The organism is Streptomyces sp. C10-9-1 (assembly GCF_024497955.1).
Classification (GTDB): domain Bacteria; phylum Actinomycetota; class Actinomycetes; order Streptomycetales; family Streptomycetaceae; genus Streptomyces; species Streptomyces sanyensis.
The window spans coordinates 1-57,671 of the sequence record NZ_JANHKP010000004.1; the positions used below are offsets into that span (position 1 = coordinate 1).

At 74.0% G+C, this 57,671-nt stretch carries 40 protein-coding genes, 2 tRNA genes and 1 pseudogene (1 of these 43 running past the window's edge); 5 read left to right on the forward strand and 38 right to left on the reverse strand.

Annotated elements, in window-relative coordinates; translation table 11 throughout:
* Positions 1-260: 260 nt before the first annotated feature.
* The 6 genes and pseudogenes from NPS70_RS06535 to leuS form a co-directional block, all read right to left on the reverse strand.
* Positions 261-989, reverse strand: coding sequence for an arylamine N-acetyltransferase (locus NPS70_RS06535; protein WP_374211946.1), 729 nt, complete (start codon positions 987-989; stop codon positions 261-263).
* Between the two features lie 281 nt (positions 990-1,270).
* Positions 1,271-3,682: pseudogene (locus NPS70_RS06540) on the reverse strand (ComEC/Rec2 family competence protein); the annotation flags it as partial.
* 620 nt (positions 3,683-4,302) lie between these two features.
* Complete coding sequence (locus NPS70_RS28490; protein WP_308314989.1) at positions 4,303-4,908, reverse strand: ComEA family DNA-binding protein; 606 nt, start codon at positions 4,906-4,908, stop codon at positions 4,303-4,305.
* Between the two features lie 1,569 nt (positions 4,909-6,477).
* Positions 6,478-7,323, reverse strand: coding sequence for a DegV family protein (locus NPS70_RS06550; RefSeq protein WP_256523082.1), 846 nt, complete (start codon positions 7,321-7,323; stop codon positions 6,478-6,480).
* A 212-nt stretch (positions 7,324-7,535) separates the two neighbouring features.
* Positions 7,536-8,303, reverse strand: coding sequence for a hypothetical protein (locus tag NPS70_RS06555; protein ID WP_256523083.1), 768 nt, complete (start codon positions 8,301-8,303; stop codon positions 7,536-7,538).
* A 144-nt stretch (positions 8,304-8,447) separates the two neighbouring features.
* Positions 8,448-11,300, reverse strand: a complete 2,853-nt coding sequence (gene leuS / locus NPS70_RS06560; protein ID WP_256523084.1) for a leucine--tRNA ligase — start codon at positions 11,298-11,300, stop codon at positions 8,448-8,450.
* 405 nt (positions 11,301-11,705) lie between these two features.
* On the opposite strand from leuS, the gene NPS70_RS06565 reads away from it, so the two are divergent.
* Together NPS70_RS06565 and NPS70_RS06570 are read left to right on the forward strand one after the other, a co-directional pair.
* The gene (locus NPS70_RS06565) at positions 11,706-13,304 is read left to right on the forward strand and encodes a hypothetical protein (RefSeq protein ID WP_256523085.1); all 1,599 of its coding nucleotides are present in this window, start codon (positions 11,706-11,708) and stop codon (positions 13,302-13,304) included.
* The gene (locus NPS70_RS06570) at positions 13,301-14,893 is read left to right on the forward strand and encodes an NADH-quinone oxidoreductase subunit NuoF family protein (RefSeq protein WP_256523086.1); all 1,593 of its coding nucleotides are present in this window, start codon (positions 13,301-13,303) and stop codon (positions 14,891-14,893) included. Before NPS70_RS06565 ends, NPS70_RS06570 begins: the two co-directional genes overlap by 4 nt.
* Positions 14,894-15,040: 147 nt before the next feature.
* Here the strand turns inward: NPS70_RS06570 and NPS70_RS06575 are convergent.
* From NPS70_RS06575 to NPS70_RS06610, 8 genes are all read right to left on the reverse strand, one after another.
* Positions 15,041-15,113: transfer RNA gene (locus tag NPS70_RS06575), tRNA-Ala, on the reverse strand.
* Between the two features lie 232 nt (positions 15,114-15,345).
* The gene (locus tag NPS70_RS06580) at positions 15,346-15,579 is read right to left on the reverse strand and encodes a hypothetical protein (protein WP_256523087.1); all 234 of its coding nucleotides are present in this window, start codon (positions 15,577-15,579) and stop codon (positions 15,346-15,348) included.
* Between the two features lie 372 nt (positions 15,580-15,951).
* Positions 15,952-16,024 (reverse strand) — tRNA-Ala (locus NPS70_RS06585).
* 105 nt (positions 16,025-16,129) lie between these two features.
* Entirely contained in the window at positions 16,130-16,807 is a 678-nt protein-coding gene (locus tag NPS70_RS06590; RefSeq protein WP_256523088.1) for a histidine phosphatase family protein, read from the reverse strand.
* A 5-nt stretch (positions 16,808-16,812) separates the two neighbouring features.
* Positions 16,813-17,247, reverse strand: coding sequence for a ribosome silencing factor (gene rsfS, locus NPS70_RS06595; RefSeq protein WP_256523089.1), 435 nt, complete (start codon positions 17,245-17,247; stop codon positions 16,813-16,815).
* 88 nt (positions 17,248-17,335) lie between these two features.
* The gene (locus NPS70_RS06600; RefSeq protein ID WP_256523090.1) at positions 17,336-19,159 is read right to left on the reverse strand and encodes a LytR C-terminal domain-containing protein; all 1,824 of its coding nucleotides are present in this window, start codon (positions 19,157-19,159) and stop codon (positions 17,336-17,338) included.
* Between the two features lie 19 nt (positions 19,160-19,178).
* Entirely contained in the window at positions 19,179-19,802 is a 624-nt protein-coding gene (nadD, locus tag NPS70_RS06605) for a nicotinate-nucleotide adenylyltransferase (RefSeq protein WP_256523091.1), read from the reverse strand.
* Between the two features lie 38 nt (positions 19,803-19,840).
* A complete protein-coding gene (locus NPS70_RS06610) occupies positions 19,841-19,999 on the reverse strand; it encodes a hypothetical protein (protein WP_256523092.1) in 159 nt (52 codons plus the stop codon).
* A gap of 192 nt (positions 20,000-20,191) precedes the next feature.
* Between NPS70_RS06610 and NPS70_RS06615 the strand changes: the two genes are divergently transcribed.
* Positions 20,192-21,265 carry a M48 family metallopeptidase gene (locus NPS70_RS06615; protein ID WP_256523093.1) on the forward strand — a complete coding sequence of 358 codons (1,074 nt, stop codon included), beginning with the start codon at positions 20,192-20,194 and terminating at the stop codon, positions 21,263-21,265.
* Positions 21,266-21,472: 207 nt separating this feature from the next.
* Here NPS70_RS06615 and NPS70_RS06620 read toward each other — a convergent pair whose 3' ends face one another.
* The 5 genes from NPS70_RS06620 to proB all read right to left on the reverse strand — a co-directional run bounded on the left by NPS70_RS06620 (position 21,473) and on the right by proB (position 26,770).
* Entirely contained in the window at positions 21,473-22,552 is a 1,080-nt protein-coding gene (locus tag NPS70_RS06620) for a hypothetical protein (RefSeq protein ID WP_256523094.1), read from the reverse strand.
* 203 nt (positions 22,553-22,755) lie between these two features.
* Positions 22,756-23,328, reverse strand: a complete 573-nt coding sequence (locus NPS70_RS06625; protein ID WP_256523095.1) for a hypothetical protein — start codon at positions 23,326-23,328, stop codon at positions 22,756-22,758.
* A 111-nt stretch (positions 23,329-23,439) separates the two neighbouring features.
* Positions 23,440-24,732, reverse strand: coding sequence for a glutamate-5-semialdehyde dehydrogenase (locus NPS70_RS06630; RefSeq protein ID WP_256523096.1), 1,293 nt, complete (start codon positions 24,730-24,732; stop codon positions 23,440-23,442).
* Positions 24,733-24,906: 174 nt separating this feature from the next.
* Positions 24,907-25,500, reverse strand: coding sequence for a hypothetical protein (locus tag NPS70_RS06635; protein ID WP_256523097.1), 594 nt, complete (start codon positions 25,498-25,500; stop codon positions 24,907-24,909).
* A 142-nt stretch (positions 25,501-25,642) separates the two neighbouring features.
* Complete coding sequence (gene proB / locus NPS70_RS06640) at positions 25,643-26,770, reverse strand: glutamate 5-kinase (protein ID WP_256523098.1); 1,128 nt, start codon at positions 26,768-26,770, stop codon at positions 25,643-25,645.
* Positions 26,771-27,027: 257 nt separating this feature from the next.
* On the opposite strand from proB, the gene NPS70_RS06645 reads away from it, so the two are divergent.
* Both NPS70_RS06645 and rfbC read left to right on the forward strand, forming a co-directional pair.
* Entirely contained in the window at positions 27,028-29,136 is a 2,109-nt protein-coding gene (locus NPS70_RS06645) for a glycosyltransferase family 2 protein (RefSeq protein ID WP_256523099.1), read from the forward strand.
* Positions 29,137-29,316: 180 nt separating this feature from the next.
* On the forward strand, positions 29,317-29,913 hold the full coding sequence (rfbC, locus tag NPS70_RS06650; RefSeq protein WP_256523100.1) for a dTDP-4-dehydrorhamnose 3,5-epimerase: 597 nt from the start codon (positions 29,317-29,319) through the stop codon (positions 29,911-29,913).
* 135 nt (positions 29,914-30,048) lie between these two features.
* Here the strand turns inward: rfbC and NPS70_RS06655 are convergent, their stop codons facing one another.
* From NPS70_RS06655 to mreC, 19 genes are all read right to left on the reverse strand, one after another.
* A complete protein-coding gene (locus NPS70_RS06655) occupies positions 30,049-30,843 on the reverse strand; it encodes a class I SAM-dependent methyltransferase (protein WP_256523101.1) in 795 nt (264 codons plus the stop codon).
* Between the two features lie 77 nt (positions 30,844-30,920).
* Positions 30,921-31,832, reverse strand: coding sequence for a dTDP-4-dehydrorhamnose reductase (rfbD, locus tag NPS70_RS06660; protein WP_374211947.1), 912 nt, complete (start codon positions 31,830-31,832; stop codon positions 30,921-30,923).
* Complete coding sequence (gene rfbB / locus NPS70_RS06665) at positions 31,829-32,815, reverse strand: dTDP-glucose 4,6-dehydratase (RefSeq protein WP_256523102.1); 987 nt, start codon at positions 32,813-32,815, stop codon at positions 31,829-31,831. Before rfbB ends, rfbD begins: the two co-directional genes overlap by 4 nt.
* The gene (locus NPS70_RS06670) at positions 32,812-33,879 is read right to left on the reverse strand and encodes a glucose-1-phosphate thymidylyltransferase (protein WP_256523103.1); all 1,068 of its coding nucleotides are present in this window, start codon (positions 33,877-33,879) and stop codon (positions 32,812-32,814) included. The genes rfbB and NPS70_RS06670 overlap by 4 nt, the downstream gene beginning before the upstream one ends.
* 200 nt (positions 33,880-34,079) lie before the next feature.
* Positions 34,080-36,149: a hypothetical protein gene (locus NPS70_RS06675; protein WP_256523104.1), complete on the reverse strand. Its 2,070-nt coding sequence runs from the start codon at positions 36,147-36,149 to the stop codon at positions 34,080-34,082.
* Between the two features lie 132 nt (positions 36,150-36,281).
* The gene (locus NPS70_RS06680) at positions 36,282-37,775 is read right to left on the reverse strand and encodes a bifunctional cytidylyltransferase/SDR family oxidoreductase (protein WP_256523105.1); all 1,494 of its coding nucleotides are present in this window, start codon (positions 37,773-37,775) and stop codon (positions 36,282-36,284) included.
* A gap of 214 nt (positions 37,776-37,989) precedes the next feature.
* Positions 37,990-40,029 carry a glycosyltransferase family 4 protein gene (locus NPS70_RS06685; RefSeq protein WP_256523106.1) on the reverse strand — a complete coding sequence of 680 codons (2,040 nt, stop codon included), beginning with the start codon at positions 40,027-40,029 and terminating at the stop codon, positions 37,990-37,992.
* Positions 40,030-40,296: 267 nt separating this feature from the next.
* On the reverse strand, positions 40,297-41,277 hold the full coding sequence (gene galE / locus NPS70_RS06690) for a UDP-glucose 4-epimerase GalE (protein ID WP_256523107.1): 981 nt from the start codon (positions 41,275-41,277) through the stop codon (positions 40,297-40,299).
* A 279-nt stretch (positions 41,278-41,556) separates the two neighbouring features.
* Positions 41,557-42,993, reverse strand: a complete 1,437-nt coding sequence (gene obgE, locus NPS70_RS06695) for a GTPase ObgE (RefSeq protein ID WP_256523108.1) — start codon at positions 42,991-42,993, stop codon at positions 41,557-41,559.
* A 136-nt stretch (positions 42,994-43,129) separates the two neighbouring features.
* The gene (rpmA, locus tag NPS70_RS06700) at positions 43,130-43,384 is read right to left on the reverse strand and encodes a 50S ribosomal protein L27 (RefSeq protein WP_164333991.1); all 255 of its coding nucleotides are present in this window, start codon (positions 43,382-43,384) and stop codon (positions 43,130-43,132) included.
* Between the two features lie 14 nt (positions 43,385-43,398).
* Positions 43,399-43,719 carry a 50S ribosomal protein L21 gene (gene rplU, locus NPS70_RS06705; RefSeq protein ID WP_256523109.1) on the reverse strand — a complete coding sequence of 107 codons (321 nt, stop codon included), beginning with the start codon at positions 43,717-43,719 and terminating at the stop codon, positions 43,399-43,401.
* A 372-nt stretch (positions 43,720-44,091) separates the two neighbouring features.
* Positions 44,092-48,015: an Rne/Rng family ribonuclease gene (locus NPS70_RS06710; RefSeq protein WP_256523110.1), complete on the reverse strand. Its 3,924-nt coding sequence runs from the start codon at positions 48,013-48,015 to the stop codon at positions 44,092-44,094.
* A gap of 232 nt (positions 48,016-48,247) precedes the next feature.
* Complete coding sequence (locus tag NPS70_RS06715; protein ID WP_256523111.1) at positions 48,248-49,027, reverse strand: TIGR03936 family radical SAM-associated protein; 780 nt, start codon at positions 49,025-49,027, stop codon at positions 48,248-48,250.
* A gap of 374 nt (positions 49,028-49,401) precedes the next feature.
* Entirely contained in the window at positions 49,402-51,327 is a 1,926-nt protein-coding gene (locus tag NPS70_RS06720) for a TIGR03960 family B12-binding radical SAM protein (RefSeq protein WP_256523112.1), read from the reverse strand.
* A gap of 153 nt (positions 51,328-51,480) precedes the next feature.
* On the reverse strand, positions 51,481-52,995 hold the full coding sequence (locus NPS70_RS06725; RefSeq protein ID WP_256523113.1) for a CYTH and CHAD domain-containing protein: 1,515 nt from the start codon (positions 52,993-52,995) through the stop codon (positions 51,481-51,483).
* A 56-nt stretch (positions 52,996-53,051) separates the two neighbouring features.
* Positions 53,052-54,251 (reverse strand): rod shape-determining protein RodA, encoded by a 1,200-nt coding sequence (gene rodA, locus NPS70_RS06730; RefSeq protein ID WP_256523114.1) that lies wholly within the window; start codon positions 54,249-54,251, stop codon positions 53,052-53,054.
* 3 nt (positions 54,252-54,254) lie between these two features.
* On the reverse strand, positions 54,255-56,426 hold the full coding sequence (mrdA, locus tag NPS70_RS06735) for a penicillin-binding protein 2 (RefSeq protein ID WP_256523115.1): 2,172 nt from the start codon (positions 56,424-56,426) through the stop codon (positions 54,255-54,257).
* A 16-nt stretch (positions 56,427-56,442) separates the two neighbouring features.
* Complete coding sequence (mreD, locus tag NPS70_RS06740) at positions 56,443-57,114, reverse strand: rod shape-determining protein MreD (protein WP_256523116.1); 672 nt, start codon at positions 57,112-57,114, stop codon at positions 56,443-56,445.
* Between the two features lie 18 nt (positions 57,115-57,132).
* Positions 57,133-57,671 carry the 3' end of a rod shape-determining protein MreC gene (gene mreC, locus NPS70_RS06745; protein ID WP_256523117.1) on the reverse strand. Its footprint extends 544 nt past the window's final position, so only the last 539 of its 1,083 coding nucleotides appear in the window; the start codon falls outside the window, past its right edge; its stop codon occupies positions 57,133-57,135.

The following is a 57,671-nucleotide window of genomic DNA, read 5'->3' on the forward strand; positions in this document are numbered from 1 at the left end:
CACGTCGCTCACCCCCGCATTCTGCCGGGACGGCCCGGGTGCCGGGTGCGGCGGGCCGGTACGGGCGCCCGCCCGCCGCACCCGGCCGGGTCGCTCCTCCCTCCCCCGGGAGGCGGGCCGGCGGCCCACGGCGGACCGGTGCGCCGGCCGCGCCGGCCGCGCCGGTCCGGGACACGGCGCCGGCCCGGCGGTTGCCACCGGCACGGCCCGGTGCCGGTGGGCGTGCCGGTGCCGGTGCCGCGTGGTTCAGGGTGGGTCGGTCACGGGGTGGCGGGGCCGCCCGCCGTGAACACCGCGGCCTCGGGCACCTTCTCCAGGGCGATGCCGAAGTGCGCGCGGTAGGCGTCCAGCACCTCCGCGTCGCTCTCCAGGGCCCGCTCGGCGCGCTCCCCGCGGACCGTGGTGACCAGCCTGCGGCCGGAGAGCGTGATCCGGCCGTCCTCGGTGAACCGCGAGCACACGAGGCCCGCGGTGAAGTGCGAACCGGGCGAGGTCCGGTGGTACCAGCAGCCCGCCTCGAAGTCGGACAGGGCCCTGGGCCGGGTGTCCAGCCGGAACTGCGGAGTGCCGTCCCTCAGCAGGTCGAGTTCGCCGTCGGCGGGACCCGGGACCAACCGGAACAGCCCGCCGGGGTCGCGCTGGTCGCCGCGGCCGTCGAGGAGCAGCGGGAAGCGGGCGTGGTCGCCGAAGCCGACGTCCGCCAGCCAGGGTCCGGTTCCGTCGGCGGTGTCCACCCGCAGCGCCATGTGGTCGTAGGGGATGCCCGGTCGTCCGTCCGCGTCGAGGACCCTCGCCTCGTGGAAGGCGACCGTGAAGCCCAGCGAGGTCAGCAGGGCGGCGAACGCCCCGTTGAGTTCGTAGCAGAAGCCCCCGCGTCCGCGTTCGACGATCTTGTCCGCAAGCCGCCGCTCGTCCAGAACGATCTCCTCCCGCAGGTGGACCGAGAGGTTCTCGAACGGAACCGCCGCAAGGTGCCGGGCCTGGAGCATCCGGAGGGCCGCGGCGTCGGCCCGGTCCGGGCGCTCGGCACCGATCCGCCGGAGGTAGGCGCCGACCGCCGCGGGCGGCAGCCCGGCACTCCGCCCGGCCGGAGCGGGCGCGGAGCCCGCTTCGTCACGTGGTCCCGCCTTCGTCGGCGGGGACGGCTCCTGCGGGTGGGTGTCGGTTGCCATGGACCCAGTCTTCCGCGGGCAACGGGGCCGGCGCCATGCGCCGGTGGCCTTCGGTCCCCGGCAGGAGGGCCGCTCGGACTTTCGGCGGGGCCGTGCTCGGCCGTCACGCGCAGCCCCTCCCCCGAGCCGCCCACGGCGACGGATCCGTTGCCGTCCGTTCGCAGTACCAGAGCGCCCTGGGCGCGGAGGAGCGCGAGGGTGCGCGCGGAGGGGTGGCCGTAGGGGTTGTCCCGCCCGCAGCTGATCAGCGCCAGACGGGGGCGGACCGCAGCCAGCAGCCCCGGGTGCTGGTACGCCGAGCCGTGGTGCGCGACCTTGAGGACGTCCACCCGCGGCAGGTCCGGGCGGGCGCGCAGCAGCGCCTGCTGGGCCGGGGGTTCCAGGTCGCCGAGGAGCAGGAGTGACAACCCGCCCGCGGCTCGTGCCAGGAGGGTCACGCTCGCGTCGTTGGGCTCGCCGGAGACAGGAGCGGGAGTCAGCCGCGGCCACAGGACCTCCCATTCCAGCGGTCCGGCGCGACGCCGCTCGCCGGGGGTGGCCGAGGAGACGGGGATCCCGGCCCGCTCAGCCGTCCGGTGCACGAACTCCGCCTGCTCCTCGGGTTCCTGGAGCGACGTGGTCTGGATGGCGCCCACGCTCCTGCCGTCGAGGACTCCGGGCAGCCCCGCGACGTGGTCCGCATGGAAGTGCGTCACGACCAGGAGCGGGACGTGTGTCACACCCAGTTGCGTGAGGCAGCGGTCGGCGAAGCCCGGGTCGGGGCCGGCGTCCACCACCACGGCGGAGCCGCCGCCCGCCGCGAGGACCGTCAGGTCCCCCTGGCCGACGTCGCACATCGCGTAGCTCCAGTCGGCGGGTGGCCAGCCGGTGACCAGGCGGCCGAGCGGGGCCGGGCGGGCGATCACGAGGCAGAGCAGCGCGGCGCAGACCACGCACGCGAGTGGTCGCCGGGAGAGGTTCCGGACGATCAGCAGCACGGCTCCCGTGACCCCCGCGAGCAGCAGTCCTCCCGTCGGGCCACCCGGCCAGGGGGCTCCTGCTCCGGGCAGTTCGGCCCCCCTGCGGGCGACCGCGGCGATCCAGCCCGCGGGCCATCCGGCGCACCAGGCCAGTGCTTCGGCGGCCCAGGGGGCGACGGGCGCCGCGGCAAGCGCGGAGAAGCCGAGCACGGTCGCGGGTGCGACGGCCGCTTCGACCAGCAGGTTGCAGGGAACGCCGACAAGGCTCGCCCTGGCGGCGAACACGGCGACCACCGGTCCGCACACGGCCTGGGCGGCAGCCGATGCGGCCAGCGGCTCCGCCAGTCTCGCCGGGACGCCCCTTTCCCGCAGGGCCCTGCCCCACCCCGGCGCGATGATCAGCAGGGCGCCGGTGGCCAGCACGGACAGCAGGAACCCGTAGCTCCGCGCCAACCGCGGGTCGTACAGCACCAGAAGCAGCACGGCGGCGGCCAGGGCGGGCAGCAGGGAGCGGCGGCGGCCCGTGGCGATGGCGAGCAGGGTGACGAGCCCGCAGGCGGCGGCACGCAGCACACTCGGCTCGGGGCGGCAGACGACGACGAACACGAGGGTCAGGGCGCCGCCGAGAACCGCCGTGCCGCGGAGCGTGACGCCCAACCGGGGCGCGGCGCCTCCCCGTTCGGCGAGCAGCGCCCTGCCGGGCGGGCCGACGAGCAGCATGAGCACGATGGTGAGGTTGCTGCCGGACACTGCCACAAGGTGCGTCAGATCCGTTGCCTCGAAGGCGCTCTGCAGATCCTCGGGGACCCGGGAGGTGTCGCCGACGACCAGGCCCGGGAGCAGGGCACGGGCGTCGGGGGCCAGGCCGTCGGTCGCCGCGCGCAGGCCCGCGCGCAGGGACCCGGCGAAGCGCTGCACGCCCGTCGGCGGGGCGACGACGGTCGGTCCGTCGCCGCCCCGGACCCTCAGCACGGCGGCGATCCGGCCGTCCGGCTGGCCGGGAAGGGCCAGACCGCCCGACAGCCGCAGCCGGGTCGTGGGAAGCAGCCGGAGCCATGCGTCGTCGCGGCTGCCCGGGGAGACCAGGATCAGTACCGGTGTGCGGATCTCCACGGTGCCCTCGCGACCGGTGGTCACCCGGGTCACCTCGGCGTCGAGCACGAGGGTCGGGCGGTGGTGTGCGGCCCCGCCTCCCTGCGGGCGCGCCCGGCGGGGATCGGAGACCACCGCGGCGTCGACCGTGACATGTGCCCCGATGCGGGCGAGTTCGGGCAGCGGGCCGCGGTGCAGGTCCGCCGTGTGCAGGCCGGCGACCGCTGCTCCGGAGGCGGCGCAGAGCAGCACCCCGGCAGCGGTGGTGCGGAGCCGTGAGGCGGCGCGGAGCCCCCCGCCCGTCGGGCGGTGCGTCCCCCCGCCGGTCGCTGGGCCTCCCGAGGGGGCCGGGCGCCCGGGCACGGGCCCCGGTGCCGGTACGCCCGCACGGCGCAGGCCCTGTGCGGCCGCCGGGCGTGCCGGGGCGTCGCGGGGGGCCGTGCAGCCGGATGCGCTCAGGCCGCCGGAGTGCCGCGGTCCGTTCCCCGCCGGGTCGGGGCGGCGGCCGGAGTCGGGCGGCCGATCCCGGCACGGTGGCGGGTGCCCGGGGCCCCACCGCCCGCGGGGAGGCGCGCGGTGGTGCCCCGGGACGGCGCGGTGGACAGGTTCCAGGGCGGTCGGCCGCACCTCTCCGGGGCCGGACGGCACCCCCGCTCCCCCGCCGCCTGCCCCTTCGCATCCGGCGGCCGGCAGCGGTGCGCAGGAGGGCGGCCTCGGCCCGCCGGAAGGGACGCGGGCGAGCGGGAACCTGGCCGCGACGGCCAGGGAGCCCGCGGCCAGCAGGCATCCGGCCACTCCTGCGGCGGTCCAGCGCACGGGTGCGCCGAGGGCCAGTGCGGCGGCCGCCCAGGCCGCCAGAGCGGGGGGCACCAGCCGGAGGTCCGCCGGTCCTGCACGGTGTGGCGGCGGCTCCGCGCTCCGGCGGGTGCCGACGGCGGCGACTCCGACGTCCGGTGCCGGAGTCGCCGGTCCGGGGCGGGGTCGCGCGCCGGTCGACGGGAGGCGGCGGGGGGCGGTCCCCGGCCGGGGGCCGGGGGTGCGGCCCGGTGGAGCGGCGCCCGCACCGGCCCTGCTCCCGCTCACGGCCGGACCCGGTGCCGGAGCTCCGCGAACCTGCGCTCGCCGATCCCGGTGACGTCCCGGAGCTCGTCGACCGACCGGAATCCACCTGTTCGCATGCGGTGGTCGATGATGTGCCCGGCGAGGACGGGACCGACGCCGGGCAGTGTCTCCAACTGATCGCCGGTGGCCGTGTTGAGGCTGATCGGCCCGGTTGCGGGACCGGGAGCGGCCGAGCCCGGCGCCGGCTCTCCGGCGGGCAGGGGAAGCCCGGCCACGACCTGCTCCCCGTCCGCCAGGATCCGGGCCTGGTTGAGACCCGTCAGGTCCGCCCCCTCCTCCGGGCCTCCGGCGGCCTTCAGGGCGTCCTGGACCCGGGACCCCGCCGGAAGGTGGAACACGCCCGGCCGGCGGACCTTGCCGCCCACGTCCACGACGATGCGGGTCTTCGGCCCCGCAGGGGCCGCGGCCGCCTGAGGCGGTACCGCGGCGGACGCGGGCTCCAGTGGCGGCAGCGGCTGGGAGCGGGTGTCGCCCGGGCTCAGCGTTTCCGGGACGGGGACCTGCCTCGGACCGGCCGCCCAGAAGTGCTGACCCGCGAAGAGGGCGGCAGCCGCGAGCACCACGACCAGCGCGGTGAGGGCACGTGGTTCGAGGCCGCAGCGCAGCCGGACCCACAGCGGCAGGCGGTCTCTCAGCGCCGCCCACCGGTGCCCCCCGCCCGCCGCGGCGTCGTCCCGCTCGCCGGGCGGGCTCTGCGTGTGCTCCGCGGGCGGCGGGCGGTCGGCCGCGATGCCGACGGCGCCGGGCGGGAGGTACTCCCGCGTTGAGGGCGACGGCCCCCGCGTCGGCGCGTCGGGTGGCGTGGCGGCCGGTGCGGTACGCGGCTCGGTGACGGATGCCGGTGCGGGAGGGGCCGGCCGCCGTTCCGGTGCGCGAGGGCCGCATTCGCGAGCCTCCGGCGCCGTCGGGGCGCGTGGCGGGTCGGGGCGGCCGCCCCACCCGCAGCGCCCACCGGACGGTGGAGCGGGGCCCCGGTCCGGGATCCGCTCCCGTGGCGCGGCCGGCGGCGGAGCCTCGACCGGGGCCGCGAGCGGCGCACCCGCCGGAACGGCGGTTGCGGCAGGGGCGGAACGCACGGGGAGGCGGGCGGGGGCAGCGGTGACCGGCTCGCGCAGCGAACGAAGCCAGGCCGTGTGGTCCGGGCCTCGGGCCGCCTGTTCGTGCCATGCGTGACGGCCCGTCGGACCGGCATCGGTCGGCCGCGGTGCCGTGGGCCGAGAGGCGGACCGCGCGCTCACCCCGCCGTCGCTGCCCGCGGGTTCCGGCCCCTCACGGCGGGGGGTGCCGAAGGCACCGGGCGCAGGGGCGGTCGGGCAGGGTTCCGCCGGGGCGCCTCCGTGCGGGCCCGCCGCCCCGAGCAGCGCGTCGACCCTCCTGCGGGTGGAGGCGGCCGCGGCACTGCGGCGCCGGCGCCCGCGCAGCGCCGCGGCGTACCGCTCCTCGGCCGGCCCCTCCGAGCCGGCGGGGGCGGCCCCGTCCCCCTGCGCAGCGGACGTACCCGTTGCCCCGGACGGCAGGGGGCCCTCGGTGCTCCGCGCCGCTCCCGGGGCTCGGTTCGCGGGTCCGGCCCGATGTTTTCCGGTGGGTCCCCGGCCAAGTGACAGCCGCGCTCGCCGATGGCGCACACGCCCGTCGGACGCGGGGGCCCGGCCGGGGCCGCTGGTCGCCGAAGTCGCTCGAATCGTCATGCCCGGACCGTACGGAGATTGCGGCGAGGCCACGGAAACCCCTCGAATTCCGTGGATAACCACGCACTTGTGGAAAAGCCCTCTCCTCGTTCGGGTGAGGTGGCTCCGCATCGGATCCGGACCCGTACCGGTGGCGAGCACCCTCTCGGACGGTCGCCGTCGTGCGGGAGGGTGCCCGGCGGCCCCGTCCACGACACCCCCGGCGCTCCGCGCGGCACGTCGGGGCACCGGGACAGGCGGCGGGCGGGGTGCAGACGCCGGGCGAGCACAGCACGGTGGCACCGCGGCGCGGGCCACGACCGTCCGCGTTCTCCCGTGGCCGCCCCGGGGCGGCCACGGGAGAACCGGGAACGGCCGGTCATCCTGCGCGGCGCCCCCACACGGCGGCGGCCGCGCCTCTCCGGCGCTCCGCCTCCCCTGAAGAGCGCCCGCCCCGGCCGGGCCTCAGCGAGCCGAGACCACGACGCCCAGGAGCCCCGGCCCGGTGTGGGCGCCGATGACCGCGCCCACCTCGCTGACGTGCAGGTCCACCAGCCCGGGCACCCGCTCCCGCAGCCGCTCGGCCAGGGTCTCGGCACGCTGGGGTGCCGCCAGGTGGTGCACGGCGACGTCCACGTCGGCGCTGCCGGCGCGCTCGACCGCGATCTCCTCCAGCCGGGCGATCGCCTTCGACGCGGTGCGCACCCGCTCCAGGGGGCCGATCCTGCCGTCCTCCAGCTGGAGCAGCGGCTTGACCGCGAGCGCCGAGCCGAGAAGGGCCTGCGCCGCGCCGATCCGCCCGCCGCGCCGCAGGTAGTCGAGGGTGTCGACGTAGAAGAAGGCGGAGGTGCCCCCCGCGCGCTTCTCCGCCGCGGCCACCACCTCGTCCGGGGAGCCGCCCGCACCGGCCGCCTCCGCCGCGGCCAGGGCGCAGAAGCCCAGGGCCATGGCGACCATGCCGGTGTCCACGACGCGCACCGGTACCGCGGCCTCCCGCGCGGCCAGAACGGCGGCATCGTGCGTACCGGAGAATTCGGACGAGAGGTGCAGGGAGACGATCCCGGTCGCCCCCGCCGCCGCGAGGGAGCGGTAGGTGCGGGCGAAGGTCTCCGGACTCGGCCGGGAGGTGGTCACCGGTCGGCGGTCCTGGAGCGCCGCCGCCAGCGAGCGGGCGGAGATCTCGGTGCCCTCCTCCAGGGCCTGGTCACCGAGGACGACGGTCAGCGGCACCGCGGTGATGCCGTGCCGTTCCATCGCCGGGGCCGGAAGGTAGGCCGTGGAATCGGTGACGATGGCGACATGGCGGGACATGAGCGGGAGGTTACCCGCAGTCGCCGGTGTGCGGGAGACCGGCCCCGCGGACGGCCGGTCCGATCCGGGCGGACGGCCCGGCGTGCGGCCCCGGTCCGGCGGCGTCGGGGCGTTCCCGGACCGCGGAACCCCCGTGCGGCGAGGGCCCGACCGAGCAGGGCACAGCAACGGAACCGCGGCCGCCGTCGCAGGAGCGGGACGTGCCGTGCGCCTCAGCCGGAGGTCTCCGGTCTCGGCGTCTTCTTCTCCCACGGGTAGGCGGTCTGCGCCCTGGGGTCCCTGGCGGTGATCGCCTGGGGGGCGTCGCCGGACAACGCACCGCTCCGGTCGGCCCCCGCCGCGGGGGCGCCCTCTCCGCGCCCCGGGCCGCGTGCCGGGTCCTGCTGAGCGGGGGCCTGTCCCGGGTGGGGCTCCGCGCCCGGGGCCGACGGCTCCTCCACCGCCCAGTGCCGGAGCGCACCGGCTTCCATGTCGATCTGCGCGCTCAGCAGATCCAGGTCGTCCTCGGCGAAGCGCTGGGCCCGGTCGCGCGCCGCCCACCGCAGGGAGTCCGCCGCGTGCGTGACGCGCTCGGTGCGCTCGCGCAGTCCGGGCAGCTGGGTGGCGAGTGCCGCCCGGTCGGGCTCGCGCTCCAGGCGCTTGAGCTCGGCGTCCAGCTCGTGGCCGTGCGCGCTGAGCCGCTCGAACAGCGCCAGGGACTCGGCGAGCGAGGCGTCCTCCCGGGCACCGGCGCCGAGCGCTTCCCGGGTGGCCCGCATGGAGGTGCGCAGAGACAGGCGGAGCTGCGCCAGCTCCGCGGCGGCGCCGCCCTGCCCGTAGCTCTTGGCCCGCAGGGCCGTGTCCTCGACCGTGCGGCGGGCCTGGTTCACGGTGCGCTCGACGCCGCGACTGGCGGCGCGCACCACCTTGACGGCCGCGTACACCCCGAGGGCCACGAAGGCGAGGAAGAGGACCAGAAGGATCACGACGAACTCTCCCATGGGTGCCCCTCCACCTCACCTGCGCCGGTGCCGGGTCGGCACTGGCCGTGCTACTGCCACCGTAAACGCTGGGGGCAGGCCGAGGGTTCCTGCGAACCCCCAACCTGCCCTCAGACCGCCCACTAGGGGACGGTCCCGTGCCGGTCAGGCCGGAACGATGTTGACCAGCTTCGGCGCCCTGACGATCACCTTGCGGATCGCGCCGCCGCCCAGGGCCGCGGCGACGGACTCGTCGGCCAGGGCGAGTGCCTCCAGCTCGTCGTCCCCGATCGAGGGGGACACCTCCAGCCGGGCCTTGATCTTGCCCTTGATCTGCACGACGCAGGTGACGGTCTCGTCGACGACGTAGGCCGGGTCGGCCACCGGGAACGCGGCGTGCACCACGGAACCGCTGTGGCCCAGCCGGTGCCACAGCTCCTCGGCGATGTGCGGCGCCAGCGGGGCGACCAGCAGCACGAGCCGCTCCGCGACGGAGCGGGACAGCGGCGCGCCGCTCTTGGTCAGGTGGTTGTTCAGCTCGGTGATCTTGGCGATCGCCGTGTTGAAGCGCATCGCCCCCAGGTCCTGGCCGGCCCCGTCGATCGCCTTGTGCAGGGCCCTCAGGGTGTCCTCGTCGGGCTCGGTGTCCACGACGGTGACCTCGCCGGTCGCCTCGTCGACGATGTTCCGCCACAGGCGCTGGAGCAGCCGGTACTGGCCGACGACGGCACGGGTGTCCCACGGGCGCGACACGTCCAGCGGCCCCATGGCCATCTCGTAGAGCCGCAGCGTGTCAGCGCCGTACTCGGCGCAGATCTCGTCGGGGGTGACGGCGTTCCGCAGGGACTTGCCCATCTTGCCCAGCTCGCGCCTGACGGGCTCGCCCTCGAAGAAGAACCCCCCGTCGCGCTCCTCGACCTCGGCGGCCGCCACCGGGAAGCCGCGGGCGTCGCGGTAGACGTACGCCTGGATCATGCCCTGGTTGAACAGCTTGTGGAACGGCTCGGCGGACGAGACGTGGCCCAGGTCGTAGAGGACCTTGGACCAGAAGCGGGCGTACAGCAGGTGCAGGACCGCGTGCTCGGCACCGCCGACGTACAGGTCGACGCCGCCGTGGGGCTTGCCCTCGCGCGGCCCCATCCAGTAGCGCTCGATCTCCGGGTCGACCAGCCGGGCGGTGTTGTGCGGGTCCAGGTAGCGCAGCTCGTACCAGCAGGATCCGGCCCAGTTGGGCATGGTGTTGGTCTCGCGGCGGTACTTCCGCGGCCCGTCGCCCAGGTCGAGCGTGACGTTCACCCAGTCCTCGTTGCGGGACAGGGGCGTCTCCGGCTGGGTGTCGGCGTCGTCCGGGTCGAAGGTGCGCGGCGAGTAGTCGTCGACCTCGGGCAGCTCCAGCGGCAGCATGGACGCGGGCAGGGCGTGGGCGGTGCCGTCCTCGTCGTAGACGATCGGGAAGGGCTCGCCCCAGTAGCGCTGGCGGCTGAAGAGCCAGTCCCGCAGCCGGAAGTTGACGGTGCCCTCACCGGCTCCCTCGGCCACCAGCCAGGCGATGATCCGGCTCTTGGCCTCGGCCACCTCCAGGCCGTCCAGGGAGATGCGGTCGTTGGCGGAGTTGATCGCCGGGCCCTGCCCGGTGTACGCCTCGCCCTCCCAGCCCTCGGGCGGCTGCACGGTGCGCACCACGGGCAGCCCGAAGGCCTCGGCGAACTCCCAGTCGCGCTCGTCCTGGCCGGGGACGGCCATGATCGCACCGGTGCCGTAGCCCATCAGCACGTAGTCGGCGACGAAGACCGGGACGCGCTGCCCGGTCACCGGGTTGACGGCGTGGGCCCCGGAGAAGACGCCCGTCTTGTCCTTGTGCTCCGTCTGGCGCTCGACGTCGCTCTTGGTCTGCGCCTGCTTGCGGTAGGCGGCCACGGCCTCGGCCGGGGTCGCGGCGCCGCCGGTCCAGGCCTCGGGGACGTCTTCCGGCCACTCGGCGGGCAGGATCGAGTCGATCAGGGGGTGCTCGGGGGCCAGCACCATGTAGGTGGCACCGAACAGGGTGTCGGGCCGGGTCGTGAAGACGGTGACGCGGGTGTCGGGGGCCCCTTCGACGGCGAAGTGGACCCGGGCCCCCTCGGAGCGGCCGATCCAGTTCCGCTGCTGGAGCTTGATCGCCTCGGGCCAGTCCAGGGCGTCCAGGTCGTCGAGCAGGCGGTCGGCGTAGGCGGTGATGCGCATGTTCCACTGCCGCAGCTTGGCCTTGAAGACGGGGAAGTTGCCGCGCTCGGAGCGTCCGTCGGCCGTGACCTCCTCGTTGGCCAGCACGGTGCCCAGTCCGGGGCACCAGTTGACGGGCGCGTCGGAGGCGTAGGCCAGCCGGTAGCCGCCCAGGACGTCGGCACGCTCGGCGGCGTTCAGCTCCTGCCACGACCGGCCGCCGGGCACCTCGCGGGAGCCCTTCTCGAACTGGTCGACCAGTTCGGCGACGGGCCGGGCCCGCCGCGCCTCCGTGTCGTACCACGAGTCGAAGATCTGCAGGAAGATCCACTGGGTCCAGCGGTAGTACTCGGGGTCGATCGTGGCGAAGGAGCGGCGCTTGTCGTGGCCCAGGCCCAGACGGCGCAGCTGTGCCTTCATGTTGACGATGTTGGACTCGGTCGACACCCGCGGGTGGGTGCCGGTCTGCACGGCGTACTGCTCGGCGGGCAGGCCGAAGGCGTCGAAACCCAGGGTGTGCAGGACGTTGTGCCCGGTCATGCGCTGGTGGCGGGCGTAGACGTCGGTGGCGATGTAACCCAGCGGGTGGCCGACGTGGAGCCCGGCGCCCGAGGGGTACGGGAACATGTCCATGATGAACTTCTCGGGGCGCGCGGCCACGGCCGGGTCGCCGGCCAGGTCACCGCGCGGGTTCGGCGCCTCGTACGTCCCCTCGGCGTCCCAGAAGTCCTGCCAGCGTGCCTCGATGTCGGCCGCGAGCGCGGCCGTGTAACGATGCGGGGCTGCCGCCTCGGCAGCGGGGTTCGTCTCGCTCATGATCCTTGAAAGCTCCATCGATCGTCTCTGCCCACTGCGGTCGCCCCATCGCGCTGGCGAAATGAAAAATCCCCTCGCACAGGAGGGGACGCCGCGCCGATTCCGACGTGTTCGGGTTCGTCGGGACTGATCAGCGCGGCTCGCTAAGCAGAAGGCGTACGGCACGCATGGCGTCAGGGTACCGCAGGCGGTGAAGCGGGTGCATTCGCCTTCCTCCGGCCCGGCCGGGAGCGGAATGTGATCTTGTCGTTCGGGTTACTCCGCGTACCGGCCCGATCCGGGGCAACCCCCGGGTCAGTTGCCGCCGCTTCACCTCAGATAACGCCGAAACCCCCTACCACGCGGTATGGCCCGACCTAGAGTGCGTCAACGGGACCGCTTTCCCGCACCATTCGGAGTTGCCCCATGAACCCTCGTCTCACACGGCTTCCGCAGCCGGAACCCGGGCCGGGACTCAGCCGCCCGGTGCAAGGCGGCCTCTACGCCGCCGCGTTCCTCCTCGTGCCTCTCCTCGCGATCGTCGGCAGCGACAGCTTCCGCGCCGCGCTCGACTTCACCACCGGAGTCCTTTCGCTGGTGTCACTCTCCGCATCCGTCGCCTGGGGACTGCTCGCCACGGACCGGGTGTTGCTCGCCCCCCGCCAGCGCCTTCTGGCCCAGGGGATCCACCGGACGACGGCCATCGCCTCGCTCGGCTTCCTCCTCCTGCACGCCACGGTCAAGGTGTCCCTCGGCCACACCGAACTCATCGGCGCGCTGATCCCCTTCGGACTCGGTGTGACCGGGTCCTCCGCGCTGATCGGCCTGGGCTCGCTGGCGGGCTTCCTGATGGTGGTGGCCGGCACCACGGGCGCCCTGCGCAGCGCGCTGGCCGGCAACGTCAAGGTCGCCGGGCGCTGGCGGCCGCTGCACATGCTGGCCTACCCGGCCTGGTGCTTCGCCCTGATGCACGGCCTGTACGCCGGGCGGCCGGCGGCCGGGTGGGTGACCACGCTCTACTGCCTGGCGCTGGCGGGAGTGGCCGCCGCCGTGTCGGTGCGGCTGCTGCCCGTTCCGGTGCAGCGCCGTGTCGCCACCCGGATCCTGGCGCTGACCGGCGGCGGGGACGCGCGTCCCCCGGCCGCGGAGGAGCAGGCCCAGCGGGACCTCTCCGTCTCACCGCTGCCCGGCTCCGGAGGCATGGGCGGTGCCGCCGCGATGAACGGATCGGGCTTCGGGCGCGTACCCGCTGGCATGGACCGCATGGACCGCATGGACCGGCCGGGCGGCACGACCTCGTCGCGTCCGCCGGCGGAGGAACCCTCTCCGCTCGGGCAGACGCGCGTAGACCCGCCCCGGCTGGCCGCCCCCTCGCCGCCGCTGTACGAGGCCCCGCCGCCGCCCGACGGGGAACCCGGCGCGGCGGCGGGCGGGCGGCGCGGGCCCGGCATGGCCGCCGCCTACCGCGCCGTCTCGCGCGCCGGTGACCAGCCGCCGCTCGCCGAACGCGTGCCGATGACCGAGGAGATACCCGTGGTGGCGGAGACGGGGCCGCAGGCCGGCGCCTGGCCCACTCCGTCACCGCCTCCGCCCGCCCAGGCGGTCCGGCCGGAGCCCGCGGCCTACTCCGGCTCGGGCGGCTCCCCGCTCTTCGACCAGACACCGCCTCCCTTCGACACCTCCCGGGAGGACCCGCGGGCCTTCGGCTCGCCGGACCCGTACGGCACGGCGCCGGAACCCCCGGTCTCCTACGGCCGTGACGCCTACTCCTCCGCCGATCCCTACGGCACCGCGCCCGGCTATGTGCCGCCCGCCGAGCCGTTCCCGGGCGCCGGCCCCTTCCCCGGCGGCTCGTTCCCGGACGGCTCGTTCCCGGACGGAGCGGCCTCGGCGGGCGGTTACGCGGGCGACGCGGTTCCCGGCAGCGGGCCGCTCGGTCCCGAGGACACCGCGGCCATGCCCGGCCCGCTCTTCCCGCCGCCGGCCGGGGAACCCTGGAACGCACCTGCAGGAGAACGACCGTGAACACCCCCCTCCCTGACGTCCCCGAGGTCCGCGTGGTCGGCCTCCCGCAACTGACGCAGGGTTTCGACCTGGTCGAGCGGCTCGACCTTCAGATGCATCTGAAGGTCCACGGCCCCCTGGAGCCGGTGAGCGGGGAGCGCCTCGCGCAACTCGCCGAAGAGATATCCCTGACCGGCCGCGGCGGAGCGGGGTTCCCGTTCGGCAAGAAGCTGCGGGCGGTCGCCAAGTCGGCCATCAGGCGCGGGGTGCGGCCCGTCGTCGTCGTCAACGGCAGCGAGGGCGAACCCGCCTGCCGCAAGGACACCGTCCTGCTCAACCGGGCACCGCACCTGATTCTCGACGGTGCGCTGCTGGCCGCGGAGGCGCTCGGGGCGCGGACCCTGGTGGTCGCGGTGACCCGGAACTCGACCGAGATATCCATCCGGGCGGCGCTCGCCGAGCGCGGCCTGTCGGACCGGCGCGGCCAGCAGCTGAGGGCGCGCGTGGTCCGCACTCCCGAGCGGATGGTCTCCGGCGAGGCGTCCTCGGTGATCCGCGCGGTCAACGGGGGCCCCGCACTGCCGCCGGGGCGCCGGGTGCGCGCCGCCGAGTCCGGTGTGGGAGGGGCGCCGACCCTGCTGTCGAACGCCGAGACCTTCGCCCAGCTCGCCGTCGCCGCGCGGATCGGCTCCCGCCGCTACGCCCACACCGGGCTGGAGTCGGAGCCGGGCACGGTGATGCTCACCATCTCCGGGGCGGTCGCCCGCCCCATGGTGGTCGAGGTGCCGACGGGTGTGCCGCTGCGCTACGTGCTGCAGATGGCCGGAGCGCCCCCGCAGCCGCAGGGCGTGCTGACCGGCGGCTACCACGGCAACTGGATCGACGCGGCCGCCGTGCACGAATCGGTCGTCTCCAAGGCGTCCCTGGCGGCCGTGGGGGGCGCCCTGGGCGCGGGGGCGATCCTGCCCATCGGCCCCGAGACCTGTCCGCTCGGCGAGTCGCTGCGCGTGGCCAACTGGCTCGCGGCGGAGACCGCGGGGCAGTGCGGGCCCTGCAAGCTGGGGCTCCCCGCGGCGGCCGGCGGTCTGGCGGACGTGATGAACGGCGGCGGCCCCGCCGCGCTGGAGGCGCTGCGCGAGGTGACCCAGGCCGTCAAGGGCCGGGGGGCGTGCAAGCACCCGGACGGGAGCGCCCGGTTCTTCGCCTCGACGCTCTCCGCCTTCACCGACGACCTGGCCGCGCACGTGCTGCACGGCGGCTGCGGCCGCCCCACGACCGGGGTGCTCCCCCTGCCGCTGCCCGGATACGAGGAGGCCGAGGAGTCGATCCCGAGCGGCGAGAAGATCTTCATCGACTGGACGCTGTGCCAGGGGCACGGGCTGTGCGCGGACATCGTCCCCGAACTGATCCGCCTGAACCCGGACGGCTTCCCCTCGGTGGCGGACGCCGTGGTGCCGATCCATGTGCAGGGGGCGGCTCAGCGCGCGGTGCGCCGCTGCCCCGCCCTGGCGATGCGGATCGAGAAGGTGGACTCCCCCGCCGCCCCGCGGCCCTCGCGTCCGGAGCTGCCGAGCAGCAGCCGCAAGGAGCTCGGGAGCGGCCGGAGTTGAGGCGGTTCCCGGCGGCCGGTCCGGCCGCCGGGGACCGCCCGGACCGCTCCGGCGGCGCACGGTCCGCGTCCGGGGCGCCGGACGGCCCCTGGGGACGGCATGCGCGAAGGCGGCCCATCCGAACGGATGGGCCGCCTTCGCGTCCTGTGGAGCTAAGGAGAATTGAACTCCTGACCTCCTGCATGCCATGCAGGCGCTCTACCAACTGAGCTATAGCCCCTTGCCTCGTATCCCCGCTGCGGTTTCCCTCGCGGCGACGTAGAGAACATTAACGCCCCCGTGCTCGCTTCTCCAAATCCGTTCTTCGAGCGCCGGGATCGCCCCGCGGTGGACGGTTCCGGGCGGCGCCCGCGCCCGCCGGGCGCCCGGGACCCGGCCCGTCGCCCCCGCCGGGGAGGTGACGCCGCGGGCGTCGCCCGCGGGGCCCCGGAACAGCGGCGCCGGGGCGCGCGTCAGGCCGTGGCGAAGGAGTAGAAGCGCTTGAGAGTGCAGTGCTCCTCCAGCAGGCGGCCGTAGATCGGCTCGCCCTCCAGCTCCCGGTACGTCTCGATCGGGTCGCCTTTTATGATCAGGGCCCGCGCGCACTCCTCGCACCAGTACTGGTACTCGGGGTTGACCGGATCCATGTCCCGGACGATGGGGGTGCCGCTGTCGCACCAGTCGCACTTCCGCCTGTGTGCACCCATCAGTCAGCTCCAGCTGCGGCCGCAGGCCGTACACACGTAGGACACGCCTCCGTTGTCCCCCAGGACCTGTGCGACATGGGACGAGCCGCAGGCCGGGCACCTGAGCCCGGGTGGCACCTCCGCCACGGCACGCAGGTCATCGGCAGCCTCTCCGGCGTCCTCGCCGCTGGCGGACATCGTGCGCTCCCTCCGGTACCGCCGGCGTCCCCTCCCGGCCGTCCGATTCTGCCATGGCGGAGCGGGGAGGTCAGCGGCGTTCGTGAACGAGACCCCCCGGTGACCGGAGCTTCGGCCGCGCGTCGGGGACCGGAAGCGGAATCACCGGATGAACGAAAGATCCCGCCCCTGTGAAGGGACGGGATCCTCTGTCTGTGGAGCTAAGGAGAATTGAACTCCTGACCTCCTGCATGCCATGCAGGCGCTCTACCAACTGAGCTATAGCCCCGCGTGTTCCTCGCGCTCGGCGCTGCGAACAAGAAGAACTCTAGCCTGCGACCTGCCGGAAAGTGAAATCGAGTCGCCGGTGCCCCCGGGGCCCGGGGGCACCGCCTCAGGTGTCGTCGCCGAGCACCGGCTCCGGCAGGGTGCCGGCGTTGTGCTCCAGAAGACGCCAGCCCCGGGCGCCCTCGCCGAGGACCGACCAGCAGCAGTTGGACAGTCCGCCCAGGCTCTCCCAGTGGTGCGGCTCCAGTCCGAGCAGCCTGCCGATGGTGGTGCGGATGGTGCCTCCGTGGCTGACCACGACGAGGGTCCCGTCGTCGGGGAGCTTGTCGGCATGGCGCAGGACCACCGGGGCGGCCCGGTCGGCCACCTCGGTCTCCAGCTCCCCGCCGCCCCGGCGCACGGGCTCGCCGCGCTTCCAGGCGGCGTACTCCTCGCCGTGGCGCGCCACGATCTCGTCGTGGGTGAGGCCCTGCCAGACACCCGCGTAGGTCTCGCGCAGCGCCGCGTCGTGGGTGACGTCGATGCCGGTGACCGCGCCCAGCTCACCGGCGGTCACGGCCGCACGCCTGAGGTCGGAGGCGACGATCGTGTCGGGGGCGAGGGCCGCCAGCAGGCGGGCCGCCCTCCGGGCCTGGGCGAGACCGGTCTCGGTCAGCTCGATGTCCGTGGAGCCCTGGAACCGGCGCTCCAGGTTCCAGGCGGTCTGGCCGTGCCGCCACAGCACGATCCGGCGGCCGCGCCTCCTCCCGGCAGGGGCGCCGGCGGCCCCACCCGGATCGGTCATGCGGTTCAGCTCAGCTCACCTTCCGCATCCTTGCCGGTGAGCTGGGCGTGCTCCTCGCCCTTGCCGCGCGTCCTGAGCGCGTCCTCGGGGAGCGGGAGCTCCGGGCAGTCCTTCCACAGGCGCTCCAGCGCGTAGAAGACGCGCTCCTCGCTGTGCTGGACGTGGACGACGATGTCGACGTAGTCGAGGAGGATCCAGCGGGCCTCGCGGTCGCCCTCGCGACGCACGGGCTTGGCCCCGAGCTGCTTGTTCAGCCGCTCCTCGATCTCGTCGACGATCGACCGGACCTGCCGGTCGTTGGGCGCGGAGGCGAGCACGAAGGCGTCGGTGATGGACAGCACGTCGCTGACGTCGTACGCGATGATGTCGTGCGCGAGCCGGTCGGCAGCCGCCTGGGCGGCGGCGGTGACAAGCTCGATGGATCGGTCGGTAGCGGTCACAGGGAGGCTTTCGTCGGCGGTCAGAATCCCTTCCAGGGTCTCATGCACCACCGGCGCGCCTCTCCTGCGTTCCCGCGGCCCCGGCCGCTCAGCCCCCGTAGTCGGAGCCGAGGACCACGGACACGTCCGCGTTGGCCGCGGCCTCACCCTTCTGCACGGCCCCCGCGGGGAGTCCCAGGGTCTTCGCGACCTCCTCGGCCCTGGCCCTCTGCGTGTCGTCGCCGTAGGTGACCCGGGACGCGGCCGCCGCGGCCGCCGTGCCGCCGTCGACGACGCTGTAGCCGCCGTTCACCAGGGCGATGCGGGCGGCCTCCGTGGAGGTGTCGTCGCCGGTGCCGTTCCTCAGGCCGACCCTGACCGCCGCGCCCTGCTCCGGTGCGGTGACCTTGCCCCCGAGCACGTCCTTGACGACTCCGGCCGCGGTCTTCTCGGTGAGCGTGCCGTCCTCCTGCACCGGCAGGACCGCCGTGGTGTAGTCGCCGCCCTTGGCGTGCTCGGCGAGCTTCGCCAGCGAGGTGCCGAGGTCCTGCTCGTCGAGGGAGGGGTCGAGGATCTGGGCCAGCGTCTCGACGACGAGGGTCGCCGAACCGGGGTCGGTCGGCATCTTCTTCAGCACGCCCTGCATCACCTGGCCGAAGCGCCGGAGCTGCTCCTCCTCGGCCTCGCCGCTGCCGAGATGGGTGGCGTAGGCCACGGCCGCCCGTCCGTCGAGGGTCTGGTTCTCGCCCTTCCGCACCAGGGGCGGGTCGCCCTTCTTGGCACCGGGGACCTCGGTGTCGGTGGTGAGGTCGATCGTGCCGACCAGTTCGACCAGGTTCTCCAGGTACGGCGTGTCCAGGCGCCAGGTGCCGGAGATCCGCGCCCCGAGGAGGGTGCCGACGGCCTCGCGGGTCCCGGTCGACCCGTCGTCCTCGACGGACTTGGCGAGCGTGGTCGCCGTGCCGTCGTCGTTGGCGACGGAGAGGGTGTTGGGCAGCAGGACCGTCGTGCCGTGCCGGGCGGTGACGTTGTCGACGAGCAGCGCGGTCGAGGTGCGCTCGCTCTTGGTGCTGTGCAGGTGCACCACGATCACGTCGCGCTTCTGGGGCCCGGATCCGGTGGCCTCGGACGCCGTCTCCGCCGAGCCGCCCGGCAGCTTGCCCGCGTACCAGAGGTACCCGACCCCGCCGGCGGCCGCCAGCGCGAGGACGACGGCGAAGGCCACGAGGCGGTTGCGGCCCCGGCGCTTGGCCTCCTCACGGCGCTCCGAGCGGCTCTCGGTGAACTTGAGCCAGTCGATCACGTCCTCGGAGTCCTCGTCGGGCTCCTCGATGAACGAGAACTGCTCGGTGCGGTACTCCCGGTCGCCCGCCTCGCCCCGTCCCTCCCCGGGGCCGCCGTCCGGGCCGGTCCGGCGCTGCTCGGGGACGGCGGGGGCCGCGGGGCGGTTCCCGTCCCCGGGGGCGGGGTACTGCTGCGGGATGCCCCACTGCCCGGCGGTGTCGACGGCCGCGGGGCGGCCCCCGGACCCGTAGCCCTGGCCGCCCTGGTCGTAGCCGTGGCCCTGCGGGTACGCCTCGCGTCCGTCGGGGACGCGGTCCCCGGGCCGCGTGTCCTGCGGGTACGCGCCACCGGCGCCCGCGGCGTAGGGGTCGCCGGCGGGGGCCTGCGGGTCCTGGGCGTAGGCGCCCGGGGCGTGGGGAGCGGCGCCGGGGGCGTAGGGGTCCCGGTCGTAGCCCGGTCCGCCCGGGTAGGGGTCCTGCGGGGCGTACCCGGGGTAGGTCTGCTGCGCATGCCCAGGGTAGGGGTCCTGGTGCTGTGCGTAAGGGTCGTACTGCGGGGGCTGCTGGTAGACCGGCCGACCGTACTCGTCGTAGCCGATGATCTGCGGCTGCTGCCCGTACGGGTCGTACGGCTGCTGCTGGTCGTTCACCGGTGCCCCTCTCCGTGACTCATGCGCCCCTGTAGAGGCGGCGCTTGTCGATGTAGCGCACCACGCCGTCGGGCACCAGGTACCAGACCGGATCGCCCTGGGCGACCCGGTCGCGGCAGTCGGTCGACGAGATCGCCAGGGCGGGCACCTCCACGAGGGAGACACCGCCCTCGGGCAGTCCGTCGTCCGTCAGATCATGGCCCGGCCGGGTCACTCCGATGAAGTGGGCGAGCGAGAACAGCTCCTCGGCGTCCCGCCAGCCGAGGATCTGGGAGAGCGCGTCGGCGCCGGTGATGAAGAAGAGGTCCGTGCCCTCGTTGAGCCGGTGGAGGTCCCGCAGGGTGTCGATGGTGTAGGTGGGTCCCGCGCGGTCGATGTCGATGCGGCTGACCGAGAACTGAGGGTTGGACGCCGTGGCGATGACCGTCATCAGATAGCGGTCCTCGGCCGGGGAGACGTTCTTGTGGCTCTTCTGCCACGGCTGGCCGGTCGGTACGAAGACCACCTCGTCGAGGTGGAACAGGGCGGCCACCTCGCTGGCGGCCACCAGGTGCCCGTGGTGGATCGGGTCGAAGGTCCCGCCCATCACCCCGAGTCGGCGCTTGCCGGGGCCGGACCCCGCGGCCGCGTTCTGCTGCTCCATGCGTGCAGAGCCTACTGGCACACGTGTCCGGCCCGGACTCAGCGGTCGCGGTTGAAGCGCGTGGTGATCCACAGCAGCAGCATCAGGGCGGCGAAGGCGCCGATGCCGGTGACGTAGGGGCTGAGGCTCTGGTGGTTGCCGCCGTGCTCGGCGCCTTCGGCGAGGGTGACCAGGGTGGCGGCGCTCGTGAGGCTCATCTTCAGCAGGACCTATCCGATCGGGGTTCGGGCTCGGAGACTTCGCGCACATCGTATGCGGGGCCCTCGGGCACGCTCACGCCGACTCGGTCGTTGAGGTTATCCACAGGCTCCGCCGGGCCATGGCGCCAGCACCTACGCTGGGGTCCTGTCAGGGGGACGAGCACGACTCGCGACATACAGGGGGCACGCATGACCGAAGGCCACGAGCAGGCACCGAGCAGGCAGCGGCGCCGCTTCCCGGACATCTCCTCGCGGACGTACGAGCATCCGGCGGACCGTTCCGCGCTGGTGGCACTCCGCAAGCTCAGCGGATTCGACACCGTCTTCAAGGCCCTCAGCGGGCTGCTGCCGGAGCGCAGCCTGCGCCTGCTGTTCCTCTCGGACTCCGTACGGGTGAGCGATGCCCAGTTCGCCCATCTGCACACGATGCTGAGGGACGCCTGCTACATCCTGGACCTGGAGAAGGTCCCGCCGATGTACGTGACACAGGATCCCAGGCCCAACGCGATGTGCATCGGCCTGGACGAGCCGCTCATCGTGGTGACCACCGGCCTGGTGGAACTCCTCGACGAGGAGGAGATGCGCGCCGTGGTGGGCCACGAGGTGGGCCACGCGCTGTCGGGCCACGCCGTGTACCGCACGGTCCTCCTCTTCCTCACCAACCTCGCGCTCAAGGTCGCCTGGATCCCGCTGGGCAACGTGGCGATCACGGCGATCGTCACGGCGCTGCGCGAGTGGTTCCGCAAGTCCGAGCTGTCCGCGGACCGGGCGGGCCTGCTGGTGGGTCAGGACCTCCATGCCTCCATGCGCGGGCTGATGAAGATAGCGGGCGGCAACCACCTCCACGAGATGAACGTGGACGCCTTCCTGGAGCAGGCCGAGGAGTACGAGGCGGGCGGAGACCTGCGCGACTCGGTCCTGAAGATCCTCAACGTCCTGCCGCGCTCCCACCCGTTCACCACGGTCCGGGCCGCGGAACTCAAGCGCTGGGCCGAGAGCCGCGACTACCAGCGGATCATGGACGGCCACTACCCGCGGCGCGAGGAGGACAAGGACGCCTCGGTCGGGGACTCCTTCCGGGAGTCCGCCTCGCACTACGCGGACACCGTGCGCACCAGCAAGGACCCGCTGATGAAGCTCGTGGGCGACATCGCGGGAGGCGCGGGCGACCTGGGCGGCAGGCTGCGCGACAGGTTCACCGGCGCGGCGGGCACCGCGAACGGCTCCGGCGCGACAGGCGGCCCGGGCGAGAAGGGGGAGTAGCGGGCCGGGCGCTCGACCGCCCGGGGCGGGGGCGGGGCGGGGCGCGGGCCGGCCAGCGCCCGGAAGCCCCAGCGCCCGGAAGCCCCGGCACCCGGCACCCGGCACCCGGCACCCGGGAGGGTTTCGCCGGAGCCCGCTGGGCTGAGGTGCCGCGCGCCGGGACGACGGGCCCCCGCCGGTCGCCCCGGGGCATCGGGCGGCGGCCCGTCAGGGAGCCTCGGGGTCGGGCAGCGCCTCGGCGGACAGCGTTCCGCACAGGGCGGCCGCGGGCGGGCCTGGCGCATAGGGGTCGGTACCGGCGGGCCCCTCCGTCCCGGCGCGCTCGCCGGCCAGCAGCGGACGGAGCACGGCGGTGGCGTCGGCGGCGCAGTCCTGGGGGCCGGCCTGTGTGTCGCCGGCCAGCACCTCGACCCTGCGCTGGCGCAGGTCGTCACGGTCCAGCCGGAAGTGGAGCTCGCGGCGGACGGTGAACAGGGAGGCCCCCGCTTTCCGGGCGGCAGCGCCCTCGGCGGGTTTCAGGGCGTAGGCGAAGGTGTGGTCCGAGGTCACCTCCAGGGCGCCGGAGGCCCCCTCGGTCACCTGAAGGGCGCCCCTGACGCGGACCTCGCGGTCCGCGAGGGCCACGTGCTCGGGGTCGAAGCGGACGATCCACCCCGTCATGGCGTGCCTGCCGTCGGCGGCGGGGTCGGCGACAGCCCGGTCGAACTGGGCGAGTTGGTCGGGATGGAGCAGTGCCCTGACGGCACGGACCTCGCCCCCCGTGAGCACGTCCGGATCGAGCGAGGAGGCGACGAGGTAGTCCTTGACGGTGGCCAGGGCCGCGGTGACCTGCGCCTCGGTGAAGTGTGCGGTCCGGCGGACGGCGGGCATGGCCAGGCCCTCCGCACCCGACCGGTAGTCGGCGGCCGGGCCGTTGTCGAGGACCTGGCGGGGTGTTCCGCCGGGCACCTGTCCACGCGGCGCGAGGGAGGTGAGGGTCATGCGCATGGCCTCGGCGGGCCGGGAGGCGGCGGGCTGCTGCGGCTGGCGCAGGCCGAGGTACACGGCACCGGCGAAGGCGACGGCCACCAGCACGACGACGAGGAGCACCTGGCCGGAGCCGCCCCGCCGGACGGCGGGGAGGCTGCGCACGGCCCGCGCATGGTCGCCCATGCGCTCGACGGCCGAGTACTCCTGGACACGGGCAGCCTGGACGAACGATTCGTCGAACACGACGGACCGGTACTCGTCGTCACCGCCCGGAAGCCCCTCGGGGCCTTCCTCCGGCGGGTCCCCGCGGCGGGCCATACCTTCAGGGTAGGTCTGGCAGGGGCACGATAAACGCTTCGCCGGACGGCATATCGCCGCGCCGTCCCCCCGAAAGGCCCGGGGCGGAGGCCGGCGGCGCCCCTGGCCGAAGGCCCGGTCCGGCCGCAGCCTGCTGGCCGGCCGGGCAGCGCGGCGGAGCCGGCCCCGCCCGGGGCGCCCGCAGGCGCACGACGGCGAAGAGGTCAGGTCGCGTAGGGCCGTACGGGGGTGGGCGCGGGGGAAACCGCCGCGGGGCCGCGGCCGCCGACGGAAGCACCGGTCGGCGAGGCGTCCACGCCCGTCCTCGTCGGCTGCGGTACGCGGTCGTCGCGGTTGCCCGCGGCGGCGCCGCGGTAGACCGCGGCGAAGGCGAGGACGACCATGCCGACGCCCATCAACAGGGCGAGAAGCCAGGCGACCGGCCGGTGCCACCGGGCGGTCCCCCGGTAGGGCCGCAGGGCGCCGCCGTGGCGCCCGTAGGGGCCGTCGGGCTCGTCCGCGTCGTCCGCGTGGCGCCCGTCGCCTCCGGCGCGCCGGCTCCCGGATGCGTCCTCCCGGGTGTCGGGGTGCGACCCGGAGCGGGCGGCCGCATCGGCCTCGGCACGGGCCTGGGCGGCGGCAAGCAGCCGCTCGACGGCCGAGGGCTCGTGGAACACGGCGGCCCGGACGAAGTCCTCGTCGAACTCCACGGCGGCGAAGTCCTGGTCCGCGCCCCCGCGGTCGTCGTCGGGCTCCCAGCCGTCCGGGAACGGCTTGCCCCCCACGTCGTCCGGCACGCTCTCAGAGTAGCCCCGGGGCGCGGCTTGCGGCAGCGGGAGCGCGAAGTCCCCCCGCCCGGGTGACGCCCCGGACGGGAGTGAGCGGCGGTCGGCGGGCAGCCGCCGGGATCACCGGGTGTGGCCGTCGCCGGTGACGATGTACTTCGTGGAGGTGAGCTCGGGCAGCCCCATGGGCCCGCGGGCGTGCAGCTTCTGCGTGGAGATGCCGATCTCGGCGCCGAAGCCGAACTGGCCGCCGTCGGTGAAGCGCGTGGAGGCGTTGACGGCGACGGTGGTGGAGTCGACCAGTCGGGTGAAGCGCCGCGCCGCGGCCTGGGAGGTGGTGACGATCGCCTCCGTGTGACCGGAGGACCAGAGCCTGATGTGGGCCACGGCGGCGTCCAGGGAGTCGACGACGGCGGCGGCGATGTCGTAGGAGAGGTACTCGGTCTCCCAGTCCTCGGCGACCGCCGGCACGATGGTGGCCTTCGTCGCCTCGGCGTAGGAGGCGACGCGCTCGTCGCCGTGGACGGTCACCCCGGCCTCGGCGAGGGCGTCGAGCGCGCGGGGCAGGAAGGCGTCGGCGGCGTCCCGGTGGACCAGGAGGGTCTCCGCGGCGTTGCAGACGCTCGGGCGCTGGGCCTTGGAGTTGACGAGGATGTCGACCGCCATGTCGATGTCGGTGTCGGCGTCGACGTACACATGGCAGTTGCCGGTGCCGGTCTCGATCACCGGGACGGTGGAGCCCTCGACGACCGTGCGGATCAGCGAGGCTCCGCCGCGCGGGATCAGGACGTCCACCATGCCGCGGGCGCGCATCAGCTCCGTCACCGAGTCCCGGCTCTCGCCGGGGACCAGCTGCACGGCGTCGGCCGGGAGACCGGACCCGCCGACGGCGTCCCGGATGACCCCGACCAGGGCCGTGTTGGAGGAGTAGGCCGAGGAGGAGCCGCGCAGCAGCACGGCGTTGCCGGACTTCAGGCAGAGCGCGGCGCCGTCGACGGTCACGTTGGGCCGGGCCTCGTAGATGATGCCGACGACCCCGAGCGGCACCCGGACCTGGCGGAGGTCGATGCCGTTGGGGAGGGTCGAGCCCCGCACCACCTCGCCGACCGGGTCCGGCAGTGCGGCCACCTGGCGCACGTCGGCGGCGATGGCCCGTACGCGCTCGGGAGTGAGGGTGAGCCGGTCGATGATCGACTCGCTCGTGCCCGCGGCGCGGGCCCGCTCGACGTCCACCGCGTTGGCCTCGATGATCTCGTCCGCGCGCGCCTCCAGGGCGTCGGCGATCGCCAGGAGTGCCTCGTCCTTGGCCGAGCGCGGCAGCGGCGCGAGGTCGGCGGCGGCGGCGCGGGCCCGGTGGGCGGCCTGGGCGACCGGGGACAGCGTGTCGTGGGGCGTGACCGAGGAGAGCGACGTCATACCCCGCAGGGTAGTGCGCCGCCGGTGCGGCACCGGCCCGTGTCCCGGAGTGCGAGACGATACCTGGACATACGCACCACCAGGACGTGCACGCCGGGCGCCGCCCACCGGCCCCTCCGCCGTCGTGCCGCCCCCGCGGACCGGCCGCTGCCGCGTCCGCGGAGCCGGGCCGGATCAGAAGGGGTGGACCCCCACCGGTGAGGCCGGAGGCGGCCCGTACCCCTCGGCGACCCGCTGGTGGTAGGTCTGCCGGTCGACGACCTCCAGGCCGACGATCTCCCAGGGGGGAAGCTGCGCCGTGGAGCGGTGCTCCCCCCACAGGCGCAGCGCCACGGCCGCCGCGTCGTGCAGGTCGCGGGCCTCCTCCCAGTAGCGGATCTCCGCGTGGTCGTTGGCGTAGCGGCTGGTGAGGAGGAACGGGTGGTCCCGGGCCAGCTGCTCCAGCCCTCGCCGCACCTCCTTCAGCGGCTCTTCCGGCCCGGAGACGCTGAGTGTGATGTGCCAGAGCCTGGACAGCGGCTGCTCCCGGGCGCCGCGCTCCGCCTCCGGGGCCCCCGCCCCACCGGTGACGGCTCCGGTCGGCTCCCTGCCCGGGCCCGGCGGTTCGCGCCGGTCCCGGGAGTCCCCCGGCTCTCGTGCGGCGAACCGCTCGGGTCCGTCACCGGCATCCGGGACGCTGGTCAGCGTCCGCTCCTCGCCTGCCGCCCGGCGGGCGAGGGAGGGCTTCCCGTTGGCGCGGGGCGTGTCCCCAGGGCGCGCTCGTCTCACCGGCCGCCTCCTGTTGCTGGTCGTTGCGGACCCGTGGATCCCTCGGGTCCGCAACAAAGTTGACCAGCCCACGGCAGGCGGTGGGGCCGTTTTGGTAAAGGTCTCTACAGGAGGGCGGCACTTTCCGCCCTTTCGGGGCGGGTCAGGGCTCCAGGACGACGAGATCGTCCCTGTGTACGACTTCCCGCTCGTAGGCCGGGCCGAGTTCGCGCGCCAGCTCCCGGGTGGAGCGCCCCAGCAGCTGGGGCAGCTCCCTGGCGTCGAAGTTGACCAGCCCCCGCGCCACCGGCCGGCCCGTGGCGTCCCGCAGCTCCACCGGGTCTCCCGCGCTGAACTCCCCGTCCACCGCGGCGATCCCGGCGGGCAGCAGCGACTTCCTGAGCTCGACCACGGCCCGCACGGCCCCGTCGTCGAGGGTGAGCGCCCCTCTCGGGGTCGACGCGTGCGCCAGCCAGAGCAGCCGGTCGGCCGAGCGGCGTCCCGTGGCGTGGAAGAACGTGCCCGTGTCCCGGCCGGCGAGGGCGTCGGCCGCCCTGCTGGACGAGGTCAGCACGACCGGCACGCCCGCGGCGGCGGCGATCCGGGCGGCCTCCACCTTGGTGACCATGCCGCCGGTGCCCACACCGGCCTTGCCCGCGCTGCCGATCTGCACATGGGCGATGTCCTTGGGACCCCGCACCTCCTCGATGCGGGAGGTGCCGGCGCGGGACGGGTCGCCGTCGTACAGGCCGTCGACGTCCGAGAGGAGCACCAGCAGGTCGGCGCGGACGAGGTGGGCGACCAGAGCCGCGAGCCGGTCGTTGTCACCGAAGCGGATCTCGTCCGTGGCAACCGTGTCGTTCTCGTTGACGACGGGCAGCGCACCCATCGCCAGGAGCTGGTCCATCGTCCGGTACGCGTTGCGGTAGTGGGCGCGCCGGCTGGTGTCGTCGCCGGTGAGGAGCACCTGCCCGACCCGGACGCCGTAGCGGGCGAAGGAGGCCGTGTAGCGGGCGACCAGCAGCCCCTGCCCGACGCTGGCCGCCGCCTGCTGGCGGGCGAGGTCCTTGGGGCGGCGGGCGAGGCCGAGGGGGGCGAGGCCGGCGGCGATGGCTCCGGAGGAGACCAGCACGATCTCCTTCTCGCCTCCGCTGCGCACCTTCGCGAGGACGTCGACGAGTGCGTCCACCCGATCCGCGTCGAGCCCCCCGGCGGCCGTGGTCAAGGACGAGGAACCGACCTTGACGACGATCCTCCGGGCCTGCGTCACCTGCTGTCTTGCCACTGTCACACGCCGAATCTATGTCAGGGCGGTGCCCGGGCGCGCGGCCGGTCCGGCCGCTGGACAGGCGTCCGGCGCCGCGGCCCGCCCGCCACCCCGCCACGAGCGGGGGAACACGCGTACGACATGGCGGAGTTGTCCCGATTCCTGCTGCACCATCGGGCGTACGGCCACGAGGGCGGCGGCCGGGCCCGCAGCGTCCCGCCCTCCGGCCGCTTCCTTGACTCGGGCTTCCACAAGAGACGGGGCACATGGTGTCGGTCAAAGTGAGTGTCGTCATCCCGGTGTACAACCCGGGCAAGTACCTCGACCCCTGCATCGCCTCGCTGCTCGGGCAGACACTGGCCCCCGGGGAGTTCGAGGTGCTCTTCGTGGACGACGGCTCGACGGACGAGACACCCGCGCGGCTGGACGAACTGGCCGAACAGCACTCCCACGTACGGGTGATCCACATCCCCAACTCCGGCTGGGCGGGCAAGCCCCGCAACGTCGGGGTGGAGGAGGCGGTGGGCGAGTACGTGCAGTTCGTCGACCAGGACGACCGGCTGGCCCCGGACGCCCTCCGCCGCCTGTACGCGATGGGCCGCCGCAACGGCTCGGACATCGTCATCGGCAAGGTCGCCAGCGACTTCCGCGGTGTGCCGCACGGGGTCTTCCGCAGGGACCGGGAGCGCTGCACCCTGCGCAACGCACCGCTGTTCGACAGCCTCACGCCGCACAAGATGTTCCGTACCGCGTTCCTGCGCGAGCACGGCATCGCCTACCCGGAGGGCAAGCGCCGGCTGGAGGACCAGCTGTACATGATGCGGGCGTACATCCCCGCCCGGGTGGTCTCGATCCTCGGCTCGTACACCTGCTACCACTACTCCAGGCGGGACGACGGGAAGAACGCCGGCTCGGCCAGGCTCGTGCCCTCCGGCTACTACGGGAACCTGCGCGAGGTCCTCGACGTGGTGGTGGACGGGATCGAGCCGGGCCCGCTGCGGGACCGGGTGCTGCGGCGCTTCTACCGGGTGGAGATGCTGGGCCGGCTCAGCGAGCCGGCGGTCCTCACCTACGAGGGCGGCTACCTGCGCGAGATGGTCGAGGCGGTGCGTCCGCTGGCGCGGGACTTCATGACGGACGCGGTGCACGAGGGCCTGGGGCCGATGCTCCGGATGCGGTCGGAGCTGCTGCGGGCAGGGGACGCCGAGGGGCTGGTGGCCCTCGCCCGGTTCGCCTCCTCGGTCAAGGGGGCGGTCCGCCTGGAGGACCTGGAGTGGCGGCCGGACGGGCGGATCGCGATCACCCTCACCGCCCGCCTCGCCTGCGGCCCCGGCCGCGAGTCCCTGCCCCTGGTACGCCGCGGCGGACGGGTGCTGCTCGATCCGTCCCTCGCCGCCGCAGCGGAGGCCGACGCACCGCACGCCGACGCACACGCCCTCCCGGCGGCGATCGACGTCACCGACGACCTGGGCGCCTTCACGGCCGAGTTGTCGCTGCGCGACCGGGAGACCGCCGTCGAGTGGTACTGCCGCGCGGCCTTCACGGCGGAGGTGGTGGACGGCGGCTCCGCCCCGCAGGGGGCGGACGGCCGCTGCGAGGTGGTGCTCCGGGGAACCGGCGAACTCGCGACGGAGGGCGGACGCTCGGGCCGCGGCAGCCTTCCCCGCGGGTTCTGGGACGCCTGGGTGACCGTCCGAGGGCTCGGCCTCGTGCGCAAGGCGCGGGTGGGCGCCGACCGGGCGGGGCACGTGGACGAGCGCTGCCTGCCCGCGCTGCTCTCCGAGGGTCCGCGCTCGGTGATCCCCTACTTCACCGACCCGCACGGCAACCTGACCCTGGACGTGGCGCGCCGCGGCAAGCGCACCGTGCCCCATCTGCGGGGCCGCAGGGTGCAGCGGATGCCCGGGGGCCCGGTGGAACTGCGGCTCGACCTGTTCACCGCCGCCGGCACCGGCCCCGGCACGGGTTGCGGCTCCGGGCAGCCCGAGCTGGCGCTGGCCAAGCCCGCGGACGGGGACGGGATCGCGGAGCCCGTCGCGGTGCACACCTTCCCCGGCACGCTGCGGCCCCGGCTCGGGCGGGCCCATCTGGCGGTGCCGCGCCAGGTCCCGGGGGCGCCCGAGGGCAGCTGGCTGCTGTGCGTGCGGCTGGACGGACCGGCCGGACCGCTGCTGCCGCTGTGCGGGGCGGAGGTGGACCGCGCCGGCAGGCTCCGGACGGACGGTGCGCTGGCCTCCCCCGAACCGGCCGTGCTCCGCCGTCTGGCGTCCGAGCAGCGCCGGTCGGCGGCGAGGCAGGTGCTCAAGGCGGTGGCGGGACCGGTGGTGCGGCGACTGCCCCCGGCGGGCCGGCGCAAGGCCCGCCGGCTCGCCGCGCGGGTCCTCGGCTGAGGGACGGTGGTGCCCGGTCCCGCGGGCCGGGGCGGGGCACCACCGGGGGGACGGGGAGAGGGGGGAACGCACGCGGCCGCCCGCAGGCTCCCCGCACGGCCGGACGAGCACCGGCGGTGCGGGCCCCGCGGGCCCGGCGTGCGACGGCAGCGGTCGGAACGACAGCGAGGACGTGATCGGATGCGGCAGCTCTCCATCGCCGGGGCCTGGGCCCATGAGCCGAGGGTGTTCCGTGACACCCGCGGGAGCTTCCACGAGTGGTTCAGGGCGCCGGACTTCAGCGGCGCCGCCGCCCACCCGCTGAGCCTGGCGCAGGCGAACTGCTCGGTCTCCCGCCGCGGCACGCTGCGGGGCGTGCACTTCGCGGATGTGCCACCCGGGCAGGGCAAGTACGTGTCGTGCGTCCGTGGCGCCGTCCTCGACGTCGTCGTGGACGTCCGGGTCGGCTCTCCGACCTACGGCCGCTGGGAGGCCGTCCGCCTGGACGACGCCGACCACCGCTGCCTGTACCTGGCAGAGGGGCTGGGGCACGCCTTCATGGCGCTGACGGACGACGCCACGGTCGTGTACCTGTGCTCCGAGGGCTACGCGCCGGAGCGGGAGCGCGGCATCGACCCGCTGGACCCGCGGCTGGGCATCGCCTGGCCGGCGGACGTCGAGCCCGTGCTCTCGGAGAAGGACGCCGCGGCGCCGGCCCTGTCCGAGGCGGCGCGGCGGGGGCTGCTGCCCGACTACGACGCCTGCGTGGCCCACTACCGGCGGCTCGGCGGGGCCTGAGTCCGCCCCGGGGCCGCCGGCCCCGGGGCGCTCCGCCGCACGGCGGCCGGGCTCTCCCGGCGTCCGCCCGCCCTCCCGGTGCGCCGGGCGGGCGGCGCGCCGGGGGTGCGGTGCGCGGGCCCTACCGGGGGGCGGTCAGCCGGTCAGCCGGTCCAGGCTCCTGCGCACCGGCGCGAAGGCCGCCCGCCCCCGGCGCAGGGTGCGGGCCCTGACCAGCGCGGGCCAGAGGTCAGCCCCGAGCAGCGCCTCCGGGGCCACCGCGTTCTTCCGGGTGAGCACCTCCTCGGGGACGTCCTGGGGGTCGGGCACGACGTACTCCTCGACGATCCGGTCGTAGGCGTCCGCGAGCACGGTGCTCCCCGGGTCCGCCCCGAACACCGCGACCACGCCCGTCGGCGCGGTGTCGATCTCCACCACGGCGAGGTCGGGGCGGAAGCGGCGCAGTACCTGGACGACCTTGTAGACGTCGCCGGTCCAGTACTTCGTGTGGCGGTCCCGGGCAGCCTCGTCGACGTTCCGGGGGAGCATGTCGTCCAGGACGATCACACTGGACCAGCGGGAATGCCGCTCGATATTCATGAAATCACGCAATGCGAATTCGAACAGATGCATTCCGTCGATGAAGGACAGTTCCAGCCGGGGCTGTTCGCCGAGAACCGCCATGGGGTCCTTGCGGGCGAGCGCACGGAAGGGGTTGCGCCCGGTGCGCAGGTGCCGCAGCGGGTCCCGCCGGGCGAAGAAGTCGTCACTGGTCGACCGGACCAGGTGGACGTCGCAGCTCAGGCTGGTGACGATCCGGAACGCCGGGTCCACCGCCACCGACGGGACACGCGAAAGCGCCAGGCTGCGTCCGTCGTTGACCCCGATCTCGCCGTAGGTCCGGGGCTTGAGGACGCGGTGCAGCTGACGCAGGAATTCGTGGCGGTCCACTGGGTTGTCCCTTTCCTGGGAATCAATTGCCTTGATTCCTGGCGAAGTTAGCGCGGCCGATACGGAGAGGTAAACTTCTACCGCCGGGTAGCATCCTTTTCGAGGCCCTTTCCGCGTTCGGCGGCCACCATGCAGGGGAACGCCTCTGCGAGTGCCGCACGCCAATCGCGGAGGGGTTCGACCCCGGCCCTGCGCAGCCCCTCGTGGCCCAGCACGCTGTAACCGGGCCGCGGCGCGGGCCGCGCGAACGCGGCGCTGGTCGTGGGGCGCACCCGGTCGGGATCGGCACCGAGCAGCCGGAAGACCTCGCGGGTCAGCCCGTACCAGGTGGTCTCGCCGGAACTGGTGCCGTGGTGCACCCCGGGCGGCACGGTCCCGGCGAGCGCACCCCGGCCGAGCCTCAGCAGCAGATCGGCGAGATCGCGGCTCCAGGTGGGCTGGCCGTGCTGGTCGTCGACCACGTCCACGGTCTCCCGCTCGCCCTCCAGCCGGATCATGGTGCGGACGAAGTTCGCGCCGCCTGCGCCGTAGAGCCACGCGGTCCGCACCACGTGGCCGGTGCGGGGCAGCAGTTCCAGGACCGCGCGCTCCCCGGCCCGCTTGCCGCGCGCGTAGGCGCCGCGCGGTGCCGTCGGGGCGTCCTCCGCGTAGGGCCGGCTCGCGTCGCCGGCGAAGACGTAGTCGGTGGACAGGTGCAGCAGGACCGCACCGGTCTCGCCGGCGGCCTCGGCGAGGTGGCGGGGGCCGGTGGCGTTGACCCGGTGCGCGGCCTCCTCCTGGTCCTCGGCGCCGTCGACGTCGCTCCAGGCGGCGCAGTTGACGACGGCCTCGGGCCGGTGGCGGCGCAGGGCCCGGCGCACCGCGTCCGGGTCGGTGACGTCCAGGGCTGCACGGTCCAGGCCGACCGCCGCGATCCCCTGGGCGGCGAGGCGTCCGAGCACGTCCTGGGCGAGCATGCCGCCCGCTCCGGTGACCAGCCAGGTGCTCACAGCGCCGCCCGTCCCTTCAGCGGCTCCCACCAGTCGCGGTGGTCGCGGTACCACTGCACGGTCTCGGCCAGCCCGGTCGCGAAGTCCGTGCGGGGGGCGTAGCCGAGCTCCTCGCGGATCTTGGTGCAGTCCACCGAGTAGCGCCGGTCGTGGCCCTTGCGGTCGGGGACGTGCTCCACCGCGGTGTCCCAGTCGGCGCCGCAGGCGTCGAGGAGGAGGGCGGTGAGCTCCCGGTTGGAGAGCTCGGTGCCGCCGCCGATGTGGTAGACCTCCCCGGCACGGCCCCCGGTGCGGACCAGCTCGACTCCCCGGACGTGGTCGTCGACGTGGAGCCAGTCGCGCACCTGGCGGCCGTCCCCGTACAGGGGCACCTTCCCTCCGTCCAGGAGGCGGGTGATGAACAGGGGGATCATCTTCTCCGGGAAGTGGTGGTGCCCGTAGTTGTTGGAGCAGCGGGTGACGCGGACGTCGAGGCCGTGGGTGCGGTGGCAGGACAGGGCCACCAGGTCACCGGAGGCCTTGGCCGCGGAGTAGGGGGAGGTGGGGGCCAGCGGCTGCTCCTCGGTCCAGGAGCCCTCGTCGACGGAGCCGTAGACCTCGTCGGTGGAGATCTGCACGAACACCGAGACGCCCGCCCGGTGCGCCGCGTCCACCAGGGTGTGGGTGCCGAGGACGTTGGTGCGGACGAACTCGGCGCCGTCGCCGATGGAGCGGTCCACATGGGACTCGGCGGCGAAGTGGACGACCTCCCCGTGTTCGGCCATGAGCTTGGCCACGAGGTCCGCGTCGCAGATGTCGCCCCGGACGAAGGTGTAGCGCCGGTCGTCCGCGACCGGGGCCAGGTTGGCCGGGTTGCCCGCGTAGGTCAGCTTGTCCAGCACGGTGACCCGGACGTCGCCGGGGCCGCCGGGACCGAGGAGCGTCCGGACGTAGTGGGAGCCGATGAAGCCGGCCCCGCCGGTCACGAGGATCCTGGTCGTCATGAGGAGATCTGCACCTTGCTGTGGTCGCCGAGGACGAGTCGGTGGGACGAGGGGTTGCGCGGGGCGGGTGTGACCTCGACGTCCCGCCCGATGAGGGAGGCCTCGACCCGGCGGACCCCGGTGATCGAGGCGCCGCGCAGCACGATCGAGTACTCGATCTCGCTGTCCTCGATGCGGCAGCCGTCCGCCACGGACGTGAAGGGCCCGACGTAGGAGTCCCGCACGAGGCTGCCCGCGCCGATGACCGCGGGGCCGACGACCCTGCTGCCGACGATCCGCGCTCCCCGCTCCACGCGGACCCGGCCGATGATCTCGCTGGTGCCGTCGACGCTCCCCTCGTCGGCCGGCTCCACGGTCTCCAGCACCGAGCGGTTGACCTCCAGCATGTCGGTGACGTTCCCGGTGTCCTTCCAGTACCCGGCGATCGTGCTGGAGCGGACGTCGCACCGCTGGTCGATGAGCCACTGGAGGGCGTGGGTGATCTCCAGCTCGCCGCGGCAGGAGGGCCGGACGGCCCGCACCGCCTCGTGCACGGCGGGGGTGAAGAGGTAGACGCCGACGAGCGCCAGATCGCTCTTGGGCTTCTCGGGCTTCTCCTCCAGTCCGACCACCCGGCCGGAACCGTCGAGTTCGGCCACGCCGAAGGCGGTGGGGTCGGCGACCCTGGTCAGCAGGATCTGGGCGTCGGGCCGCTCCCGCCGGAAGGCGTCGACCAGGCCGCTGATGCCCCCCACGATGAAGTTGTCGCCCAGGTACATCACGAAGTCCTCGTCCGCGAGGAAGTCCCGGGCGATGCGCACCGCGTGGGCGAGGCCGAGAGGACGTTCCTGGGGGATGTAGGTGACCCGGACACCGAAGCGCGAGCCGTCGCCGACGGCCTCCTCGATCTCCGCCGCGGTCTCCCCGACGACGACCCCGACCTCGGTGATGCCCGCCTCCGCGATCGCCTCCAGGCCGTAGAAGAGCACGGGTTTGTTGGCGACGGGCACCAGCTGCTTGGCGGAGGTGTGGGTGATGGGCCGCAGTCGTGTGCCGGCCCCTCCGGAGAGTACGAGTGCCTTCACTGCCCCTGCCCAAGCGTCGGAAGAGTGGCCGTCCGGCGGTCATCGCCGCGGCGCCTCGATGTTACCTATGTCGCACTGTGCCCCGTTGCGTTCCCCGGTCCGGAGGGGGTGTCGTCGCTCGGGCGTGCGAGGCACCACGGCGGGCCGCGCCGCCGCGTGCGGGGAGGGCGGCGGCGCGGCCGGGGGCGGCGGACGGCCCGTCAGGCGACGGGCGTGTCGTCGAGCCCCGGGGCCTGCTCCGGGGCCGCCGCGCGCTGGAGCGCCCGGGCGTTGCGGGCCTCCGACGCGCCCGCGAGCGCGGTGACGGCGGAGCGGAACCGCTCGATGGCCGGGGGTGCGTCGGGACCGAGCAGGTACTGCTTCAGCTCCCGCCGCGCCTCGGCGAGCGGGTCGGAGGCGGGGTCGGCGACGGCCCCGAGGAGCTGATCCAGTTCGACGGCGCTGTTCGACAGGACCACGCCCGCGCGCACGGCGGTGTTCTGGCGGGCGAACTCGGCCGGGCCGAGGCCCGCGGAGTCGGTCACGGCATAGGGCTTGCCGGTGGCGATGAAGTCGGACACCACGCTGGAGATGTCCGAGACCATGGCGTCGGACCGGTTGAAGCAGTCGTAGAGCCGGGGTTCGGCCACGACCCGGTGCTCCCACCAGCCGAAGGACCGCCAGTAGGCATCGTTCCACTGGTGCTCCAGGCGGGCGGTCTCCGCCGCGCGCGGCGGGTCGGCCAGCGCGTCGCGGGACTCCTCTGCCTCGTCGCGGCCGCCTGCGCGGGTGCTCCCGGCGAGTTCGGCCAGGCGCCCCTCGACGCGCCGGAGTTCGGCGCGGGCGGCCTCCCGCTCGGCGGCGCTCCCGGCCGCCTCGCGGATCCACCGCGGTTCCTGGGCGCGTTCGGCGGCCGCGCGCTCGATCATCGCGAGGATCCGCCGGTGGGCGGCGGCGGCCCGGGGGTCGCGGGTGCCGGTGAAGGGGTGCGGCCGGTACAGCACGCGCACCGGCGAGGGCGCCTCCAGCAGCCGCCGCACGATGGCCTCGCCCGCGAGCATCAGCGAGGTGTTGCCGGGGTTGTCGTCCCAGCCCTCCCAGGTGGGTGCGTAGAGCACGGTGGGGACGGAGTGGCGGTGGCCGCCCCGCCAGGGCCGGATGGGGGCCAGCTGCGGTCGGCCCACCTCGACGATGTCCTCGGCGCGCACGCCGACGTCGGCCAGTGCGTAGCGGTCGCGCCCGGCCCGGCCGGCGGTCCACACCTCGTCGTAGACCTTGCTGAACGGGTTGACGCTGGCGAGCTTGTCGCTGTCGCCGTGCCCGATGAAGACGTGCTTCATGGTCGGCACCCGCAGCATGTGGATGTTCTTGCCGACGTTGGCCGCGTACAGGGCCACCCGCACGGAGGTCAGGTCCAGGTTCATCAGGTGGACGCCGCCCGGCACGCACAGCACCGGGACGGAGGTGCGGGCGAGCTGGGGGACGAGGTTGCGCTCCCGCAGCACGATCAGGGGGCGGCCGCCGAGCTGCTCCAGGGTGTCCAGCCACATGTTGACCTGGTAGGCCGAGTCCTTGGAGCCCGAGAAGTAGAGCATCACGGTGGGCCGGTACCGGCGCAGCCAGGCGTCGACGCCCTCCAGCACCTTCTGCGGCGGGTCGGGCAGCCGGGAGGCGCGCAGCCGGGGCATCAGGGCGGCGAGGTAGGCGGTGGCGAGGACCAGCGTCAGCCCGAGGCCCACGTACGCGTAGGCGTCCTTCCCGGTCAGCAGGGCGGCGAGCACCCCGGCGAAGACGAAGACGTCGAGGTGGAGCATCTTCTGCCCGCTGCGGTGTATCAGGACCGGCGGCGGCGCGTCGGGGATGCGGATCCCGGACAGGTCGACGTTGCGCGTGACCACGGGCAGCCTGCGGCGCAGCCGCAGCAGGGTGACCATGGCCCCCTGGGGCGCCTGGAGGCCGTAGAAGGCGAGCAGGCAGGCGACGGTCACGTAGAAGACCGTGTCCTCGGCCCGCCCGACGCGGGCGAGCAGCAGGACGAGCAGGAGTTCGCGGACGAGGAACCTGATGGAAAGCCCGGCACGGACCTTGCTCAGCCTGTTGATCAGATAACTGGACCGGTGGTGCAGAAACCAGTCGGCGGCATAGCTGACCGCAACGGCGAACGCGAAGAGCCAGACGCTCGGGATTATTGCCGCGAGCATGACGCTCGGGAAGGCGAGCGTCAGAAGAATCGCGGCGGCCAGCTCGGGCCCACTGCCCACGCGGGCCAGACGAATGGCTTTCGAGATCACGAGGAACCTGCTCCAGACGGTACCGTTTGCGCTTTTCTGAGAATTCCCTGAGAAGAAGCCGCGCGTGCCCGCCAAAGCACGGGGCCCCCGCAGCGTCCGCGGAGGCCCGGCGCGTCGACCCGGCGGCGGGCCTCAGCAGTCTTCATGGCGGTCGAGGACGGCGGCAAGGGCCTGTTCGAACCCGGATGCCTCACCGGCCCCGCGCGTCGGGTCCTGCTGGCGGACGTCGATCACATGACCGGTCAGCTCCGACAGCAGCACGTCGAGCGAGGTCCGCGCGACGGCCTCGGAGGACAGCAGGGAGCCGGGGGGCTCGGCGCCGAAGGCCCTGGTCCGCATCGGGGTGGCCGTCCGCTCCGGGTTCACGCAGTTCACCCGGATCCCGTCGGGCGCCCACTCGTCGGCGAGCGCCTGGGTGAGGTTGACCATGGCGGCCTTGGTCGAGGAGTACAGGCTGTACTCGGCGCGGCCGCGGGTGTAGCTGCTGGAGGTGTAGAGCAGCAGCTGGCCCCGGGTCTCGGCGAGGTACTTGTGCGCGGCGCGGGCGATCTGCACCGGGGCGAGGTAGTTGACGTCCAGCGCCTCCTGGATGGCGGCGGTGTCGGTCTCCGCGAGCTTGCCGATGCGCAGCACCCCGGCGGTGTTGATCACATGGTCGATCCGGCCGGTTTCCGCGTACGCCCTGGCCAGGGCCTCTTCCACGTGCTCGGGGTTCTCGACGTAGGTGCCGGTCGTGGAGCGGCCCAGCGCGTAGACCCGCGCACCGTGGGACTCGGCGAGCGCCGCGACGTCCGCGCCGATGCCGTACGAGCCGCCGAAGACGACCAGGGTCCGGCCGTGCAGCAGCTCCCGGTAGGCGGCCTCGTCACCGGTGCCGGGGGCCGCGGCGGAGGCGAGCTGGAAGAGCTTGTCGGCGATGAAGACGTCGACCGGCTGGGTGACCTTCATGTTGTACTCGTCGCCCGCGACCACGTGGATGGGCACGTCCGGCAGGTACCGCAGGACCACCGAGCAGTCGTCGGTGGCCTGGAAGTTCGGGTCGGAGGCCGCGATCCGGTAGGCCCGGCGGATCGTGGACAGCTTGAAGGCCTGCGGGGTCTGACCGCGCCGCAGCCGGGAGCGGTCCGGGACGTCGGTGATGAACTCGCCGTCCTCCCCGTGGGTGCGGGTGACGATGATGGTGTCCGCCGAGGGGATGGCCACGTCGACGGCCTGGTAGCGGTCGAGGGCGGCGACGCAGTCCTCGATCACGCGCTCGGAGAGCAGCGGCCGGACGGCGTCGTGGAAGAGCACGTTGCGGTCCTCGCCCTCGGCCAGGCCCTCCCCCAGGGCGGCGATGGCGCGCTCGGTGGTCTCACTGCGGGTGGCGCCGCCCTCGATGACCGCGGAGACCTTGGCGAACCCCGCCTTGGCGATGATCTTCTCGACGTCCTCCACATAGCCCGGGGCCATCATCACCACGATGTCGTCGATGCACCGCGCACGCTCGAAGACCGTAAGGGTGTGTTCGATGACGGCCTTTCCGGCGATCTTCAGGAGCTGCTTGGGAATGGACAGCCCCACGCGCTGCCCGGTACCGCCGGCGAGGAGGACAGCCGTGTTTCGGGAAGTGACCAGATCTTGCACGGACGGCGGCACCTATCTCGTGGAGGCGGGGGAGCGAGCTGATGCTTGCATTTATGTTTACCCTCCCGCAAGGCGTTGTCACTCCCCCGAACATTCGAATAAACCCCCTACTTTCGAGTATTCCGAGGGAGGGCGTGACCGCATGGTGACGCTCGTGTGACACCGGGCACCCACCACATCGGAATGAATCATTCCAGATCGAAACAAGAGGTGCCTACATGTCCACCACGTTGAGTGCCAGATCGTTGGAGACCGTGTAATACACGTGCACGCGGACCTCCTTCACGGGCCTCCCGAGAAGCCGCTTCGCCCAGGCCCGTGCACGGCCGCCCTCCCGCCTCCTGGGCAGCACGGTCCGGGGGAAGACGTAGACGTGCTTCTTCGCCACCACGTCGTCGAGGAGCCCGGCCATCCGGATGCCGGGCCCCCCGGCAGCCCAGCGGACGTACAGGTCCCAGACGTCGTGGGATGTGCTCTGGCGTGCGGCGGGCGCGGCCGAGGGGAACCGGAAGCGGAAGCCGTCGCGGCCCACCCGGGTGCCCCGGAAGGCGAGCTCCTCCTCCGGCGCGCCGCGTCGGCGCAGCAGCAGCACCGGCCGGGCGGCCGGCTCCGGCCCGCCGGCCCCGCCGAGCGCACCGAAGAGGACTCCCTCCACCGAGACCGCCCCGCCGCCCGAGACGCGGACCGACGCGACCTCCGCGTGCACCGGCCGGTGCCAGGCCCGCAGCGCCAGCGCCCCGCCCCTGGCCTCGTCCTCGTAGGGCAGCAGGACCCGCACGCCCTCGGCCCCGAAGGGGCGCCGGGCCGCGTGCAGCGCACCGCGCTGGTCCACCACCCGGGCCGCCAGCCGGCGGCGGTATCCGCCGGGCAGCTCCGCGTAGACGCTCCACACCCCCTCCGGCAGGTCCTCCCCCGCCGGGACGCGGGCCGAGCCCGCCGCGTCGAAGGGGAACGAGCGGACCTCGGTCCGGGCGCCGGTGCTGGCGCACAGCAGGCGGGCCCCGGGGCCGAAGCCGGGCGGCAGCGGGGCGAGGAGGTCGACCCGCAGGGAGCCGTCCTCGGCGACCGTGCAGTCGGCCGCGGGGGCGGCGCCGCGCAACGGCGCCCGTTCCCCGGCGCTCGCGGCAAGCTCGTCGAAGAGGGTCTCGTACTGCTTGGCGACCACCCCCGGGTCGAAGCGCCGCGCGTGGCGCAGGGCCGCCGCGCCCATCCCGCGCCGCAGGCCCTCGTCGTCGATCAGCCGCAGCAGCGCCCGGGCCACCGCCCCGGCGTCCCCGACGGGGACGAGCAGGCCGTCGACCCCGTCGCGCACGATCTCCCGGGGCCCGTAGTCGCAGTCGGTGCTCACCACCGGGACACCGCAGCGCATCGCCTCGACCAGGGTCATCCCGAAGGACTCGTGGCGGGAGGTGGAGACCGCGATGCAGCCCTTGGCCCACTCGGGTTCGATCGGAGAGCGCGGCCCCATCAGGTGGACCGCGTTGTAGAGGCCGAGCGCGTCGATCTGCCGGCGCAGGTCGTCCCGCCGGTCGCCGGAGCCGTAGATGCGCAGCGTCCAGCCCGGCCGGGCGGCCGCCACCCGGGCGAAGGCGTCGACCAGCACGTCGTACTGCTTCTCGGCGGACAGCCGCCCCGCCGCCACGACCGTCGTGCCGGTGCCGTCGGACGGGGGCACCACCGGCTCCGGCACGCTGTTGGGGATGGCGAGCACCCGGGTCGCGGGCAGGGGCATCTTCTCCCGCCAGGCCCTCGCGTCCCCCTCGGAGACCGTGACGAAGGCGTCGACGGCGTCCAGGTGCTCGTACATCTCCTCCCGCAGCGCCGCCCTGTGGTGGTTGTGCGTCATGTGCTCCTGGCCGATGCGCACGGCGTCCGGCGGCGCGAACCGCGCCACATAGGCGACCAGCCCGGGGCGGGTGCCGATCACGACGTCCGCGTCGGAGCCCGCGTAGTGCTCGCGGACGCGCTCGTCGGTCAGCCGGCTGTACTCCCGGTACCGCGCCTCCGCGCGGGGGAAGACGCGGGCGGGCTCGGAGTACAGGGGGTCCGCCCGGTCGGCGCTGCCCTGGCGGGTGTCCACGAGGGGCACGACGCGGAGGCGGGGATCGAGGGCGAAGGCCGCCTCGTCCCGGTGGCGGAGGACGGAGACGATCTCCACCTCGTGCCGGTCGGCCAGCTCCTCGGCGAGGTTCAGGGTGGTGCGGATCGTCCCGCCGATGCCGTAGACGGTGTGGATGAGGAAGGAGACCTTCATGGCGCTCAGCTCACTCCTGCCCGGGCGCGGGAGGCGTCCCGCACGTGTGCGCGGCGGGCGCGGCCTCGGCCTCCCCGGCGCCCGCACGGCGGCCTCCCGGGCGTCGGCGGCCCCGGCGACCGCGCGCCCAGTATGCCCGAAAGGTCGCACCCTTCGGCCTCCCCGCCAGGCCCGTTCGGGTGAACGTACGCCGCCGCCCGCGCGACCGTGGACGGCGCGCGGGCGGCGGCGGACGGGGCGCTCCCCCGGGCAACGCGGGGGGCGCGCTCAGCCCCGGGTGCCGGGGTGGCGCAGCCGCCACCCCTGCCAGGCGGACTCCACCATCCGCCGCACGTCGTGGCGCGCGGTCCAGCCCAGCTCCCGGCGGATGAGGTCGGCCGAGGCCACCACCCTCGCCGGGTCGCCGGGGCGGCGGGGCGCGATCTCGGGCTCCGTGTCCGCGTGGCCGGTGACCTCGCAGATCAGCCGGATCATCTCGGCGACGGACACCCCCTCGCCGCGGCCGATGTTCAGCACCAGCTCGGCGGCGGGGTCCACGGCGAGCCGGCTCGCCGCCGCCACATGGGCGGAGGCGATGTCCCCGACATGGATGTAGTCGCGCACACAGGTGCCGTCGGGGGTGGCGTAGTCGTCGCCGAAGACGAGCGGCCGCTCACCCCGGTCCAGCCGCTCGAAGACCATGGGCACCAGGTTGGAGACGCCCGTGTCGCCCAGCTCCGGGGACACCGCTCCGGCCACGTTGAAGTAGCGGAGCGAGGCGGTCGCCATACCGTGGGCCCGGCCCGTCGCCCGCACCAGCCACTCACCCGCGCGCTTGGTCTCGCCGTACGGGCTCATCGGGAGGCACTCGGTGCTCTCCGTCACCAGGTCGACGTCGGGCATGCCGTAGACCGCGGCGGAGGACGAGAACAGGAAGCGGCGCACCCCGGCCCCCGCGGCCGCCTCCAGCAGGGTCTGGAGACCGGTGACGTTCTCCCGGTAGTAGTGGAGCGGGCGCTCCACGGACTCGCCGACCTGCTTCTTGCCGGCCACGTGGACGATCCCGTCCACCGCGTGTTCGCGCAGTACCCGCGCCACCAGCTCCCCGTCCAGCACCGAACCGCGCTCCAGGGGAACGCCGGCGGGGAGGCGTGCCGGGTCGCCGGTGCTCAGGTCGTCGAGGACGACCACGCGCTCCCCGCCGTCGGCCATGGCCTTCACCACGTGCGAACCGATGTAGCCGGCACCGCCGGTGATCATCCACGTCATCGGCTCATTCTAGGAGGAGCCCGACCGGCCCGGGGCGGGGCGGGGGAGGCCACCGCGCCTCCCGGCGCCGTCCGGCGGCCCCGGCACGGGCTCCGCCGCCGGGTGGCAGGGCGTCACCGCAGGTGCCGCGGAACACGGCGACCGCCGGGGGCCTCGGCGGCCCTCCCGCCGAGGTCCGGGGCCGGCGGCGGCCTGCACGGGGAACCCGCCGCGTCTGCCCCTGCGCACCGGGACCGCAGCGCCGGGCCCGGGAACGCCGGGCCCGGGACGCCGCCGGGCTCAGAAGGGCTCGAAGCCCTCGAACTCCCGCTGCGCCTCGTCGCGCTCCGCATCCCGGTCCCGGCGCCTCTGCGCCGCGGGCCGGGGGGCGTCGAAGCGGTGGTCCTCGCCCCGGCGGCCGAGCATCTCGGCCCCGGTCAGCATGGTCGGCTCCCAGTCGAAGACGACCGCGTCGTCCTCGGGGCCGATGGCGACGCCGTCGCCCGCCCGGGCGCCGGCCTTCATCAGCTCCTCCTCCACGCCGAGCCGGGCGAGCCGGTCCGCGAGGTAGCCGACGGCCTCGTCGTTGTTGAAGTCGGTCTGGCGGACCCAGCGCTCCGGCTTCTCGCCCCGGACCCGGTACAGGCCCTCGGCCTCGGCGGTGACGGTGAACCCGGCGTCGTCCACGGCCTTCGGCCGGATCACGATGCGCGTGGCCTCCTCGACGGGCTTGGCGGCACGTGCCTCGGCGACGATCTCGGCCAGCGCGAAGGACAGCTCCTTGAGCCCGTTGCGGGCCACCGCGGAGACGTCGATCACCCGGTAGCCGCGCTGCTCCAGGTCGGGGCGGATCAGGTCGGCGAGGTCCTGGCCGTCGGGGATGTCGACCTTGTTGAGGACGACGAGGCGCGGGCGGTCGCCGAGGCCGCCGTACTCGCGCAGCTCGGCCTCGATGGCGTCGAGGTCGGAGACGGGGTCGCGGTCGGACTCCAGCGTCGCCGTGTCGAGCACGTGCACGAGGACCGAGCAGCGCTCGACGTGGCGCAGGAACTCCAGGCCCAGGCCGCGGCCCTGGCTGGCACCGGGGATGAGCCCCGGCACGTCGGCGATGGTGTAGACGGTCGACCCGGCGGTGACGACGCCCAGGTTCGGCACGAGGGTGGTGAAGGGGTAGTCCGCGATCTTCGGCTTGGCGGCGCTGAGCACCGAGATCAGCGAGGACTTGCCGGCGCTCGGGTACCCCACGAGGGCCACGTCGGCGACGGTCTTGAGCTCCAGCACCACGTCGCCCGCCTGGCCGGGCTCGCCGAGCAGGGCGAAGCCGGGGGCCTTGCGCCGCGCCGAGGCGAGGGCGGCGTTGCCGAGGCCGCCGCGACCGCCCTCGGCGGCGATGTAGGTGGTGCCCTGGCCGACCATGTCGGCCAGTACGTTGCCCCGCTTGTCGAGCACGACGGTGCCGTCGGGCACGGTCAGGACCAGGTCCTGGCCGTCCTTGCCGGAGCGGTTGCCGCCTTCGCCGGGCTTGCCGTTGGTCGCCTTGCGGTGGGGGCTGTGGTGGTAGTCGAGGAGGGTGGTGACCGACTGGTCCACGACCAGGATCACGTCCCCGCCGCGTCCACCGTTCCCGCCGTCGGGCCCGCCGAGCGGCTTGAACTTCTCCCGGTGCACGGAGGCGCAGCCGTGGCCTCCGCTACCCGCGGCGACATGCAGCTCGACGCGGTCCACGAAGGTGGTCATGGGTGGTGCCTCCAGTGAGAACGATGGGTACTGCGCGACTACGGAAGGGACCGAGGGGTCCGTCTGTCTCTCAACACGCGAAAGGCGGACCCGCTTCCCTGCCGGGAAGTGAGGTCCGCCCCTCGTGGAGAACCGGTCAGGCGACCGGAACGATGTTCACGACCTTGCGGCCACGGGAGGTGCCGAACTCCACGGCACCGGGCAGGAGCGCGAACAGGGTGTCGTCGCCGCCACGGCCCACGCCCGCACCGGGGTGGAAGTGGGTGCCACGCTGACGGACCAGGATCTCACCGGCGCTGACGACCTGGCCGCCGAAGCGCTTCACGCCGAGCCGCTGAGCGTTGGAGTCGCGACCGTTCCGGGTGGACGATGCGCCCTTCTTGTGTGCCATCTCTCCTCAGTCCCTTACTTCGCAGCCGTGGGGATGCCGGTGACCTTGATCGCCGTGTACTGCTGACGGTGACCCTGGCGGCGGCGGTAGCCGGTCTTGTTCTTGTAGCGAAGGATGTCGATCTTCGCGCCCTTGTGGTGGTCCACGACCTCGGCCGTGACCTTGATACCGGCCAGCACCCACGGGTCGCTGGTCACGGCGTCGCCGTCGACAACGAGCAGGGTCGAGAGCTCGACCGTGTCGCCAACCTGGGCGGTGGAAATCTTGTCAACCTCAACGATGTCGCCGACAGCAACCTTGTGCTGGCGACCACCGCTGCGCACGATGGCGTACACGCGGATCTCTCTCTCGCTCGGAACGGAACCCCTGATGCCAGCCGCCCATACGGGCCGGGGCCCGATGATCCGGATGCGGACGAGCGGCCTCTCCCGGCCGAGCCGGGAGGGAGATGCTCAGGAGTGGACGTGTACAGGAAACACGCCGAGGGTCAAGGTTACGGACCGGCCTGCCGCGGGTCAAACCGGGTGCCGGGCCCGCCGTCGGGGGTTCCCCGCAGGGGTACGGAGTGCCCGCCCGCCGCGGGGTGCGGCCCGGCCGGGGGGTGCCGGCGGGGGCGGGGCCCCGGGCCCGCCGACGCACGACGCACAGGCGTGCGGCCCGGCCCCTGACGGGGCCGGGCCGCACTCAGCACCGCAGGAGCGGTCCGGTCACTCCTCGGACGTGCTGACGGACACCTCGCCGGAAGGCGCCTGCGCGGCCGCCACCGTCTTCTTGGCGGCCTTCTTGGCGGTCGTCTTCTTCGCCGCCGCCTTCTTGGCCGTCGCCGCGGTCTTCTTCGCGGCGGTCTTCTTCGCGGCCGTCTTCGTGGCCGCGGCCTTCTTGGCGGTCGTCTTCTTCGCCGTCTTCCGCGCGGCCTTCTTGGCCGCGGGCGCCGCCTCCGCCGCCTCGGCCCCGGACGCCTCCGGCTCCTCGGGGACGGGCTCGCCCTCCGACCGGGGAGCGGAGGAGACGACCACCACGGCTGCCTCCTCGCCGCCCGCGGGCGCGCCCGCGGGGGCCGTGGCCTTGCGGGTCGCACGGCGCCGGGCGCGGACCGGAGCGGCGGGCGCCTCCTCCGCCGCGGGAGCCTCCGCTGCCGGGGACTCCGGCTCGGCCGGGGACTCCGGCACCGCGGCAGGCTCCACGACGGTCGCCTCCGTCGGCGCGGGAGCGGCGGCGGGGGCGGACACGCTGCGCGTCGCCCTGCGGCGCCCGCGGCCCTTGGGGGCCGCCTCCTCGGCGGCCGGGACCACCGGTTCCGGCGCGGGCGCCGCGGCAGGCTCCTCGACCGGCTCCGGTGCGGCCTCGGCGACCGGCTCCGGGGCGCTCTCCGCGGCCTTCGGCGCACCCGCCGGGGCCGTCGCCTTGCGGGTGGCCCGCCGGCGACCGCGCCCGCGGGAGGCAGCAGCCTCCGCCTCGGCCACGCTGCTGTAGAGCTCCTCGTCCGGACCGAACGCGGGCTCGGCGAGCGCCACCGGGGCGGCGGCCTCCGCAGCGACCTCCTCCGCGGTCTCGGCGCCCGCCCCGGCCTCCGACGCGGCCGGAGCCTCGGCGGCCTCCTGCTCGTGGACGTGCTCGTGGTGCTCCGAGGCGCCGCCGCGGCCGCGCTTCTTCGCGCGCTTGCCGCCGCCACCGCCACCGCTGCCGGCGGGCTGCTCCATGTGGACGATCACACCGCGCCCGTTGCAGTGGACGCAGGTCTCGGAGAACGACTCCAGCAGCCCCTGGCCCACCCGCTTGCGGGTCATCTGCACCAGGCCCAGCGAGGTCACCTCGGCCACCTGGTGCTTGGTCCGGTCACGGCCCAGGCACTCCAGCAGGCGCCGCATCACCAGGTCGCGGTTGGACTCCAGGACCATGTCGATGAAGTCGACCACCACGATGCCGCCGAGGTCGCGCAGGCGCAGCTGGCGCACGATCTCCTCGGCCGCCTCCAGGTTGTTCCTGGTGACGGTCTCCTCCAGGTTGCCGCCCTGGCCGGTGAACTTCCCGGTGTTGACGTCGACGACCACCATGGCCTCGGTCTTGTCGATCACCAGGGAGCCGCCGCTGGGCAGCCAGACCTTGCGGTCCAGCGCCTTCATCAGCTGCTCGTCGATCCGGTGGACGGCGAAGACGTCGCTCTCGCTGGTCCACCGCTGGAGGCGGTCGGCCAGGTCCGGGGCCACGTGCGAGACGTAGCCGTGGATCGTCTCCCACGCCTCGTCACCGCTGACGACGACCTTGGAGAAGTCCTCGTTGAAGATGTCGCGGACGACCCGGACGGTCATGTCCGGCTCGCCGTAGAGCAGCGTGGGCGCGTTGCCGCTCTTGGCCTTCTTGCGGATGTCCTCCCACTGCGACTGGAGCCGCTCGACGTCACGGCGCAGCTCGTCCTCGCTGGCACCCTCCGCGGCGGTGCGCACGATGACGCCCGCGTCCTCGGGGACGATCTTCTTGAGGATCGTCTTCAGCCGGGCGCGCTCGGTGTCGGGCAGCTTGCGGCTGATGCCCGTCATCGATCCCTCGGGCACGTAGACCAGGTAGCGGCCGGGCAGGGAGACCTGGCTCGTCAGCCGCGCGCCCTTGTGCCCGATCGGGTCCTTGGTGACCTGCACGAGCACGGACTGGCCCGACTTGAGCGCGGCCTCGATCCGGCGCGGCCCGTTGGCCATGCCCAGGGCCTCGAAGTTGACCTCGCCCGCGTACAGGACCGCGTTGCGGCCCTTGCCGATGTCGACGAAGGCGGCCTCCATGGACGGCAGGACGTTCTGGACCTTGCCCAGGTAGACGTTGCCGACGTAGCTGGTGGCCTGCTCCTTGTTCACGTAGTGCTCGACGAGGACACCGTCCTCCATCACACCGATCTGGGTCCGCTCGCCGCTCTGGCGGACGACCATGACCCGCTCGACCGCCTCACGGCGCGCGAGGAACTCCGCCTCGGTGATGATCGGCACCCGGCGGCGACCCTGCTCGCGGCCCTCGCGGCGGCGCTGCTTCTTCGCCTCCAGCCGGGTCGAGCCCTTGATCGACTGGACCTCGTCGCTGGGCTCGTCCTTCTTGCGCGGCTCGCGCACCTTGACGACCGTGCGCTCCGGGTCGTCCGAGGTTCCGTCGGCCTCCGCGGGGGCGTCACCGCTGCGGCGGCGACGGCGGCGGCGACGGCGGCTGCCGGAGGTGCCGGCGGCCGACGGCGTGGCGTCACCGGACTCCTCGCCCTCGTCCTCCTCGCCGTCCTCCTGGGAGTCCTCGACGGACTCCTCCTCGGACGTGGCCTCGGCGGCCTCCTCGGCCTCGGCCTCCCCACCACGGCGACGGCGGCGCCCGCCACGGCGACGGCGGCGGGACGGGCGGTCCTCGTAGTCGTCGGCCTCGTCACCCGCGGCGGGCTCGGCCTCCGCCTCGGCCTCGTCCCCGGACTCCTCCTCGGCGGCCTCTGCGGCAGGAGCCGGGGCCTCGGCCTGCTCGGCCTGCTCCCCCCGGCGGCGGCGACGGCGGCGGCCGGGCTGCTCGACGGCGGGCGCCTCGGCGGCCGGCTGCTCCTCCGGCTCCTCCTCCTGCTGCACGGCGGCGGCAGCGGCGGCGGCAGCGGCCGTCTCAGGGGTCTGGAACATCGGCTCGGCGAAGACCGGGGCCTGGAAGGTCGGCACGGCGGGCCGCACGGCACGACGTCCGCGGGACTGCGCCGGGGCGGCATCGCCGGACTGGGCGGTGAACTCGGGCGAAGCGGCCCGCCGGCGCGCACGGCCCCGGGTCGCGGCCTTCTCCGCGGCCTCCACCTCGGCCTCCTCGGAGGCGATCTGCTCCACGGCGCTCTCCGGAAGGGCCTCACCGGTCTCCGCGGCGGACTCCACCGCCTCGGCCGGAGCGGCGGCGGCCTGCTTGCGCACCGCACGGCGACGCGCACGCGGCGCAGCCGCCTCCTCCTCCACGGCCTCCACCGGCGCGACGGCCTCCTCCGCCTTCGGCGCACCCGCCGGAGCGGACGCACGGCGCCGTGCACGGCGCGGCGCGGCAGGCTCCTCCACCGCGGCCGGCTCCTCGGCGGCCTCCGCGGCAGCCTCGACCGCCGGCTCCTCCGCCTTCGGCGCACCCGCCGGAGCGGTGGCCTTGCGAGTGGCCCGGCGCCGCGTACGCGGGGCGGGCGCCTCCTCCGCGACGGGCTCGGCACCCGCCTCCGGGGCGGGCTCCTCAGCGGTCTCCGCGGCGGACTCCGCCACCTCGGCCGGAGCGGCGGCGGCCTGCTTGCGCACCGCACGGCGACGCGCACGCGGCGCAGCCGCCTCCTCCTCCACGGCCTCCACCGGCGCGACGGCCTCCTCCGCCTTCGGCGCACCCGCCGGAGCGGTGGCCTTGCGGGTGGCCCGGCGCCGCGTACGCGGGGCGGGCGCCTCCTCCGGGGCCGGAACGGCCTCCGGGGTTCCCGCCTCGGAGGCGGGCTCGGGCCGCGGCTCCGACACCGCGCCGACGGCCTCGGCCGCTCCCGCGGGCGGGCCGGCCGGGCGCGAGGCGGCCCTGCGGCGGCGGCGCGGCGGCAGCGTGTCGCTGGGGCTCGCGCTGTCTTCGTACTGTGCGGATCCGGCGGTGCCGGACTCGTTCGGCTGTTCGAGCATGCGGGCGTTTCTCCCGTCGCGCTCCCGGGCGCCGCGCCTGGTCCGGTCCGGTGCGGTCCCGCGCATGGTGCGCGGTGCCGCCGTCCGGGGCGCGGGCGCCGCACGGGAGCTGATGTATGGCTCGCCGGTTCCGTACGCCTTGTGCGCACGGCCTGGCGAAAGTCTCCTGTGTCCTTGCGCGGCCCGACCCAGGTGGCTCCCGAGTGCCAGAGCCGCGCTTCGACGACCGTCCCTACGCGGCGGGACCTTCCGGCGCCGTCGCTGAGGCGGTCCCGGCGGCCGTGGATGGAGCGGCCGGAGCTGCCTCGCGGTCGGGCGCGAGCGGGTCGGTCACCGTGCCGGACTCCTCGTCGAAGAGCCCCTGCGCCAGCCTGGTCACCGCTGCGGGGACCGGCGGCGCCAGGTCGGCCACAGCTCGGAGACCGGACAGGACGTCGTCGGGTCGCACGGCGGGTGTCGCGTGCCGAACGACCAGCCGCAGTATCGCACAGGGCCCGTCCACCGGCCTATCAGCCTGGGGACGAGCCGCGTCGAGCGCCGCCACGGCGCCGCGGGCGTCGAAGGTCCGCATGCCGTTCTTCGTCCTCCGCTGGACCTCGACGGTCCCGGCGGCGAGGAAGGCGGCCACGGCCTTCTCGGCCTCCTCCTGCGGGACACCGTCCAGCCGCAGCTCCCAGACCGAGGCCGTCAGCCGGTCGGCCAGTCCCGGGGTACGGGCCTCCACGGCGTCGGTGATGTCCAGTCCGGACGGAAGTGACTCGTCCAGCAGGACACGGAGGGCGCCGGGGTCCCGGTGCTCGGTGAGCGCGATCTCCAGGTACTCGGCCTCGCTGCCCGTGCCGGTGGGAGCGGCATTGGCGTACGACACCTTCGGATGCGGGGTGAAGCCCGCCGAGTACGCCATGGGTACCTCGGCGCGCCGCAACGCACGCTCGAAGGCGCGCTGGAAGTCACGGTGGCTGGTGAACCGGAGGCGGCCGCGCTTGGTGTAGCACAAGCGGATGCGCTGCACCGCAGGTGCGGGCGGCGGACCTTCGGGCTGTCGCTTGCCCAGGGGTTCTTCTCCTCGGTGCGGAGCGGGCGCGTGAGCGCACCGCCCACGGCGTGCGGGGTTCCCGCGGGGGCCGGTCGGCTCACCCCCGCTCGCGCAGGGAGATCTCGGTGCCGGCCGCCGCGCCGGGAACGGTCTGTGGTGTTGTCTCCCCCCAGATTACGCGCCTGCCGCGGCATGCCGGGCACGGGCTGGACCGCGGCGGGCGCCGCCCGTGCCCGGGAGGAGCCTCCCCGCGCACCGGCACGCCGGCCCGCGAAGGGGCCCGGCGCGGTCCGCCCGGGGGCCGGCGAGCGCCCCGGCCCCGCCCCGGGCGGCACGGGCGCCGGCCGCGGCTACTTCTTGACCGTCAGCGGGAGCAGCTTCTTGCCGGTGGGGCCGATCTGGATGTGGGTGTCCATCTGAGGGCACACCCCGCAGTCGAAGCACGGCGTCCAGCGGCAGTCCTCGACCTCTGTCTCGTCCAGGGCGTCCTGCCAGTCCTCCCAGAGCCAGTCCTTGTCGAGACCGGAGTCCAGGTGGTCCCAGGGCAGGACCTCCTCGTAGGTGCGCTCGCGGGTCGTGTACCAGTCGATGTCGACGCCGAACTCCGGCAGTGCCTTGCCGGCGCAGCTCATCCAGCGGTCGTAGGAGAAGTGCTCGCGCCAGCCGTCGAAGCGGCCGCCGTCCTCGTACACGGCCCGGATGACGGCGCCGACGCGGCGGTCACCGCGGGAGAGCAGCCCCTCGACGATGCCGGGCTTGCCGTCGTGGTAGCGGAAGCCGATGGAGCGGCCGTACTTCTTGTCGCCGCGGATCCGGTCGCGCAGCTTCTCCAGGCGCGCGTCCGTCCCCTCAGCCGACAGCTGCGGCGCCCACTGGAAGGGCGTGTGGGGCTTGGGGACGAACCCGCCGATGGACACCGTGCAGCGGATGTCGTTGGATCCGGAGACCTCGCGGCCCTTCTGGATCACGTTCATCGCCATGTCGGCGATCTGCAGCACGTCCTCGTCGGTCTCGGTGGGAAGGCCGCACATGAAGTACAGCTTCACCTGGCGCCAGCCGTTGCCGTAGGCGGTGGCGACGGTGCGGATCAGGTCCTCCTCGGAGACCATCTTGTTGATGACCTTGCGCATCCGCTCGGAGCCGCCCTCGGGGGCGAAGGTGAGGCCCGAGCGGCGGCCGTTGCGGGTGAGCTCGTTGGCCAGGTCCACGTTGAAGGCGTCGACCCGGGTCGAGGGGAGGGACAGGCCGATCTTGTCCTCCTCGTACCGGTCCGCCAGGCCCTTGGCGACCTCGCCGATCTCGGAGTGGTCGGCGGAGGACAGCGAGAGCAGGCCGACCTCCTCGAAGCCGGTCGCCTTCAGGCCCTTGTCCACCATCTCGCCGATGCCGGTGATGCTCCGCTCCCGTACGGGGCGCGTGATCATGCCGGCCTGGCAGAAGCGGCAGCCGCGGGTGCAGCCGCGGAAGATCTCGACGGACATCCGCTCGTGGACGGTCTCGGCGAGCGGGACGAGGGGCTGCTTGGGGTAGGGCCACTCGTCGAGGTCCATCACGGTGTGCTTGGAGACGCGCCACGGCACACCCGAGCGGTTGGGGACCACGCGGCCGATGCGGCCGTCGGGCAGGTACTCCACGTCGTAGAAGGCGGGGACGTACACGTTGCCGGTCCTGGCGAGGCGGAAGAGGACCTCCTCGCGGCCTCCGGGCCGCCCCTCGGCCTTCCAGGCGCGGATGATCTCGGTCATGTCGAGCACGGCCTGCTCGCCGTCGCCGATGATCGCCGCGTCGATGAAGTCGGCGATGGGCTCGGGGTTGAAGGCGGCGTGTCCGCCCGCGAGCACGATCGGGTCGTCGAGGGTGCGGTCCTTCGACTCCAGCGGGATGCCGGAGAGGTCGAGGGCGGTGAGCATGTTGGTGTAGCCGAGTTCGGTGGAGAAGCTCAGGCCGAGGACGTCGAAGGCCCGCACGGGGCGGTGCGAGTCCACGGTGAACTGCGGCACACGGTGCTCGCGCATCAGCTGTTCGAGGTCCGGCCAGACGCTGTAGGTGCGCTCGGCGAGGACGCCGTCGCACTCGTTCAGCACCTCGTAGAGGATCATGACGCCCTGGTTGGGCAGGCCGACCTCGTAGGCGTCGGGGTACATGAGGGCCCAGCGGACGTCGCAGGACTCCCACGGCTTGACGGTGGAGTTCAGCTCACCGCCGACGTACTGAATGGGCTTCTGCACATGCGGGAGCAGAGCTTCGAGCTGTGGGAAGACCGACTCGGCAGACATCAGGAACCTTCGTGGAGCTGGCGGGGGCGACTCTCAAGCGTAGCGCGGCCCGAAGGGCCCGCCGTACGGCTCCCGGCAACGGCCCGGGCGGCCCCGCGGCGGGCCGCCCGGGGCCGCGGGGCGGACGGGCCGCGGCGGCGGGCCCGGGGCCGCTCAGGAGCGCAGGGCCGCCCGCAGGCCGGGGTCCGCGGCGCGGCTCCACACCTCGGGCAGCTCGGTCTCCCGCGCGGCGGCGCGGGCCTCCTCGTGCCCGTAGAGCAGCCCCCAGGTGAAGGAGGGCTCCCCCGCGGCGTCCGCCGCGACGGCGAGTCCGCGGACGGTGTCGCGGGCGACGACGCTGTCCTGGTGGTCGCCGAGGACCTTCTGGACGGCCTTCATGCGTTTGGCGAAGCGGCGTGCGGGCCTGCCGAGGGCCGGTGTCGCGGCCTCGGCCGCGTAGCGGGCGCGCTTGGCCGCCTTGCGGGCCTCGTGGAGGGCGGTGTCCCGCTCGGTGGACGGGGCCAGGTCGAGGGCGTGCTCCACCCGGTCCGCCACACGGCCGTACTCGCGCAGCACGGCGTCGGGGAGCGCGGCCTCGGGGTCGGTGCGCGCGGCCTTGCGCAGCGGGGGGTCGGCGAGCAGGGCGTCGAGGGCGTCGAGGAGCCTCAGGTAGCGCTCGCCGTCGAGGGCGGCGAGGGCGGTGGTCCGGGTGTCGGTGTCGCCGGAGACGGCCCAGGCGGTGAGGCGGGCCTCGACGGGGCCGAGCACCAGGGTGCCGGGGAGTTCGGCGACCCGGGCGCGCAGGCGGTGGGCGAGCACTTCCTGGTCGCGGGCGGCGCCGAGTTCGCCGGCGAGCCATTTCAGTTCGTCGACGAGCGGGCGGGTGGCCTCCCGGTCGAGGATCTTCCGGTAGGTCCGCAGGGCGCTGCGCAGTCTGCGGGTGGCGACCCGCATCTGGTGGACGGCGTCGGGGAGGTCGCGGCGGACGCCGGGGTCGTGGGAGAGCAGGGCCTCGGCCTGCTCGTGGAGGTAGGCGAGGACGTGGTCGCCCGCGGTGCGGGGGGTGCCGGGCCGGGGGGACGGGGCGGGGGCGGCGCCGGTCTCGGCGAGGGCGCGGGCGAGTTTGGAGGGTGCGGCCGCCCGGTGGAGCCCGGCCTTGCGCAGGCGCTTGTCGACGGCGTCGAGGAGGGCGGGGTCGGTGTCCTCGGCGAGTTCGACCTCGATCTCGTCCCACTGGGCGGTCGCCCGGCGGCCGTGCAGCCGTTCCGCGACGACGGTGTCGCGGCTGAGTTCCGCGAGCTCGGTGCCGTCCTCGTCGAGCAGGCGGTGGACGTCGCGGGAGGAGAGCAGCCGGACGACGGGGACGAGGTCGGCCCCGCGGGTCCGGGAGCGGACCAGGTCGGCCAGTTCCCCCGGGAGGGCGTCGGCGGACTCGGTGGTGATCTCGTCGCGGACGCCGGGGGCGACGGGGAGCTTGAGGTGCCATCCGGGGTCCGCTCCCCCGGTTCTGCGGCGCAGGGTGATGCCGTGGGCGGCGAGGCGGAGGTCGGGCGTGTCGTGGTAGACGGCGTCCAGCTCGGTGGTCGCCGCCTCCTCGATCCGGGCGATGCCCGCCTTGGTGAGGTCCGGGAGCCGGACGCCGGGGGTGGCTTCGTACTTCCGCTCGATCTCGCGCTTGGTGTCCGCCATGCCCCGAATCTAGTCCCCCGGCGGGCGGCGCGGGAGTGCGCGCCGCCCGTCCGGGGTCAGGCGCTTATGGGTTTCTGCACCCGGATCGACTGGAGCAGTCCGACCGCTATCCAGACGGCGAACATCGAGGTGCCTCCGTAGGAGACGAAGGGCAGCGGCAGCCCGGCGACGGGCATGATCCCCATGGCCATGCCGATGTTCTCGAAGGACTGGAAGGCGAACCAGGCGATGATGCCGGCGGCCACGATCGTGCCGTACAGCTCGGTGGTCTCGCGGGCGATGCGGCAGGCGCGCCACATCACGACGCCCAGGAGGAAGAGGATGAGGCCGGCTCCGACGAAGCCGAGTTCCTCGCCGGCGACGGTGAAGATGAAGTCGGTCTGCTGCTCGGGGACGAACTGGCCGGTGGTCTGGGCGCCGTTGAAGAGGCCGGCGCCGTAGAGCCCGCCTGACCCGATGGCGATGCGCGCCTGGTTGGTGTTGTAGCCGACTCCGGACGGGTCGAGTTCGGGGTTGGCGAAGGCGGCGAAGCGGTTGATCTGGTACTCGTCGAGCAGTCCGAGCACGGCGACCAGCACCGCGCCGCCGACGCCGGTGCCGATGAGCCCGAGGATCCACCGGTTGGAGGCGCCGGAGGCGAGCAGGACGCCCAGCACGATGACGGCCATGACCATGACCGAGCCGAGGTCGGGCATGAGCATGACGATGCCCATGGGGAGCGCGGCGAAGGCGAGGGACTTGGCGACGGTGCGGTGGTCGGGGTGCAGCTGGTCGCCGGCGTCGACGCGGGCGGCGAGCATCATCGCCATGCTGAGGATGATGGTGACCTTGGTGAACTCGGAGGGCTGGAGCGACAGCCCCCCGATCACGAGCCAGGCGTGGGCGCCGTTGATGGTGGCGCCGAGCGGGGTGAGCACCAGCAGGACCAGCACCACGGAGAGTCCGTAGAGCACGGGCACGGCGCCGCGCAGGGTCCGGTGGCCCAGCCACACGGTGGCGATCATGAGCACGAGGCCGATGCCGAAGTTGAGGCTGTGCCGCATGAGGAAGTGGTAGGGGTCGCCGTTGTTCAGCTCGGTGCGGCCGCGTGTGGCGGACCAGACGAGCAGGCTGCCGATGCACGAGAGTGCGAGCGCCGAGAGCAGCAGCGGCCAGTCGAGCCGGCGGACGACGGAGTCCCGTGCGCTGAGCCGGGCCCACAGGCCGCCGCGCTCGGGGCCGTATCCGGAGACGGAGAACCCGCCTGCGCCTGTCATGTCCTAGTCCCTCCGTGCGGGCGGTCCCGCAAGCACTTCGGTGCCCGTCCCGTCCTCCGGCGCGGGGGGTACATAGGGCCTGATCTCGGGTGCGTCGATCGTTCCGTCCGGTGAGATCTTCGGCAGTCCCTTCTGCGGGGCGGGCAGCAGGGCGCGCTTGAGGTCCTGGTTGCCCTGTTCGTCCAGGCCGTACATGGCCTCGTAGATGTTGCGGACCGCCGGTCCGGAGGCGCCGGAGCCGGTGCCGCCCTGGGAGATCGTCATCACGATGGTGTAGTCGTCGGTGTAGGTCGCGAACCACGAGGTGGTCTGCTTGCCGTAGACCTGGGCGGTGCCGGTCTTGGCGCGCATGGGGATCCTGTCCTGGGGCCAGCCGCCGAAGCGCCAGGAGGCGGTGCCGCCGGGGCCGACGACGGAGAGCAGGCCCTTGTCGAGGTCCTCGATGGTCTTCTTCCCTATCGGCAGCCTGCCGTGGGAGGTGGGCGGGATCTCGGTGATCTTCTTGCCGTCGGGGCTGATGACCGCCTTGCCGATGGTGGGGTCGTAGAGCGTGCCGCCGTTGCTGATGGCGGCGTAGGCGGTGGCCATCTGGATGGGGGTGACCAGGATGTCGCCCTGCCCGATGGAGAAGTTGATGCTGTCACCGGCCTTCAGCTGGTTGCCCTCCAGGCAGTTCTCGTAGGCGATCTGCTCGACGTAGGTGCCGCCCTTCTTGCCCTGCTTGCACCAGGCGTCCTTGTTGGCCGTCCAGAAGTCCTTCTTCCACTGGCGGTCCGGGATGCGGCCGGTGACCTCGTTGGGCAGGTCGATACCGGTCTCGGAGCCGAGCCCGAAGTCGTGGGCGGTCCGGTAGAACCAGTCGTGGGCGTCCTTCTTCGGCTTGATGCCGCCGTCGCGCTTCCACTCCTGGTGGCCGAGGGCGTAGAAGACGGTGTTGCAGGAGAACTTCAGGGCCTCGCCGAGGGTGATGGGGCCGTGGCCCTGGGACTCGAAGTTGGCGAAGCTGCGGCTGCCCAGGCTGTAGGAGCTGCTGCAGTTGTAGCGGTCGTTGAAGTCGTAGCCGGCCCGGACGGCGGCACTGGCCGACACCACCTTGAAGATGGAGCCGGGTGCCGCCTGGCCCTGGATGGCGCGGTTGAGCAGGGGGTAGTTGGAGTCCTTGCCGGTGAGCTTCGCGTAGTCCTTGGCGGAGATGCCCCCGACCCAGGAGTTGGGGTCGTAGTCCGGCTGGGAGGCCATCGCGATGACGCGCCCCGTCCTGGACTCCATCACCACGACGGCACCGGCGTCGGCCTCGTACGGGCGGCCCGTGATCTTGTCGACCTGCGTGCGGGCGGTCTTCATCGCCTCGTGGAGCTCGGCCTCGGCGACGGCCTGGACGCGGGCGTCGATGCTGGTCACCAGGTTGGAGCCGGGAACCCCCGGGTCGGACTCGGACTCCCCCATGACCCGGCCGAGCTTGTCGACCTCGTAGGAGGTGACACCGGCCTGGCCGCGCAGCTCCTTGTCGTAGGTGCGCTCCAGGCCGGAGCGGCCGACCTGGTCGGAGCGCAGATAGGGCGAGTCGGTGTCCTTGGCCTTCTGGATCTCCTCGTCGGTGACGGGCGAGAGGTAGCCCAGCACCTGGGAGGTGCGGGCGTCGACGGGGGCGGGGTAGCGGCGCACGGCGGTGGGCTCGGCGGTGATGCCGGGGAAGTCCTCGGAACGCTCGCGGATCTGGAGGGCCTGCTGGGTGGTGGCCTCGTCGGTGACGGGGATCGGCTGGTAGGGGGAGCCGTTCCAGCAGGGCTGGGGCGTCTCGGCGTTGCAGAGCCGGACCTTGTCCATGACCTCCTTCGGCTCCATGCCGAGGACCCCCGCGAGGCGGGTGAGGACGGCCTCACCGTCGTCCTTCATCTTCATCAGCTCGGTGCGGGAGGCGGAGACCACGAGACGGGTCTCGTTGTCGGCCAGCGGCACACCGCGGGCGTCGAGGATGGCGCCGCGGACGGCGGGCTGGACGACCCTCTGCACATGGTTGCCGTTGGCCTCGTCGGCGTACTCGTCGCCGTTGCGGATCTGGAGGTACCAGAGCCGGCCCCCGAGGGTCAGCAGGAGGGAGACGACGAGGACCTGGATGATGACGAGCCGGGTCTGGACCCTGGGGGTCCGCCCGGTCTCCGGGATGTTGCTCACGCTGCTGCCCCCTCGGTCACAGTCGCTTGACGCCCTTGATGCGGCCCGCCCTGGACGCCCGGGTCCTGGCGGCCTTGATCCTCAGCCCGCTGCGCTGGGCGCCGATCCGCAGGCCGGTTCCGGAGGACAGCCAGCCGGAGGCCACGTCGGAGCCGGTGGAGCCCTGCCCCTCGGCGAGCGGGTCGTTGTCGCTGCGTCTGGCCAGCCACATGATCAGCGGCACGGTGAAGGGCGCGAGGAGCAGGTCGTAGACGGCGGCGGTGAACAGCAGGCCGCCGAGCCCGACGTGCCGGGCCGCGGTGTCGCCGACGAGCGCTCCGACGCCCGCGTACAGGAGGGTGGAGCCCACGGCCGCGGCGACGACCACGAGCATGGGCCCGACCGCCGAACGGAGGGGCTGGCCGTTCTCCGGCCGGACCAGGCCGGCCAGGTAGCCGATCACGCAGAGCACCAGGGCGTAGCGTCCGGCGGCGTGGTCGGCGGGCGGGGCGAGGTCGGCGAGCAGGCCCGCCCCGAAGCCGATGAAGGCCCCGGCGACGTGGCCGTAGACCATCGCCAGTCCGAGGACGGTGAGCAGCAGCAGGTCGGGGACGGCTCCGGGCAGCTGGAGGCGGGCCAGGACGGTGACCTGGACGACGAGCGCGACCACGACCAGGGTCGTGGAGAGCAGCATCCGGTTGAAGCGCATGGGTCGGATCAGCTCCTACTACTCGTCGTCCTGGCCGTCGGGGGCGGTACCCCCGGGCGGATCGGCGCCGGTGCCGCCTGCTGCCTCCCCGGTGGCGGGGGGCTGCTCCGTGCCGTCGGGCAGCCGCCGCTCGGCGGCGCCCTGCGGGAGTTCGCCCTGCTCCTGTGCGCCGCCTTCGAGGGTGCCGTCCGCCCCCGGGGTGACGGTCACGGTGACGGTGGGCGTCGGCTTGGGCTTCGCGGGCCTGGGGGGCAGGACCATGTCGCGCGGGTCGGTGTCCGGTGCCTGGACGACCACGCCGACGATGTCGAGCTTGCTGAACGAGGCGTACGGGCGGACGTAGACGTTGCGGGTGAGGGCCCCGCCGGAGGGGTCCACGCGGACGACCTCGCCGACCGGGACCCCCGGGACGAAGGGCTTGTTCGCCTGCGAGCCGAAGGTGACCAGCCGGTCGCCCTTCTTGACCTTGGCCTTGCCGTTGAGCATCTGGACCAGCAGCGGCCGGTCGCCCTGGCCGGTGGCGAAGCCGAGTTCGCTGGTCTTCTCCATGCGGGTGC

Bases quoted from the DNA above. Each gene is read 5' to 3' on its own strand.
- obgE (WP_256523108.1), bottom strand. From the start codon at position 42,993: ATGACCACCTTCGTGGACCGCGTCGAGCTGCATGTCGCCGCGGGTAGC.
- rfbC (WP_256523100.1), top strand. From the start codon at position 29,317: ATGCGGCAGCTCTCCATCGCCGGGGCCTGGGCCCATGAGCCGAGGGTG.
- NPS70_RS06720 (WP_256523112.1), bottom strand. From the start codon at position 51,327: ATGTCTGCCGAGTCGGTCTTCCCACAGCTCGAAGCTCTGCTCCCGCAT.
- NPS70_RS06630 (WP_256523096.1), bottom strand. From the start codon at position 24,732: ATGACGTCGCTCTCCTCGGTCACGCCCCACGACACGCTGTCCCCGGTC.
- rfbB (WP_256523102.1), bottom strand. From the start codon at position 32,815: ATGACGACCAGGATCCTCGTGACCGGCGGGGCCGGCTTCATCGGCTCC.
- NPS70_RS06565 (WP_256523085.1), top strand. From the start codon at position 11,706: ATGAACCCTCGTCTCACACGGCTTCCGCAGCCGGAACCCGGGCCGGGA.
- mreD (WP_256523116.1), bottom strand. From the start codon at position 57,114: ATGCGCTTCAACCGGATGCTGCTCTCCACGACCCTGGTCGTGGTCGCG.
- rodA (WP_256523114.1), bottom strand. From the start codon at position 54,251: ATGACAGGCGCAGGCGGGTTCTCCGTCTCCGGATACGGCCCCGAGCGC.
- NPS70_RS06580 (WP_256523087.1), bottom strand. From the start codon at position 15,579: ATGGGTGCACACAGGCGGAAGTGCGACTGGTGCGACAGCGGCACCCCC.
- NPS70_RS06535 (WP_374211946.1), bottom strand. From the start codon at position 989: ATGCTCCAGGCCCGGCACCTTGCGGCGGTTCCGTTCGAGAACCTCTCG.
- rpmA (WP_164333991.1), bottom strand. From the start codon at position 43,384: ATGGCACACAAGAAGGGCGCATCGTCCACCCGGAACGGTCGCGACTCC.
- galE (WP_256523107.1), bottom strand. From the start codon at position 41,277: ATGACGTGGATGATCACCGGCGGTGCCGGCTACATCGGTTCGCACGTG.
- NPS70_RS06620 (WP_256523094.1), bottom strand. From the start codon at position 22,552: ATGGCCCGCCGCGGGGACCCGCCGGAGGAAGGCCCCGAGGGGCTTCCG.
- leuS (WP_256523084.1), bottom strand. From the start codon at position 11,300: ATGAGCGAGACGAACCCCGCTGCCGAGGCGGCAGCCCCGCATCGTTAC.
- NPS70_RS06710 (WP_256523110.1), bottom strand. From the start codon at position 48,015: ATGCTCGAACAGCCGAACGAGTCCGGCACCGCCGGATCCGCACAGTAC.
- nadD (WP_256523091.1), bottom strand. From the start codon at position 19,802: ATGGAGCAGCAGAACGCGGCCGCGGGGTCCGGCCCCGGCAAGCGCCGA.
- NPS70_RS06685 (WP_256523106.1), bottom strand. From the start codon at position 40,029: ATGAAGGTCTCCTTCCTCATCCACACCGTCTACGGCATCGGCGGGACG.
- NPS70_RS06615 (WP_256523093.1), top strand. From the start codon at position 20,192: ATGACCGAAGGCCACGAGCAGGCACCGAGCAGGCAGCGGCGCCGCTTC.
- NPS70_RS06555 (WP_256523083.1), bottom strand. From the start codon at position 8,303: ATGGGAGAGTTCGTCGTGATCCTTCTGGTCCTCTTCCTCGCCTTCGTG.
- NPS70_RS06590 (WP_256523088.1), bottom strand. From the start codon at position 16,807: ATGACCGATCCGGGTGGGGCCGCCGGCGCCCCTGCCGGGAGGAGGCGC.
- NPS70_RS06610 (WP_256523092.1), bottom strand. From the start codon at position 19,999: ATGAGCCTCACGAGCGCCGCCACCCTGGTCACCCTCGCCGAAGGCGCC.
- NPS70_RS06550 (WP_256523082.1), bottom strand. From the start codon at position 7,323: ATGTCCCGCCATGTCGCCATCGTCACCGATTCCACGGCCTACCTTCCG.
- NPS70_RS06725 (WP_256523113.1), bottom strand. From the start codon at position 52,995: ATGGCGGACACCAAGCGCGAGATCGAGCGGAAGTACGAAGCCACCCCC.